This window comes from Vallitalea longa, from assembly GCF_027923465.1.
Classification (GTDB): Bacteria; Bacillota; Clostridia; order Lachnospirales; family Vallitaleaceae; genus Vallitalea; species Vallitalea longa.
In genome coordinates, this window is sequence record NZ_BRLB01000008.1 from 1 (window position 1) to 57,671 (window position 57,671).

At 30.2% G+C, this 57,671-nt stretch carries 46 protein-coding genes, 1 other RNA gene and 1 riboswitch (1 of these 48 running past the window's edge); of the genes, 10 read left to right on the forward strand and 37 right to left on the reverse strand.

The genetic code is table 11. From position 1 onward, the window contains the following. Positions 1–240: 240 nt before the first annotated feature. The 3 genes from ffs to tadA form a co-directional block, all read right to left on the reverse strand. Positions 241–502: signal recognition particle sRNA large type (gene ffs, locus QMG30_RS13255), an RNA gene on the reverse strand. 186 nt (positions 503–688) lie between these two features. Beyond that, entirely contained in the window at positions 689–2,272 is a 1,584-nt protein-coding gene (locus QMG30_RS13260) for a beta-N-acetylhexosaminidase (protein WP_281816104.1), read from the reverse strand. Positions 2,273–2,384: 112 nt separating this feature from the next. Continuing rightward, positions 2,385–2,861, reverse strand: a complete 477-nt coding sequence (tadA, locus tag QMG30_RS13265; protein WP_281816106.1) for a tRNA adenosine(34) deaminase TadA — start codon at positions 2,859–2,861, stop codon at positions 2,385–2,387. Between the two features lie 138 nt (positions 2,862–2,999). On the opposite strand from tadA, the gene QMG30_RS13270 reads away from it, so the two are divergent. From QMG30_RS13270 to QMG30_RS13305, 8 genes are all read left to right on the forward strand, one after another. Further along, positions 3,000–3,416: a DivIVA domain-containing protein gene (locus tag QMG30_RS13270; RefSeq protein ID WP_281816109.1), complete on the forward strand. Its 417-nt coding sequence runs from the start codon at positions 3,000–3,002 to the stop codon at positions 3,414–3,416. 21 nt (positions 3,417–3,437) lie between these two features. Beyond that, a complete protein-coding gene (locus QMG30_RS13275) occupies positions 3,438–4,130 on the forward strand; it encodes an anaerobic ribonucleoside-triphosphate reductase activating protein (RefSeq protein ID WP_281816111.1) in 693 nt (230 codons plus the stop codon). Beyond that, positions 4,131–4,982 carry an AraC family transcriptional regulator gene (locus QMG30_RS13280; protein ID WP_281816113.1) on the forward strand — a complete coding sequence of 284 codons (852 nt, stop codon included), beginning with the start codon at positions 4,131–4,133 and terminating at the stop codon, positions 4,980–4,982. 121 nt (positions 4,983–5,103) lie between these two features. Beyond that, entirely contained in the window at positions 5,104–5,379 is a 276-nt protein-coding gene (locus QMG30_RS13285) for a hypothetical protein (protein ID WP_281816115.1), read from the forward strand. Between the two features lie 289 nt (positions 5,380–5,668). Beyond that, entirely contained in the window at positions 5,669–7,429 is a 1,761-nt protein-coding gene (locus QMG30_RS13290) for a 5'-nucleotidase C-terminal domain-containing protein (RefSeq protein ID WP_281816118.1), read from the forward strand. Between the two features lie 128 nt (positions 7,430–7,557). After that, a complete protein-coding gene (locus QMG30_RS13295; protein WP_281816120.1) occupies positions 7,558–8,730 on the forward strand; it encodes a YibE/F family protein in 1,173 nt (390 codons plus the stop codon). Between the two features lie 50 nt (positions 8,731–8,780). Further along, a riboswitch (THF riboswitch) is annotated at positions 8,781–8,882 on the forward strand. Between the two features lie 174 nt (positions 8,883–9,056). Further along, the gene (locus tag QMG30_RS13300) at positions 9,057–9,839 is read left to right on the forward strand and encodes an ECF transporter S component (RefSeq protein WP_281816121.1); all 783 of its coding nucleotides are present in this window, start codon (positions 9,057–9,059) and stop codon (positions 9,837–9,839) included. A 26-nt stretch (positions 9,840–9,865) separates the two neighbouring features. Further along, the gene (locus QMG30_RS13305; protein ID WP_281816122.1) at positions 9,866–10,426 is read left to right on the forward strand and encodes a GNAT family N-acetyltransferase; all 561 of its coding nucleotides are present in this window, start codon (positions 9,866–9,868) and stop codon (positions 10,424–10,426) included. A 262-nt stretch (positions 10,427–10,688) separates the two neighbouring features. Here QMG30_RS13305 and QMG30_RS13310 read toward each other — a convergent pair whose 3' ends face one another. From QMG30_RS13310 to QMG30_RS13340, 7 genes are all read right to left on the reverse strand, one after another. Beyond that, positions 10,689–11,420 carry a TIGR03915 family putative DNA repair protein gene (locus tag QMG30_RS13310; protein ID WP_281816124.1) on the reverse strand — a complete coding sequence of 244 codons (732 nt, stop codon included), beginning with the start codon at positions 11,418–11,420 and terminating at the stop codon, positions 10,689–10,691. Between the two features lie 24 nt (positions 11,421–11,444). Further along, entirely contained in the window at positions 11,445–12,683 is a 1,239-nt protein-coding gene (locus QMG30_RS13315; RefSeq protein ID WP_281816126.1) for a putative DNA modification/repair radical SAM protein, read from the reverse strand. A gap of 107 nt (positions 12,684–12,790) precedes the next feature. Next, positions 12,791–15,040, reverse strand: coding sequence for an alpha-amylase family glycosyl hydrolase (locus QMG30_RS13320; protein ID WP_281816127.1), 2,250 nt, complete (start codon positions 15,038–15,040; stop codon positions 12,791–12,793). A gap of 635 nt (positions 15,041–15,675) precedes the next feature. Continuing rightward, entirely contained in the window at positions 15,676–17,412 is a 1,737-nt protein-coding gene (locus QMG30_RS13325) for a glycoside hydrolase family 13 protein (RefSeq protein ID WP_281816128.1), read from the reverse strand. A gap of 33 nt (positions 17,413–17,445) precedes the next feature. Next, a complete protein-coding gene (locus QMG30_RS13330) occupies positions 17,446–18,288 on the reverse strand; it encodes a sugar ABC transporter permease (RefSeq protein WP_281816130.1) in 843 nt (280 codons plus the stop codon). After that, the gene (locus tag QMG30_RS13335) at positions 18,281–19,183 is read right to left on the reverse strand and encodes a carbohydrate ABC transporter permease (RefSeq protein ID WP_281816131.1); all 903 of its coding nucleotides are present in this window, start codon (positions 19,181–19,183) and stop codon (positions 18,281–18,283) included. The genes QMG30_RS13330 and QMG30_RS13335 overlap by 8 nt, the downstream gene beginning before the upstream one ends. Before the next feature lie 72 nt (positions 19,184–19,255). After that, on the reverse strand, positions 19,256–20,518 hold the full coding sequence (locus QMG30_RS13340; RefSeq protein WP_281816132.1) for an extracellular solute-binding protein: 1,263 nt from the start codon (positions 20,516–20,518) through the stop codon (positions 19,256–19,258). A 428-nt stretch (positions 20,519–20,946) separates the two neighbouring features. Between QMG30_RS13340 and QMG30_RS13345 the strand changes: the two genes are divergently transcribed. Beyond that, the gene (locus QMG30_RS13345) at positions 20,947–21,966 is read left to right on the forward strand and encodes a LacI family DNA-binding transcriptional regulator (protein ID WP_330680750.1); all 1,020 of its coding nucleotides are present in this window, start codon (positions 20,947–20,949) and stop codon (positions 21,964–21,966) included. 173 nt (positions 21,967–22,139) lie between these two features. Here QMG30_RS13345 and QMG30_RS13350 read toward each other — a convergent pair whose 3' ends face one another. The 6 genes from QMG30_RS13350 to QMG30_RS13375 form a co-directional block, all read right to left on the reverse strand. Beyond that, positions 22,140–23,987, reverse strand: coding sequence for an MGH1-like glycoside hydrolase domain-containing protein (locus QMG30_RS13350; RefSeq protein ID WP_281816136.1), 1,848 nt, complete (start codon positions 23,985–23,987; stop codon positions 22,140–22,142). Positions 23,988–23,992: 5 nt separating this feature from the next. Then, positions 23,993–24,292 carry an L-rhamnose mutarotase gene (locus QMG30_RS13355; protein ID WP_281816137.1) on the reverse strand — a complete coding sequence of 100 codons (300 nt, stop codon included), beginning with the start codon at positions 24,290–24,292 and terminating at the stop codon, positions 23,993–23,995. A gap of 173 nt (positions 24,293–24,465) precedes the next feature. After that, positions 24,466–25,779: an ABC transporter substrate-binding protein gene (locus tag QMG30_RS13360; protein ID WP_281816138.1), complete on the reverse strand. Its 1,314-nt coding sequence runs from the start codon at positions 25,777–25,779 to the stop codon at positions 24,466–24,468. 147 nt (positions 25,780–25,926) lie between these two features. Next, positions 25,927–26,757 (reverse strand): carbohydrate ABC transporter permease, encoded by an 831-nt coding sequence (locus tag QMG30_RS13365; RefSeq protein WP_281816139.1) that lies wholly within the window; start codon positions 26,755–26,757, stop codon positions 25,927–25,929. Then, on the reverse strand, positions 26,757–27,647 hold the full coding sequence (locus tag QMG30_RS13370; protein ID WP_281816140.1) for a carbohydrate ABC transporter permease: 891 nt from the start codon (positions 27,645–27,647) through the stop codon (positions 26,757–26,759). Before QMG30_RS13370 ends, QMG30_RS13365 begins: the two co-directional genes overlap by 1 nt. A gap of 1 nt (position 27,648) precedes the next feature. Beyond that, positions 27,649–28,737 carry a uroporphyrinogen decarboxylase/cobalamine-independent methonine synthase family protein gene (locus QMG30_RS13375; protein ID WP_281816141.1) on the reverse strand — a complete coding sequence of 363 codons (1,089 nt, stop codon included), beginning with the start codon at positions 28,735–28,737 and terminating at the stop codon, positions 27,649–27,651. 268 nt (positions 28,738–29,005) lie between these two features. Here QMG30_RS13375 and QMG30_RS13380 point away from each other — a divergent pair, with 268 nt between their 5' ends. Continuing rightward, complete coding sequence (locus QMG30_RS13380) at positions 29,006–29,881, forward strand: AraC family transcriptional regulator (RefSeq protein WP_281816142.1); 876 nt, start codon at positions 29,006–29,008, stop codon at positions 29,879–29,881. Between the two features lie 78 nt (positions 29,882–29,959). Here QMG30_RS13380 and QMG30_RS13385 read toward each other — a convergent pair whose 3' ends face one another. The 21 genes from QMG30_RS13385 to QMG30_RS13485 form a co-directional block, all read right to left on the reverse strand. Then, positions 29,960–30,433, reverse strand: coding sequence for a hypothetical protein (locus QMG30_RS13385; protein ID WP_281816144.1), 474 nt, complete (start codon positions 30,431–30,433; stop codon positions 29,960–29,962). A gap of 13 nt (positions 30,434–30,446) precedes the next feature. Beyond that, positions 30,447–31,295, reverse strand: coding sequence for an AraC family transcriptional regulator (locus QMG30_RS13390; protein ID WP_281816147.1), 849 nt, complete (start codon positions 31,293–31,295; stop codon positions 30,447–30,449). Between the two features lie 223 nt (positions 31,296–31,518). Continuing rightward, positions 31,519–32,094, reverse strand: coding sequence for a hypothetical protein (locus QMG30_RS13395; RefSeq protein ID WP_281816149.1), 576 nt, complete (start codon positions 32,092–32,094; stop codon positions 31,519–31,521). Positions 32,095–32,127: 33 nt separating this feature from the next. Continuing rightward, entirely contained in the window at positions 32,128–33,021 is an 894-nt protein-coding gene (locus tag QMG30_RS13400; protein WP_281816151.1) for a hypothetical protein, read from the reverse strand. A 126-nt stretch (positions 33,022–33,147) separates the two neighbouring features. After that, positions 33,148–35,142 (reverse strand): WD40/YVTN/BNR-like repeat-containing protein, encoded by a 1,995-nt coding sequence (locus QMG30_RS13405; RefSeq protein WP_281816153.1) that lies wholly within the window; start codon positions 35,140–35,142, stop codon positions 33,148–33,150. Positions 35,143–35,212: 70 nt separating this feature from the next. Continuing rightward, a complete protein-coding gene (locus tag QMG30_RS13410) occupies positions 35,213–35,470 on the reverse strand; it encodes a hypothetical protein (RefSeq protein WP_281816155.1) in 258 nt (85 codons plus the stop codon). 140 nt (positions 35,471–35,610) lie between these two features. Next, entirely contained in the window at positions 35,611–36,771 is a 1,161-nt protein-coding gene (locus QMG30_RS13415) for an RCC1 domain-containing protein (protein WP_281816157.1), read from the reverse strand. A 19-nt stretch (positions 36,772–36,790) separates the two neighbouring features. Beyond that, positions 36,791–38,554: an N-acetylglucosaminidase gene (locus QMG30_RS13420; protein WP_281816159.1), complete on the reverse strand. Its 1,764-nt coding sequence runs from the start codon at positions 38,552–38,554 to the stop codon at positions 36,791–36,793. A gap of 266 nt (positions 38,555–38,820) precedes the next feature. Further along, entirely contained in the window at positions 38,821–39,954 is a 1,134-nt protein-coding gene (locus tag QMG30_RS13425) for a DUF5050 domain-containing protein (RefSeq protein ID WP_281816161.1), read from the reverse strand. A 48-nt stretch (positions 39,955–40,002) separates the two neighbouring features. Continuing rightward, positions 40,003–41,700 carry a stalk domain-containing protein gene (locus tag QMG30_RS13430; protein ID WP_281816164.1) on the reverse strand — a complete coding sequence of 566 codons (1,698 nt, stop codon included), beginning with the start codon at positions 41,698–41,700 and terminating at the stop codon, positions 40,003–40,005. Positions 41,701–41,975: 275 nt separating this feature from the next. Continuing rightward, positions 41,976–43,109, reverse strand: coding sequence for a DUF5050 domain-containing protein (locus QMG30_RS13435; protein WP_281816166.1), 1,134 nt, complete (start codon positions 43,107–43,109; stop codon positions 41,976–41,978). A 34-nt stretch (positions 43,110–43,143) separates the two neighbouring features. After that, positions 43,144–44,841, reverse strand: a complete 1,698-nt coding sequence (locus tag QMG30_RS13440; protein ID WP_281816168.1) for a stalk domain-containing protein — start codon at positions 44,839–44,841, stop codon at positions 43,144–43,146. Positions 44,842–45,111: 270 nt separating this feature from the next. Further along, positions 45,112–46,365, reverse strand: a complete 1,254-nt coding sequence (locus QMG30_RS13445) for a hypothetical protein (protein WP_281816170.1) — start codon at positions 46,363–46,365, stop codon at positions 45,112–45,114. 59 nt (positions 46,366–46,424) lie between these two features. Next, positions 46,425–48,047 (reverse strand): peptidoglycan DD-metalloendopeptidase family protein, encoded by a 1,623-nt coding sequence (locus QMG30_RS13450; RefSeq protein ID WP_281816172.1) that lies wholly within the window; start codon positions 48,045–48,047, stop codon positions 46,425–46,427. Positions 48,048–48,322: 275 nt separating this feature from the next. Then, positions 48,323–49,450 (reverse strand): hypothetical protein, encoded by a 1,128-nt coding sequence (locus QMG30_RS13455; RefSeq protein WP_281816175.1) that lies wholly within the window; start codon positions 49,448–49,450, stop codon positions 48,323–48,325. A 17-nt stretch (positions 49,451–49,467) separates the two neighbouring features. Continuing rightward, positions 49,468–50,733, reverse strand: coding sequence for a stalk domain-containing protein (locus tag QMG30_RS13460; protein ID WP_281816178.1), 1,266 nt, complete (start codon positions 50,731–50,733; stop codon positions 49,468–49,470). Positions 50,734–50,963: 230 nt separating this feature from the next. After that, positions 50,964–52,265 carry a family 16 glycosylhydrolase gene (locus QMG30_RS13465; protein ID WP_281816181.1) on the reverse strand — a complete coding sequence of 434 codons (1,302 nt, stop codon included), beginning with the start codon at positions 52,263–52,265 and terminating at the stop codon, positions 50,964–50,966. 115 nt (positions 52,266–52,380) lie between these two features. Then, positions 52,381–54,831, reverse strand: a complete 2,451-nt coding sequence (locus QMG30_RS13470; RefSeq protein WP_281816184.1) for a glycoside hydrolase family 65 protein — start codon at positions 54,829–54,831, stop codon at positions 52,381–52,383. A 5-nt stretch (positions 54,832–54,836) separates the two neighbouring features. Continuing rightward, positions 54,837–55,646 carry a carbohydrate ABC transporter permease gene (locus tag QMG30_RS13475; protein WP_281816186.1) on the reverse strand — a complete coding sequence of 270 codons (810 nt, stop codon included), beginning with the start codon at positions 55,644–55,646 and terminating at the stop codon, positions 54,837–54,839. Positions 55,647–55,661: 15 nt separating this feature from the next. Beyond that, a complete protein-coding gene (locus tag QMG30_RS13480; RefSeq protein WP_281816187.1) occupies positions 55,662–56,597 on the reverse strand; it encodes a carbohydrate ABC transporter permease in 936 nt (311 codons plus the stop codon). 69 nt (positions 56,598–56,666) lie between these two features. Continuing rightward, positions 56,667–57,671 carry the 3' portion of an ABC transporter substrate-binding protein gene (locus QMG30_RS13485; protein WP_281816188.1) on the reverse strand. 288 nt of this gene lie beyond the right edge of the window, so the window shows 1,005 of its 1,293 coding nt (coding positions 289–1,293); its start codon lies beyond the right edge, outside the window; it ends in the stop codon at positions 56,667–56,669.

The window sequence follows — 57,671 nt, forward strand, 5'->3', positions numbered from 1 at the left end:
GGAGGAGCAACAATAGAAATGATTGAGAAATATATTCGCTCTCAAGCAGGAGTTAAAGATTAAAAACCGTTCCGATTCATCTCCCTCCTAGTTAGAGGAGGGGGTTTTCTCGAAACATCTAGATAAAAACAGCTCACATATAATACAATTCAATGTTATGATTTTATGAAAGATCATCTCTTTCATAGATATCAAATAAAATGTATATTATAAGTCAGCTTAACTAATTACATTATTAAACCGTGCGCCGCACTTCGACAAATATCCATAAGCGTTACCTTTATAGTTAGCTCAAATCAGGCAACCTTACGGCACACAGGAGTTTCTACTTAGTGCTGCTTCCTTCCAGACCTGACACGGTTCGTAGATTCCTGTTGCGTAAGACCCAATCATCATCGCCACTTGTAAAGGGCAGCCTTACAAAATATATGCCTCCGATTGGCATCACCCCTGCTGTAGCGGATTGCAGGTACAGGGCACCGCTATCTCCCCGGCTGCACGGAAACTTTATATTATTCATATTAAAAATAACCACTTACTTCTAATATGATAATTCACTATTATATTATAAGTATAGCCTCGAAAGTCATTACTATACTTAGCATTGTAACGAATAGTATAAATGTTTTTTGTCAATATGTCAACTGGAATATTATATAATTCATCAAATTTTAATTACTGATGCCAATTATTTCTTTTTACTCTTAATTAATTCAATAATGATAGAAAATATATTATTGACTTGTTTGAAATGCTTGCACACTTCTATTTTAGCCTTTAGGCCTTTTACATTTGCTTGAGTTACAGTTGCATATCTGACTCCTGATTTTGATAACAAATCATTTAAAGATTTTAATCTATCAATAAAATCATTATAATCTCTATCGCTTTCATTAGTCCATCCTATCTCTGCTAGCGCAGAAAGTCTAGGAAATGTCAGATAATCTATTTTCTCTATATTTGTAACATATTCTGTCCATAAAGGTGCTTCAACACCTAAAATATTTTTTACTTTATCTTTCTTTACCCCTTCAAAAACCGGATTGAATTCATAGGTCTTCTGCAGTGTAGTCATACCATATGGATAATCTAAATATACATGAAAAAAATCAGATATTATCATAGTTCTATCATCATTTATTGCCTTGATGGTATTCTGGTGTTTATCTGGATCCATCCAGTGTTGTACTACTACAGAATCGTCTAGATTACCTGCCTTCAGAGACTCATTCCAAGTAACTGCCCTTTTACCTTTTTCTTTTAGGAATTCAGCTATTCTATTAGTAAAATACCCTTGAAGTTCTTCTTCATTATTAAGATTTTCTTCTTTTATTTTGTTCTGACAGTCAGGACATTCAATCCATCTTTCTTTTGGAACTTCATCTCCACCAATATGTATCAATTCTCCAGGGAATAGATCTATAATTTCTTCTAGAACATCAAAAATGAATTCATATGTACTTTCCTTACCTGCACATGCGATATCATTAATAACACCAAATCTAGTACCCACTTCCAGTTGCTTTCCATTACATCCTAGATTAGGATAAGATGCTAGAAGAGATAAGAAATGGCCTGGCATATCGAACTCAGGTACAATGGTGATATATCTTTCTTTTGCATACTCTACAACTTCTTTTATATCATCAACAGTATAATAACCACCATGAGGTTTATTGTCTGATTTATTAGATATTATAGTCTCTTTTCTGACAGAACCTATTTTTGTTAACTTCTCATATTTCTTGATCTCAATTCTGAAACCCTGATCGTCCGTTAAATGCCAATGGAAAATATTCAATTTATGTAATGCCGAAAGATCAATCATTCTTTTAACTACTTCTTTATCAAAGAAATGTCTACAAACGTCTAGCATATAACCCCTATATTCATATCTTGGTACATCTTCTATTTCTACACAAGGTAAATTACAGTTGTTATCGTTCATAATCTGTCTTAGAGTCTGTACTCCATAAAATAATCCATGAATCGTACACGCATCCAGTAGAATCTGCTTTTGTAGAATATTAATCTTATACCCTTCTTTTCCCAAATCAACTAGATTATCATCTAAATTTAGTGTAATTGAATTAACTCCTGTTTCATTTGAATTAGCTAGTTCTAATCCTGTTGCTTGTTTTATATATTGTTCTAGAAACTTTAATATAGGTCTTGCATTTTCATCAAAGCTAATCTTAGTAGATTGATTAATATTAAATACCCCTTCTTTTAAAATAATATGGTTGGGTTTTGGTATAACGTTTATACTCATCATTAATCCTTCTTTCTATATTATTATAAATCTAGGTTAATCTATTTGAAGTATATGACTAGTCTATATTAAAATGTCTTTGATAAGTAAATAACTATATTATAAAAGTAAATTACTTATTCTTTTCTCTTAGTTTTCTAAAAAAATCTTTTAATAATCTACTACTTTCATCTTCCAACACTTCATATGTTATATCAACTTGATGATTGAATCTTTCTTCCTGCAACAGATTGACTATCGATCCTGCACATCCCGCTTTTCTATTATATGCAGCTATAACCACTCTAGGAATTCTAGCTTGGACAATGGCTCCAGCACACATTGGACATGGCTCCAGTGTTATATACATTGTACAATCATCAAGCCTCCAATCACCAACAGCTTTTGAAGCTTTATCGATTGCCAATATTTCTGCATGAGACAATGTATTTTTATCAGTATTTCTTCTATTAAATGCTTCTGCAATTATTTCATCATCTTTAACAATTACTGCCCCAATGGGAACTTCATCAATATCAAATGCCTTTTTTGCTTGCCCTAGAGCCTCATTCATATATTTAATGTCTTTATCATCTTGCACATCTTTCACCTACATATCTTTTATTGAAACATTCTCTTGCATTTTCTATTAGTTAATGCTACCATTATTATAAATTAACAGAGTAATTAAAACAATGATATAATAAAATATTTAACATAATATTAAGTTAATCTAAGGGAGGTAATTATGGGGACTTCATTCAATACGGTAAAAAAAGGTTATGATCCTAAAGAAGTACAAGAATACATACAATTATTAGATAAAGAATTAAAGACTTACAAAGATAAAGAACAATTTATCTCAAGTGCTTTAGTAGAAGCACAAGTTTCGGCTAAGAATGTAGTTGAAGACGCCAAAAAACAGGCCCAAAAGATTGAAGCAGATGCAGTAAACAAACTTCAAGATATCAAAGAAAAAATTGAAAAATCAAAAAAGAAGATATATCAATTTCAAGAGGATTATGCTAATTTTACTAAAAGATTCGAATCCTCATTTAATGAAACCGAACTTAATAAATTACTTACAAGTTTAGATTCAATATATACATCTTTAGAAACAAACCAATCTAAAGAGGATGAAAAAACTAAAAAATCTGCTGTTTAGTTTAGGACTAGGAGTTTACATATGAATATTAAAGGGTTTACAAAAACAACTTTATTAGATTATCCAGGTCATATTGCATCCACTATCTTTACAGGTGGATGTAATTTTAATTGTCCCTATTGTCATAATGGAGATTTAGTTCTGAATCACACCAACTTGGATAACTTAACTGAAAATTATATACTAGCCAATATAAAAAAACGTTGTGGCATGATAAACAGTATATGCATAAGTGGTGGAGAACCAACATTACAACCAGATTTAATTGAATTTCTTCAAAAAATCAAGGAATATCCTATAAAAATCAAACTTGACACCAACGGAAGTAACCCTCATGTAATAGAAACTGCTTATAAAAATAATTTAATTGATTACATAGCCATGGATATAAAAAATAGCAAGGAAAAATACAGTATCACATGTGATAAAGCCATTAATTTAAATAATATTGAAAAATCTATCGATTATATTAAATCTTGCGGTATTGATTATGAGTTTAGAACTACTGTTATAAGAGAATTTCATAACATTGAAGATATAATGAATATTGGTAAATGGTTAAACGGAAGTAAAAGGTATTTCATTCAGCAATATATAGAAAGTGATAAACAAATTAAAGACGGATTTCATGGGCATAGCCTTGAAACATTAGAAAAATTCCAAAACAGTATAAAACAATATTTTGAATCAGTATCTATCCGAGGAGTTGATTAGATGATTAGTAATTCTGGTTACTCAGAATATAATCAAGAGCCCCAAGGTTATGAATCTAATGATGAATTTTTCATTGTAAATAGCTGTGGAAATGACAAATTTTATCACACTAATTTTTGGCAGAAAAGAATAAAAGGTAGAAAAGATTATTACTTGATATATGTAAAAAAAGGCATTTTATCTTGTAATATCAATAAAACACCTTACAGAATCAATACAGGTCAAGTAATCATGATAGATCCAAATGAATCTTATGAGGTATATTACTCAGACAAAGTATATCAAGAAGTATTTTGGATTAATTTTACAGGCTATGGGGTTAAAAGTATATTAAACCAACTAAATATAATCAGCAAAAAAAGTTATTTCGTTGGAAATTCCCCTAATATTGATAACTTATTCATTAATATAATAAAAGAACTTCAGATACGTAACCAATCTTATACGGTTATCTGTAGTGGATACCTTGTTGAGCTATTAGCTACTATCTGCAGATGTAAAAAATGTAATCATGGAAATACATTGGCAAGTGAATCAGAATTACATGAAATTATGATTTATTTAAATGAAAGTTATAATCATAATCACACAATTGAAGAGCTGGCAAAAAAATGTAATCTTTCTACATATTATTTTATTAGAAAATTCAAAAAAATATCTGGTTATTCCCCACAAAAATATTTATTGAAAATTAGAATGGATAATGCTAAAAAAATGCTTATTGAATCCAATTTAAGTATAGCTAATATAGGTTATATGGTAGGATTCAAAAATGCTTTATATTTCAGTAAGGCTTTTAAAGAATTCGTAGGGAAAAGTCCATCTCAATATAGAAAAGACTTAATATTGTAAAACTAATATATATTCTACTATTTTATTTAAAAAAAAGAAAAAACTCCCTATTTAAGATATAATATTCGTTTTTAATATGGTTAAACTAATATTATAATAATATCTTAAGGAGGGAGTTTTGATGCTAAATAGTATATATGAAACTAGAACACGTTTAAAAGAAGGTTATCATATTTCTTTAACTATACCACGAGAAGAATATACTGTCATTTATGGTAATAATATCTGTGATAAAAATGCTTCAGAAATAATTAACAATTATCTACAACATAGAGATGATGATGGTCAAGCGTTTGATATCAAGATATATGACCATGAAGCAAGTAATATGATTGAAATAGAAGCTAGATTGAATTATCTTAAAAACGAACATACCGATTATGAAACATATCACTAACATCTATTATGGAGTATTAATGCTACCAACTGTTTATTACACTATTTTATTAATTAATATTAACTCAGAACTATAATCTAATTAAAATGATCAAAAAATTATTTTTGCTTTGCAGAATAAGAAACAGAAAAATATCTATTTTTAATTTTGCAAAGCTCTTTAAATAATAATATGGGACACATGTCCATTGACTGCCATCGGGAATCAATATATAATTAAATTAGTTAATTATAGTAATACTATATTTAACTAAGGATTTAACTATTAAACGAATATTGGGAGGATTGTTATGAAGAGCAGAGTAAGAAAGTTATTGAGTATGCTATTGATTTTGACAGTAATATTTAACTTGAACACTTTATTCATGTTTGCAAGTGATGATACTGAAGTTTCTACACCTGCAGCAACTGACACAATATTACCCGCAACCCAACAAATAGAGAATGTCATTGATATATTAACTGTTAATGACTTCCATGGTAACGTAACAGAAAGTGGAAAAAACATAGGTATGGCAAAAATGGTTCGTTATATTAATGACCAAAAAGCTAAAAACCCTAATACTATTGTTGTATCAGGTGGTGACAACTATCAAGGTACAGCCCTTTCTAATCTTACATATGGTGCTCCAGTAAACGAAATGTTCAAAGGTATGGGAGTAATAGCATCAGCAGTAGGTAATCATGAATTCGACTGGGGTGCTAACCGAATCGAACAATGGGGAAAAGACGGAAACTTTACTTTCTTGGCAGCTAATATTTATAACAAAGAAACTAATGAACCTGTGGAATGGGCAAAACCTTATTTGATTCATGAAGTAGCTGGCAAAAAAATTGCTTTTATAGGTCTTTCTACAGTAGAAACAGCTTATAAAACTAAAGTTGATAATGTAGCTGCAATCGAATTCAAACCAGCGGATGAAGCTGCTAAAATATGGGTAGATTATTTAAAATCTGGAAAAGCTGAAGAAGGTACTCCAGATATTATAATAGCTTTAACACATGTTCCAACTTGGCAGGATGATTATGGTGAAAATCCTGAGTTACCTATAACAGGTGAAGAGATTGGTACTCTTTGCAAAGTAGAAGGAATTGATGCTGTTATAACAGGTCACTCACATAAGACTGTATCTGGATATATAAATGATAAACCTGTTATTCAAGCTTATAAATATGGTAGAGCTGTTGGTAAACTTTCTATAGGATTAAATGAAGATGGTAGTGTTAAATCAATCACTCCTTCAGTAAATTCTGTTTATAAGATTTCTTCAGATCTAGTTGAAGATCCAGAAACCAAAGAAATACACGATAAGTATGTGGCTGATTTTGCTCCTATAGCTAATGAAGTTGTAGGACAACTAAATGGACGTTTGTCACATGATAGTGGTTATAAAAATGTTACTCCTCTAGGTTTATGGACAGCTGATATCATGAGAAAAGCTGCTAATACTGAAATAGGTTTAACTAATGGTGGAGGACTTAGAAGAAGCCTTGAAGAAGGTAATATCACTATGGGTGATTTATATGAAGTGATTCCTTTTGATAATACATTAACAACAATGGAAGTGACAGGTCAACATCTAAAAGAATTAGTTAATCATGGTATTGAAGCTGCTGATATGGGTGATGGGCAATTCGCAGGATTAAAAGTCATATATAATCCAAAAGCAGACTACGAAAATAGAATCGTGAGTTTTACATTAGAAGATGGTACTCCTGTTGATATGAATAAAAAATATACCTTAACAACTAATGATTTCGTAGCTACTGGAGGAGATCAATATAACTTTGATGGAGCAGAAAATATAGTAGATACATTTGTTCCTATAAGAGATGAACTAGCTAAAGCCATTAAAGCTGAAGGTACTGTTACAGCTCCTGAAGTAAATGTAATATCACAACTAAGCACATATAAAATAAAAGTTGGAGATGTTCTTTGGAAAATAGCTGAATTATATAATACCACTTATCAAGAACTAGCTAAACTAAATAATTTAAAAAATCCTCATCTAATTTATTCTGGTAAAACATTATTAGTACCTGCTAACTAAACTAATTAATTCAAAAGGGGTTGTCTATAAGACATCCCCTTTTTACACTAAAAATAAGTCAATAATAAAGAACAAAAACTCAATTGAACAACTTTCAATATTAAATTAGTAAACGAGGAGAAAATAACATGAAATGTAAAAGTCTAATATTTACTATACTCATTTCATTATTTTTAACATCTTGTTCATCTGAATCAACTGATGATATAACAAAAGATGAAAAATACGGAGGTCTTGCCACATACTACGAAGATGATATGGAAAAACCTGATTATGATGTAGTAAAAGCTAAAGTGATTGATATAACTAGTGATGATACTAAAGATGAGCGTCCAGATATTCCTATAGAACAAGATATCAGATATCAATATCTTTATATAAAAATATTGCAGGGTAACCATAAAGGGGAAGAATATACTGTAAGAAATACTGTTGAAATGGTTAATCCTTACAGATTGATATTCAGAAGAAATGATAAGATGTATATATATGTGTATGAAACAGATAAAGGTACTGTTGGAGATATTCATATCTATGAACGTTGTAGAGACAGTGCAATAATTCTTATTGTTATTTCTTTTTTAATACTATTAATAGTAATTGGAGGTTTCAAAGGTCTCAAATCCATAATTACATTGGCTATCACCATATTGTTAATATCTTTTGTCATGTTACCACTAATTCTAAGAGGTTATAATCCCTTATTGGTTACCGTTGGGGTCATATCCGTAACAACAACTTTGACTTTAGTAATAATAAGTGGCTGGAATAAAAAAACACGAACTGCTATCTTAGGAACAGTAGGAGGAGTATTAGTAGCGGCACTTGCTGCTGGAATAGTTTCAAATATAGCTATGCTTACTGGATTAGGTGAAGAACAAGCAAGAATGCTTGCCTATATTCCTCAGAACAGACATCTTGATTTTAAAGGAATCCTACTATCAGGTATTATAATAGGTGCATTGGGAGCTGTAATGGACGTTTCTCTATCCATAGCTTCTTCAATGTGGGAGATAGAAGAAAATAATCCTAAAATAAAAACTAAGAAATTAATTAAATCAGGTATGAATATTGGAAAAGACATCATGGGCTCTATGTCAAACACTCTTATCTTAGCGTATGTGGGAGGTTCGATTCATTTATTATTACTATTTATTGCATATAATATAACTATACCCGAAATACTAAATATGGACATGATAGCATCAGAAATTGTAAGAGCCATAGCAGGAAGTATAGGTTTAATCTCAGCAATACCGCTAACTACCTGGATAGGGGGTACACTGGGTAGAAAAAATTAATTATGTATGGACAACTGATACTTTATTCTATATAATAATATTTGTACTGTAGCAGAGCAGATATTGCGCGTTAAGTGTTAGAGGATGGGAAGTTTCCTCTAAACGAAAAGCCTAATTTTTTAGGTTTGCGGTGTAATATTGTTTCCGCTGTTACATAGAGAATAATCGTATGAGTAATACCTTTTTTCTTTTTATGTAACAGGTAATATATAAAAAGAAGGGAGGTTTTTTGTTTATGCAATTCATTACAAAAACCATTTATGTGATGCTTTTATAACTAATTTTCGGAGTATTGAATTAATTATAATTTTATAGGAGGCACATAGATGAATAAATCACAAACTAATTATATAAAAGTAATTGTGCAGACAGGTCTATTAATCGCTATTGCACAAATAGTAAAAATGTTTAGCAACTATATATATATTGCTGGTGTACCAGCACTAAGAATCAGTTTTTCTGGTCCATTCACTAAAATGCCTGGAATCTTATTTGGTCCCGTTATCGGTGGAATTAGTGCTGTTTTATCTGATATTATCGGCTATTTAATCAAACCTACAGGTGCATATATCCCTTGGTTAGGATTAACTGCTCTATTAGGTGGAATACTAACTCCTATTATTTGGAAAGCATTAAAAAATATAAATATTAAGCATATACAAACAGTATGTATAATTCTTTTTTCTGCGATAGGTTTACTTGGTATATTTAATCATATACAGTTAACTTATTATGAGAATAGTTCATGGTCTAAATTTATATTAGGCATAGGAAAAGGTCCTGGTTTTGCCACTGTTTTGTTAATAGCTACTTCTATAGCAGGCTTTTTATTACTACTTATCGACCGTATAATACAAAAGCGATTCAATAATCTAAAGATATACAACAATTTCCTGAAATTAATTATTTCTGTAGGAGTACCAGGTTTAATAGTGACAACTATAAATACTCAAATACTCAGACTATCTTTCGTCGCATTATCAAAACAAGCTTTTATTGCTTTCTTACTCCCCAGAATTGTAGAAGAATTATTTATGACAGTTTATATAGCTTATATGTTATCACTTTTATTATATTTGTATAACAATCTATTTAGATCAGACAATTAGTAATTAAAGATATAGAGGTACAGTTAATGAAGAAAATATATTCAACAGATAGATTAGTTCTTAGAACTATAGATACGTCTTTTACCAAAAAGGTATTAGATTATTATATACGTAATAAAGAGTTTCTTGAACCTTGGGAACCTAGACGTGAACCTGTTTTTTATAAACCTATATCCCAAAAAAAGACTATACGTAGAGAAATGGATTTAATGAACAATTTATCTATGCTAAGACTTTGGATTTTCAAAAAAGAAGATACACATTTTCAAAGGATAATCGGAACAGTATCTTTTTCAAATATTGTTAGGGGATGTTTCAAGTCATGTTTTCTAGGATATAAACTAGATAAAGATGAAATTAATAAAGGTTATATTTGTGAAGCTATTGAAAGAGGGATACATGTGATGTTTGAAGATTATAAACTACATCGTATTGAAGCTAATATAATACCAAGAAACATACCTTCAATCAAAGTAGTGACCAAACTTGGATTTGAAAATGAAGGTCTATCAAAAAAGTATCTTATGATTAATGGAACGTGGGAAGATCATTACCATATGGTGTTATTAAATAAAAATATGGAATAGACTGTAAAATTAATAGATAATTTTTGCCTTTCTAGCAGAAGTTTCTAGTATTATGAAAAATGTTCACATATTATTTACAAATGTATCACGTATTATACACAATTATATATTATCATTATTAATGTAAGAAATAGTCTTACATAAAAAAACTCCCCCCCTCATTCTTTATATAATAAAAAGCATTGATTAAATCCTCGAATCAATGCTTTTTTAGTGCTATTATTAATATTTATCTAGTCAATTAGTATTTATTAATTACTTATTATTTATTGAACTCTACAATATTTTTTCTATACCTAGTAGGAACAAATTGTCTCTGCAATACTAGATTTTTTCTTTCTTTTATTCCTATATGCTCGAAGTAACCTTTCCACATTTCTTGAAAGTCTCGTTCTTTTTCTGATACATCAATTTCGTTTTCGTACGTAAAATCGGTTATCATCCATTCTTTTTTATTATAAACAACAGCCTTATTACGTTTCTTATCATGTATGATAAACTTTTCGTTTCTCATTCTATCAGCAAAATGGTCAGCCAGTAGCTCAATCAAATCATGATCTGGAGTAAGTGGCGCATATAATACGTCTCCAACTTCTTGAAATCTTAATAACCCTAGTAATCTGTGCCTTTCTTTTGACACTTTACTAGACAGCTTATGAACATTAATCACATCTTTATTGGTATGGTCATTATCTACTTTATAACCCATCTTAAATCCTAATTCTAGGTATTTCAGTATATAACAGTCTTTTTTATAATCATTTGATAAAAAAGTATAGTAGACATTCTTCATAGCTTCGTCAGATATTTTATTCCATATGGCATCATATACTTTTTTTGCTTTTACATCATCAGTAGCAATATGAACTTCTTGTTCTAATAACTCCATCTCAAATCTATTTTCAGGATATATTCCATTAGCTTTTTCTAAATAGTAATGTTCATATACACAAGTTAATAGTCCATTGAATGTTCCATCATGTAGATACACCATAATTATCTATCCTTCTTCATTGATCTATATTTTTAACGATAGCTGTTCATAAGGAGGTACAGGGTTCAATATATTTTTTATATTTTCAGGATCAAGATTTTTTTCTCCATAATATTTACCGCCACATGTTATAAAAAACCTGGCTCTTTTTACTACTACACCCATCTTTTTTAAGTCATCGAATGTAATGTTTCTTATTTTCCTTTGTTTCAATATTCTTCTGGCTGATATCATTCCTATACCCGGTATTCGTAATAGTTCATTTACAGATACCTTATTGATCTCTTTGGGAAATTCCTTTATATTTCTAAGTGCCCACATCATCTTAGGATCGAAGTCCTTATCAAAATTAGGATTACTTTGGTCTAATAATTCATTTGCCTTAAATTTATAAAATCTCAAGAGCCAATCTGCCTGATATAATCTATGTTCTCTAAGCATAGGAGCTGTAGTAGAACTTATTGCTGGTAGATTACCTCCTTGATTAACTGGTACGTAAGCTGAAAAGTAAACTCTTTTAAGGCTAAACTTTTTATATAATTGATCGGTTATGTTAATCATATCCATATCGCTCTCTTTAGTGGCACCAACAATCATCTGTGTTGACTGACCTGCTGGAACAAAACTTTTGGCATGTCTATAACGTGCTAATTCATATTTGGATCTACCTATTTCTTGTTTTATCTGATCCATAGGCAGAAATAATTTCTTCATGGTTTTCTGTGGTGCTAATAATTTAAGTCCTGCTTCTGTTGGTAATTCTATATTGACGCTCATTCGATCTGCAAGTTCTCCTGCTTGATGAATGAGAATCTTATCTGCTCCAGGTATAGCTTTTACATGAATATAACCAGAAAAACCATATTGATTCCTTAGTATAAGAAGAGTTTTTACTATCTTCTCCATAGTATGATTAGGATTTTTTTCTACAGCCGAACTAAGGAAAAGTCCTTCTATATAGTTTCTTCTATAAAATTCAATAGTAAGCTCTGCTACTTCTTCTGGTGTGAAACTAGCTCTTCTTACATCGTTGCTCAACCTGTTGACACAGTATTCACAATCATAAGCACAATCGTTACTAAGAAGTATTTTCAACAAAGATACACATCTTCCATCTGAAGCCCATGTGTGACATATTCCACTAGCTTGTGAACTTCCTATTTTTCCTGTATTTTTTTTATTAACTCCACTAGATGCACAAGAAACATCATACTTGGCTGCATCTGCTAAGATTTGTAATTTTTCTATTATATTCTTATTCATATTATCACCAGTTATATTATACCAAAATTACAGCAGTAATGCAAACGTACGTTCTGTTTTTCTGCATAATTATTTATTTTATTTTGATACTAAAATCAACTTATTCCCTATTCCCAATTGTAAACAGGGGTTTCAGATGTACCGTTAATATCCGAAGTAGAAGTAAATACTCTGTTAGACCCTGATTCCCACGTTACATTACCATTAGCATCTTTTCTTATGAATTTGAACTCTAAAGTAGTATCTGCTGGTAAACTAATTGGCAAGAACCATTCTGGATAGTTAGGATTCATCATAGCTTCTGTACATTTGTCAGGATCCCAGTTTCCTAGCTCTGGAATACTACCTACAACATATATCATATCACCATAAGATGTGTTGGTATTCACACGGAATATAGTCTGTACTTGGTCACCAGATAATACTGTATATACAAAGGCATTACTTGTGCTTCCATCCTTAGTAACTGTTATATTTACTTTTCCAGCATCTACATAAGGTACTATAGCTTCTATATGATCTGTTGTATTTGTAACTACAGTCGCACTTACATCATCAAATTTCAAATCAACATTTCCATCTAAGTTATTTCCATAAATATAAACTTTATTACCTGCACGCCCCATAGTTGATATGACATTTCCAATCTTAGGTCCGTCATTGTCAGGATTATAAGACCATACACCTGCATATCCTCCTGGCAATGTAGATATATACACCTTACCACCATTGGAAACCACTAGTCCACTGGCTTTTGTCATACCAGCAAGTTCATCATCATAATTACCATCTGCAAAACCAGTATTTACACTTTCATTAATTGTTACTGAACGGTCTGGTTGGCGATTTATAGCTACTAAAACCTCTTTATCAAAGAACTTACGTGACATAACCAATACATCGTTATTAGAATATAGTATTTGTGTTGTTCCATAAGCTAATGCATCATTCTCTTGTCTTAGGTCTGACATGTTCTTGATGATGTTATAAGCATCAGTAGATGTATCAAAACTTGAATCTACTTCCATGAACATTCTTCCAGCAATATCACTGTTATTATCTGGTATAAAGTATTGTTCTGTACCATAGTAGATATTGGGAGTTCCTCTTGATGTAAGAAGCGCTACCAACGCTGCATTATAGACTTCTCTACGTGGTTGATAATAACCGAATCTAGTTGCATCATGATTATCAAGGAAAGTAACTGCCTGATTTTCGTAAGTATAATCATTAGTTGTATAACATAACATATCACCAAAGTCAGCCATACTGGTACTAAAATTCCCAAAAGTAGTTGTTATACACCTGAAAAATTCAAAGTCAAGGTTATTTACCCCTGTTCTATCTGGAAACGATCGATACTCATCATATTTCGGGTCAGGTCTACCAATGCAGAATTCTCCAAAGTGTGTTAAAGGTCCATTACTCATACTGTCGATACTATCTTTTAGACCTTTTACAAATGCTGGATTCATATGTAGAGTTGCATCATGTCTAAATCCATCAATTCCTTTATCCACCCAGAATTGAGCTGCTTTTTCCAAGTGCTCTACTACATCACCATTTTCTTGAGAGTAATCAGCTAATGAAGCTAACTCCTTATGTCTGAATCCGAATGTTGATGCATCTCCATATCTGTCTCCTAGACCATGAAAAAAACCTTGTGTATCATTATGTGGGTCAGCCAGTAGATTTTCTATCTGACCGTCATCATTATAATCCAGTGGTTCCCCATCAGCATCAAAAACATAATTATCACTAGAATCCTTATCAGGTTCATATAGTTTTCCGTCCTCAGGGCTAAAATTATCAGTTGGGTTCTTCCAACGACTGCTATGATTTGTCACAAAATCAATAACAAGCTTGATTCCATTAGCGTGTAGAGCATCTTTAAATTCTTCAAACTTCTTCATTGATCCAAAGTGCTTATTAGTGGCAAAATAATTTCTTACATGATAACCGTGGAAACTAGTCCATATGTCATGATTTCCCCATGATTTATAGTCAATAATAGGTTCATCACGATTTTGATAAGGTGCACTAATCCAAACTGCAGTTACACCCATACCTTTTAGATAAGGTATTTTATCAATTATCCCTTGAAAATCTCCACCTTGATAGAGCTTCAAGTCGTCTCCATCACCTTTATTATTGTTATCACTATCATCAAATAGCAGTTCTGATGATGGTATATTATTTGATCTATCCCCATCAACAAAACGGTCTGTAATGATCTGATATACCACATCCTTAGGTGTAACTGGTCCAAGTGTCGATGTACTAGCACTAATTGAAATATTCAACTGACAAACTACACATACCATAACCATAAAAACAACTAACATTTTCTTCCTCATAAAATCCCCCTAAAAATTAATAATATTTACTCAAGTTTCCCACTATTAATTCAATATAGGCAACAAAAGATTATAGGTTAATATGCAAAACAAAAAAACTTGAATTATCATTCTGCAAAACCCTTTTAATTACTTACCCATATAGAATATTAAAATGAGAAAGTTGAGTTATTTACTTATCATTTAAAACTTTAGTCAATGTTATTCTTGGAGGTCAATTAACTTGTAGAGTATACAATGTTAAAATCAGAAATATTTCAAGACATGTTTTTTACCAATCAAGGAAAGCGTTTTACTTAAATTTAATTGGTAATTATACACTAATTATATGCTGCAACTATATAATTGTCAACATAATTACTATATTTAACTTGACTTTTTTAGGAAAACGCTATACTATTTAACCATAAAAATAGAAAGGACTATAGACTAACTGTTGTCAACTCTAATTCCAATAAGGATATATCTATGCTTCCATAGGTGGTGGTGAAACTGACCATAGCAAAAACGGCCAGCTGTAACTGTCCGTCTCATACACCACATTATTAGATGTAGTTCCCAGTATCCTATTAATACTGGCTAAGCTTAGCCTCTTTTTTTATTTCTATAATATCTTAATTAATAAATTAAAATTATTAACAATTCTTACTAATAATAACGAATCCCCAAGGCTCTACCATTCTACAATCTTCATTACTAGAAAAATCAATATTATAATTGGTATCGCCAATAACATTATCTATAGCTATACCCTCGTCACTACGATTAAGTATTACATAAGTTTCTTCATCATCATAACATCTCTTAAAAGCGTATACTCCACTATTTCTTTCTGCCATAATTGTTTTATAATCACCATATTTCAGTGTATTCTTGTTACGTCTTAACTTAATAATATCCTGATAGAATCTATATATATCTTCTCCCTCTTCTTCATTCCAGTTCATTATTCTCCTGTACTCATGTTCTTTTATGCCAACTAAACCTTTCTCGTCACCATAAAATACCATAGGTACACCTAAGAAAGTCATCTGGAATATTACAGACAATTTAAATCGTTTCATATCTTCCTGACATATAGATAAAAATCTAGGTACATCATGGCTATCTAGCAGATTCAACTGCCCATGAACTATATTTTTATTATAACGCATTAGCATACCTGTCACTCTACTATCAAATCCATAACTGTCCAATGTATCAACTGCAAAGAAATCACGGCAATTTTTACGCATATCATAATTCATGGAAGAGTCGAATTGGTCTCCTAACAACCAATGCTGAGCAGATTCCCATACTTCACCTATGATAAAACATTCTGGGTTAATTGACTTGGCAGTCTTACGGAATTCACGCCAGAAAGTGTCATCTACTTCACTGGCTACATCTAGTCGCCATCCATCGATTCCATAACTTTTTGTCCAATACTTACATACATCTAAGAAATACTCAATTACCTCTTTATTAGATGTATTCATCTTTGGCATTTTACGCTCATAAGCAAAACAATCATATGTAGGTATGTCTTCTTGGTTATCTGGATACTCAACAGGGAATTCCAATCCATAGAACCAATCTTTATACTTAGAATCTTCTCCTTTTTCCAATACATCTTCAAATGCAAAGAAATGCCATCCACAGTGATTGAATACTCCATCAATGATTACTCTTATATCATTGTCATGACAAGCATCAACTAACTCCTTAAAATCTTCGTTGGTACCAAAACATGGATCAATATCATAGTACCCGATTAAATCGTATTTATGCCATTCTCCAGCGGCAAAGATTGGATTCATATAAATACAATTAACACCCATATCTAGGAAATAAGGTATATTCTCCTTTATTCCTTTCAAAGTTCCTCCACGCATGCTATAGGTAGTATAATGTGAAAATTTGGCTTGCTTTTCTTTATTACTAATATACCCTCTAGCAGTAGCAAAACTATCAGGAAATATATTATAAACTACTGCATCTTGTACCCATGATGGAATAGTTGCAATATCTTCTCTTCTATTAAAAGGTAATTGATAAAACTCTGAACGCTCTATTGGCAGGGTGTTCATGAACATATCGTAATAATAATACTTACTTTCTACTCCATCACTTAATTCAAAATAGTAACAAATACGTGTATATGGTGAGTGTAGAACAACTTCATGATAATCGTATAATTCATCTTGAGCAACTATCTTCATAGGTTCACTATTAAAAATTACTGGATTCACACGGCAAGCCCTATCCCCATAATGTAGTACGCAACTTTTTATATCATCCCTTGCTGTTCGTATTCTAAATACGACATTCTCTTCATCTATGCCATGAGCATAATTAGAAAGGGGTATATGTAATACTGCTTCATAATTCATCTGTATCCTCCTCTATAAATATTACTGAATAAATCATCCTTTTACACCACCAGCTGTAAGTCCAGAAACCATATTTTTCTGTATTACAAGAAAAATAATCAATATAGGAATAGCTGTTAATAGTGATGCGGCCGAGAAAATAGGCCAATTACGTGTATATTGAGTTGCTTGGAGAGCATATAACCCAGCAGCTAATGTATATTTTTCTGCACCTGTCATAAAAGTAACTGCGAATATGTATTCATTCCATACAAAGATAATAATCATAACCGCTGTAACTATTATTGATGGCTTTGCTAATGGCATAATCAACTTAGTTACCAGCTGAAAATCATTAGCTCCATCTATTTTACCTGCTTCTTCAATCTCTATAGGTATAGTATCAAAATAACCCTTCATATTCCAAAGACCAAATATAGCCATGGTTCCTACATATATCAATATTAATCCAAGATAAGAGTTCACTAATTTCATAGGCATTAATATACGGTATATCGCAAACATGGATAAGATTGAAGGAAAGGCATTAAGTATAATTAATATATACAAAATCGTTTTCCTTCCAATAAATCTGAATCTAGAGAAAGCATAGGCGGCTGGTATAGCTACAGCCAATGATATAGTCACTGTGGCAATAACCAATATTAATGTGTTTTTTAGCCATAAGAGATATGGCTTGTTAAATAATACTGCTTTATAATTATCAAATGTAACCTCCTTAGGAATAAAGGAAAAAGATCCACTCAATATATTATTAGTACCATTCAACGATACAGATAAAGTATAAAGAATAGGTACAATGCACAATAGGCATGCAACAATAAAGAATAGATTGAGCAAACTCATCTTTATTCTATGTTTCGTTCTTCTATGCATCTACATCTCCTCCTTTTAATCTGCCTCGAATGGTCAATGAGAATATAATCAATATCATAAATATAATAATGGATATTGCTGAACTGTACCCATAATTATTGGTAACAAAAGCTTTTTCATATGTATAAGTAATGATTGTATGAATATCTGCTCCTGTCTTGGAACCTTGTTGCTGCGTAAGCAGATAGATAATATCAAACTGCTTGAATGTAGTAAATATAGTAATAACAACTGCCGGTGCGATAATAGGTCTTAACAGGGGTATAGTTATTTTTCTTGCCTTACTGAAATATCCTGCACCCTCAATTGTTGCACTCTCGTAATATGCTTTATCAATACTTTGTAATGCTCCATCTATAATCATAATCATAAAAGGTAATGCCAACCACAGATTAACCATAACCGAAGAAGCAAAAGCTATATTATTACTGTTTAACCAGTGTACATTAGCAAACCCTAGCTTATTAAGCCAATGATTCAATAACCCGAATTCTGTATTAAACATTCCCATTTTCCATAAAAGAATAGATATGTACCCAGGCATTGCCCAAGGGAACATAAGTATGGTCTTATACAACCCTTTTAATCTAAGACCTTCTACATTCAATAAACTTGCAATAACAAAAGCAATAATCATCTGTAATACCATGTTGACAATAGTCCATACAATCGTTCTACCAAAAGCAGTAAGGAATCCTGTATCTAATACAAATAGTGCTTTCATATAATTCTGAAATCCAATTACTTGAAAATCAAACCAATGGTATACATTCATATTGGTAAGAGAGATATATCCAGTATAGAGGATAGGAAAAACAATCATAAGACCTATTAATGCCAAACCAGGAAAAGAATATATATATGGTATAAACTTCTTGTAACCTCTTTTTTTCATTTTCTGCACACCTGCCTTAATGTCACTTATACTCATATTGCTATACAGAAGGGGATACCCCTTCTGTATTATTTATTTCATAGATTTAATCTGTTCTAGTGCTTTTTTCTGAGCTTCATCCGAAGCCGTCACAGGATCTGCATCCCCTTTATTCACACTTGATAATAGATTCTCTGTTATAGACCACATGACATCCATTTCTGGTACGTTAGGCATTGGTACTGCTGTTGCAGAAGCTTTTTTAAGTGTCATGACAATCTCATTACTCTTAACTGCATCATCCTCATAACAATTATTGTTAACTGGTGCTGAACCCATAGCTTTTGCTAAATTGATACCTATATCAGGTTTAGATAACTGTTGTAGAATTTTCGTTACTGCTTCCTTTTTACTTTCTGCTCCTTTTAATACATATATACCTTGGATACCAGCAAATGGGCTGATAGCTTTTACTGTTTCATTGACAACAGGCATAGGAGCTATACCAATATCAATACCATTCTCTATTAGGTCTGGAATTAACGATGGTCCACCGATAGTAGAATGAGCTTTCCCTTCTTTGAACAATGTAGTCATGGTGTTATAATCACCATCTATTGGCATATATTTCACAAATTGCTTATGATATTTGATAGCATCTTTTGTTTCCTTAAGGTCAAGACCTGGCTCAGCTTTATCGTTGATAATGAATCCATTATAAGCATGAATCCATCCTACAGTAAAATAAGCTGTACTATGTTGCTCAACAAATCCATAATTACCATCTTTCGTATTAGCTTCCATATAAGCCAATAAATCATCAGTTGTCCTTGGCGCCTCCTTCATAAGATCTTTGTTATACATGAATAACAAAGATTCAAAGTAAATAGGTAATTGATAGATTTGGTCTTTATACGTAGCTGCGCTGACAGTCATAGGTATAAAATCATCAAATGTTGATTCAGGAATGAAATCGGTAATAGGTGATAAAATTCCCATTTCAGCATATATTCCTATCTTGTCATGTGCAAAGAAATACATATCAGGTGCACTATTAGGATCATTTCCAACAAGTTTTAGAGCTTCTGTTAACTTATCTTTTCTTTCAACGGAGACAACTATCTCTGGAGCTAACTTATCAAGTTCTTTTTGAAGTTCTTCAGCTATAGTCTCTTGTGTTTCGTACCATATTTTAATATGTGTTGGTTCTTTAGCTTTTTCTTTCTTATCCCCTGAAGGATTCTCACTTTCTAAATCTACCGTAGTATTTTTGTCTTCTTCTTTTTTCTTGCCACAACCTACAATAGTACTCATACATAAAGTGGCAATCAGTAAGATAGCTAATAATTTTTTCATGTTAATACCTCCCGTTTTTTGTGATTGTCATTTCCCCATAGCTTATGGTGAAATACTATAATTTACTGACAAGCTACACACATCATACCCATGAAAAGAGCTGATATTTTCTTCTTCATTCTCAAATCCTCCTAAAAGTTAATGTTTTTACTTATTTATTTGAAACTCTAGTTAAAGCTATACTTGTAGGTCGATTAATTTCTAGAGTTTGAAATACGTTAAAACCGGGAATATTTGAAAGACATATTTTTTACCAATCAGGAAAATGTTTTCCTAATAAATTAAATATTGATTATAGATTTATTGGTAATTTTATACTAATTATACATTTTCATGTTATAATTGTCAACAAAACAGCTATATTTTACTTGACTTTTTTAGGAAAACGTTGTACTATATAAGTATAATGTTTTCCTAAAAAAGAAAGGATTGATCTTATGGCAACCATAAAAGATGTGGCGCGAGAAGCTGGAGTATCCATCTCGACAGTATCTAAAATTATAAATAAATCGTCTCCAATATCAGCCGCTACAACAGAGAAGGTTGAAGCTGTCATGAAAAAATTACACTATTATCCCAATACTAGAGCAAGGAATTTTGCCAGGCAGACAACAAAAAATATAATTTATATGATGAAAATTGAAAAGAATGTAGCTTTTACTAACCCTCATTCTTTTGAAATTATGTGCGGTATACAAGAAGCTCTTGCTAAAAAAGACTATAGTCTAACCCTTATAAATTCTAATTCTGAAGAGAATATATCTAAACTCATTGATAAAATAATCTATCAAAAAAGTGCTGATGGTATCATTATTCATGCTTCGGCATTTGACCCTACAATAGAGAGCGTTATAACAAAGTCTAATTTTCCTCATATGCTTATAGGCAAACCAGATTATAACAGTGCCTTATGCTGGGTTGATATCAACAATTATTTATCTGGAGAAATTACAGCAAAACATGTTATTGAATTGGGTTATGAGAAGATAGCTTTCATAGGCGGCGCTGAAGATGATAATATATCAGCTCATCGTTTGGAAGGTGCAAGAACTATTATAAATCGTAGTCACGGAACCCTGCTTCATAATGAATATACCGATTCTTCCAAAAAAATGAGTTTTGAGGTGATGCATAGGATATTAAGAGAGGAAAAGACACCTGATACTGTAATCTGTGCTAATAATAATATAGCTCTTGGCGTAGTAGACGCTATTAAATACAACAATTTCAAGATACCTGATGATATCTCTGTAATTACTTTTGATGATTATCCTTATTCTCGTATTACTGAGCCTATGTTATCTGTGGTTAATATTGATGTTTTTGATATGGGTTATCAAGCAGCTAAGACATTACTGCGAAAGATTAAGAATCCTAATCTTCAGGTTCAGTCTTATTCTACTTTGCCTACGTTGATTGAGAGAGGGTCCACTGTAAAATCTAAGTAATTTTTTAACAATCTATTTTATAGTAATGACTAAAACTCCATTGAAATATTTCTAACCATAATACATATATTAGTCAGTTTTCAATGGAGTTTCTAATTAACTTTATAAAATTTATTATATAACAAAAGACACTTCTATAGACACGAGAATACTAATTTCTTATAGTTAACATTTTAGTCCAATCTATCTAGCAATACAATATATGATAGAAGAGCGCCCCAACAATAGAATTTTTCACTGTTCTTCTTATTACATCCTTCTCCAGATATAGGACAATAATTTTCATGAATATGCTTGTTCACTAACCATTCCTTCATTATTAGATTCCCTGATTTGTCTGCCAATTGTGAAGCAATATCATCGAATTCACTTTCTTTCAATCCTAAATATACAAGTAAATTCATTGGTGGCCATATTCTCCCACGCCAATAATCTTGATCAGCAAAAGCAGGATTATCTTTTGCTATGGAAGGAAGAACCCATTCACCCCAAAATTCATCTTCATTCAATAGATGTTTATAAATCATTTCCTTTGCATTTTCTCTTGGAATAGCATCTGTAAGTAACGAATAGAAATTAGTTGGTGAAAGCTGTTTATCAAAACATCTTTTGTCTGTTCTATAGTTTAGATATATACCATGTTCCGCACTCCAAAGTTCTGAAAGCCCCTTAGAACATTTTCCTATCCTGCTATCTAATATATCAATGACATCATTTCTATTTATCACTGATGCCAGCTCTTTTAGTGCTTTCGCATCTGCTATAAACAGACTTGTGAGACCCACATCTCCTAAGAAAAGGGTATTTGTTTCTTTATTCATAGGTATATGATCATACATAGGTGAATTATCCAGTCCTGATTCAAGAGCCGCTCCAAAAAACTCTCCAGCACCAACTGATTCCCAGTAATTATCTATTCTAGACTCATATGGTTTGCTCCCCCATCCTAATATACCTTCTTTCACTTGTCTATTTTCATAATACCAAGTGTTCCATCCTAACAGATCATCAAAAATCAGTTCAACTATCCAATCCTCATTATATTTTTTATATATTTCCTTCAAAGCTATTGAACCTACAGGTGGCTGTGATCTATCAAGTGTCTTAAATCCATTGACGGCAACACAATTAGGAATGAATCCTTCTTCTGTTTTCTCTCTTGTTATCTCTACGATACTCATGTATGCAAGTTCTTTTTGCTCCATTGAATACATCATACCATTGAAATACATGTCCCAACAATGCTGTACTCCACCGCCCCATTCTACAGCCCAAGTCCGTCCAGTAACAGTTAGTACTCTATCTTTCTGAGGCTCATATATCATATTCCATGCAAGCACTTCTTGAATTGTCTGATAGTATTTTGCTAAATCCCCATACTTATCAAGTTTATCAAAGTACTCTTGTCTATTGGATTGAATAATTCTATCTATCTCTTCTCTATTTTTATCCTCACCTGTATAAAAATACACGTAATCAAAAAGTACTGCTGCTATGTATGCAGATTTCGAAGGAATATTTTTATCGTCTGCTAATGTTCCAAGCATTTTCAAGGAAACTTTCTTCTGATCACAAACTATATCTATACAATTACCTGATTTATTGATACTGCCATCTTTTCCCCATAGCAAACATGCTTCTGCTACAACAGCAGCTTGTTTTTTCTGATTTGCTTTCGTATTTATCCTCAGATATATTTCATGATCTATACATGCACTTTCAACATCAATTTCGATGCCTTTCCATTTAACAGTGATGAAGGTATATCTTCCATCATAACTATGAGCACCAGGCAATAGATCTTCTACACTATTATCTACTCTCTGGACATATTCTCTATCACTTAACCTGCTGGTCAAAGCCTCGTCTAGATATCCGCCTTCTCTATACTCTTTCAAACCAATATTTACAGCGATTCCATAAGGCATGAGAACATGAGACAACATACTTCTCACATTCCATGTGTTCCAGCCTTTAATAAATTCTTTTTTCAACTTATCATACTTATTTATATTTTTCATAATAGCTACTCCCCAATCGGATAATGATATACCTCTACAGGCTCACATTTTTGTTCTTCTGCTATTGATAATGTTTTCATGTATTCTTGCCATCTTTTATCTGAATCAAGATTATTGGCATGTTCTAACCAAATTTCATCATACTCTAAGTATATATATACTTTATTTCTAAGCAAAAAACTAGAAATTTGTTTCATTCCATATCTTTTATAATCATCTAAAAGTTCTTTCCAAATATTTTCATGTGCATTAATATATTCACTAATACATTCCTTTTTAAGTGTACCAATTTTTAATTCTCTCATTACATTCAATCCTATTCTTATAATCTATATTTCATAACAAAGGGCCATTCCTAATAAAAGATTTCAAGGTTTATAGAAAGCATAACTTTCCTAATTCATAAAAAAGAGCTATCTAAATGTCTGCTATATCCTTAGATAACTCCTTTTATTTTTATTCTCTATCTAGAGCGAACTTATTTTCTAATAGACTTGGTAGATTCATCAAGTTTATTGATTAACTCATCTTCTGTTATTTGATCTGCACAGAATGCTTGTAGAGAAGGAGTATATTCCGCAATAAAACCTTCTGGTAAACGTGTCCAGTAATATTGTGTTGTCTTTCCTGCCTTGATATATTCATCAGCAGCTACTGAAATATTACCTAACTCTGCAACATCATATTCAACACCTTTGAATGGTGGCATGAATTTAAAATTTTCAACTAATGATTTTACAGCTTCTTCATTAGTCGCCATATAAGTTAAGAAATCTTTTATTTCTTTTATATATTTAGAATCTTTATTGACTACCCAATAACCTGATACTCCTGTAGGAAGTACATCTACATCATCTTTATTATTTGTCAGATAACCGAACATACCAAGATTCATGTCAGGATTCAATTGGTCCAGACTAGGCTGTATCCATACACCCTGTGATATTATTGCTGCCCTACCAGCTGCAAAATCAGCAATACTAGTATTATAATCTTCTGCTATTGAATTAGGAAGACCATAATCAACTGTTAATTTTAATAATTTTGCCATCTCTTTAGATGCCTTTTGGTCTGCAAATGTTTCAGAAATACCTACTCTATTAGCAAATTCTATACCGTCCATATCCACTTTACTTAACAATGCTCCATTAAGAAAATGTTGACCTAAAACCCAACCTTCTTTATAACCATTTACAAAAGGCATGATACCAGCATCCATTAATTTTTTGCATGTTTCTTCTAATTCAGAATATGTTGTAGGAGAAGATTGAATTCCTGCTTGTTCGAATAGATCTTTATTGTAGATGAATCCATATGGTTCTATAACCATAGGTTGACCATAGATCTTCCCATCTTTAGTTATATCAGTTAAAGTACCATCAATACAATTTTCAATCCATGGTTCTGAAGCTAGATCTATAATATATTCCTCAAATATTTCTAAATCACAATATTTAGTCGCACAGAACATATCTGGAACCTCTTCAGAAGCGAACTTAGTCTTAAGAGTTGTAACATAATCACCACTACCACCTACAGTCTCTACTTCTATTTTGACATTTCCATCGTACTGTTCGCAGAATCTGTCAGCTAAATCTTGCATTTGATTTATAGTATCAACTTTGAATTGAAAAATCTTGATAGTTTTCACTTCATCAGATGTAGATTTACTTTTATCATCTTGAGATGACCCATTTTCATTGGTAGAATTTTTCTCACCTGAACACGCACACATACTTATTACTGTACATAAACAAAGTACCATAACGATTAGTTTTTTGATCTTTTTCATGTTTTCATTCTCCTTTTTTGTTGATCTTTCTAGTTTATGAATCATTGCTCTTTTTTGATTTTTTATTTTATCCAACTCAGTTACATAAAACCCTAACATAATAAATCACTTACTGCTTATCTTGATAAATCTATATTGCTAATATTACTAGCCTTTTACCGAACCAGCTGCTATTCCTGATACAATATATTTTTGTAGAAATATAAAAACTACTAACACTGGTAACAATGAAAGCATTATAGCCGCCATTGCCATATCCCATTGGGAACTGAACTGATCGAACAAATAGCTAATAGCAAGAGGTACAGTCCTATTTTCTTGCCCTGAAAGCATTATAGAAGGTAAAACATAATCATTCCAAAACCAAAGCACATCTAGTACAATAAGTGTAACTGTTGTTGGTTTTAAAAGCGGAAATATAATCTTGGAATATACCCCAAAAGTAGAACAACCATCTATTGTTGCCGCCTCTTCTATACTTCTGGGAATACTTTTGAGGAATCCATGATATAAAAATGTAGCAAAAGCAACACCAAATCCGAAGTAGCAGATAATCAACCCTAACTTAGTATTGTTAAGGTGCATAACACTCATCTGTTTCAGTAATGGCAACATAACCGCAGGAAAAGGAATCGTCATTGAGGCTACAAAAATGAAATATAATGTTTTATGAAATCTATTTTGTACCCTCTGTATACGATATGCAGCCATTGAACTTATAAAAACTAACCCAATTATGCTACCCACAGAAACAACTAAAGAGTTAAACATCGCAGGTAATAGATTTAACTTATTCCATGCATTCATATAATTTTGATAATGTAAAGATTTTGGTAGATTAAAAACATTACTAAATATTTCTTGATAACCTTTGAATGAACCTGTAAAAACTATGTAAAACGGTATTAAGAAAATAATCGCAAGAACAGATAATATTAAAATGTTAATTGTTTTTGATATAAGTCTATGAGTTTTCATTATAATTCAACCTCTTTTTTTGATGTTAGTTTTGTCTGGATAATGGAAACTAATGCAATGATAACAAAAAATACAATAGCCATTGTTGTACCAAAACCATAGTTATTTTTAGTAAAAGCTTCAGTATAAATATTAAGCGAGACAGAAAGCGTTGAATTAAAAGGTCCGCCTCCAGTAAGGGATTTATTTACATCAAACACGTTAAAGGACCAATTTATAGCAAGAAAGACTGCAACAGTTATAGACGGCATTATTAAAGGTAATTTGACATATCGTATCTTATGCCACCATGTCGCTCCATCCATATCAGCTGCCTCTAAAATATCCTTAGGTATTCCATTAAACCCTGCTATATAAATTATCATCAAATATCCAGAATATTTCCAAATGGCAAATATCAACATAGCAGCGAAACCTGTGCCTGCAGTACCAAGCCAAGGAAGATTAAATATGTCTATACCTGTTGCCTTCCCTATAATAGGAAAACCTTTAGTAAAAATGAACTGCCAAACGAATCCTAGAATGAAACCACTCATGGCATATGGTACAAAGAATATAGAACGATAGGTTGTAGATGTTTTTGATGACTTAGAAAGTACTAAAGCCAGAGCAAATGCCAAAGCATTACAACAAATAACAGAAGCAATTACATATTTGACAGTAAACCATAATGAATTTTTGAATTGTACATTCTTGAATAGATCAGCATAATTCTTGAATCCAATAAAATTGATTTTTGATGATATACCATTCCATTCAGTGAATGAATAAGCAAAACTCATGATAAACGGAATTACAATGACAATAGCGAAAACAATAATTGCAGGACCTAGAAAAATCAATTCATCCAAAAGATATTTTTGTTTCTTAGTTAATCGATTTCCTTTCATACTAAACCCTCCTATATTTGAAATTTTCTACAAAACGAACTATGTCATCCGCCTCCTGTGAGTCCTTAGCATCCATAACATTCAAAATTACACCTCTTGGTGATATCTCATTTAACAATGGTTCAATTTGATTCTTATTCACCAGTAGAACCAAACCTTTTTTTGCCTCCTGTATTTTCTTTAATTCCGGAATGAATTCCGTAATAGGTGGCTGTCCACTTACTTGTACCCATTGAATCATATTTATATTTTTAATTTCCAACAAAGAATCTAAATGTCTTAATTGTTCAATACCATCTAAGTGATAGATTGCATTATCTAACCATGCAGATGTTTTTTCTAACTCTGGAACAATAAATTCCTTAAAGTATTCATTGGACATCATTACCGAACTATCACATTGCAATTGCATATGTCTTCCTTTCGACCATGTACCCATCCAAGAATGTACTGAACCACCATCATTATTTCTACGTAACACATCAAAAATTTGGTCTCCAGTATTTATTAATACATCAACTATTTTATCAACTGCATTCTTGACATCTTTAGGTTTATCAATAAGATCCATCATCAACTCTACATTTCCACGAAGTTGAGATAGTGCATCAAAACTACCTGTATTATCAGGAAGTCCTACAAAGAATTTTCCCATTCCCTCCTTAGTTAGATACTCTAGAATCTTTAGTTCTTTTACTAAGAATTCATTATCTGGTCTCATCTTGAAATCAAATGTATCATAATCATTTATTACCGGATGAATCCATATTGTATCACGTGTATATTCAACTCCTTTTTCGTTACAGAGATACTTACCATGACCACCTGTACCGAAATATGTGAAAATACTTGGTACCGCATCACCAGCGTAATGTGTTTTTCTAAATTTTTCTAAATTTCTTTCTAATATCCAATCTGGATCTAAATACCATTTTTTTAACTCTTGTGGATTATCTGGCATTTTCTCTACATAAGGATTACTTGCATCCTTTGGTGCTTCTACACAAACACAACACCTATCCAATAACTCATTTTCCCACATTAGTTCTAGTCTTTTTTTAGTTTTTTCCCATCCTTTTAAAAATTCCATCTCATCTACACCTTCTGTAATTTTTTGTCTGTACGTATATAGTACTACATTTAATTTGTTTTGGCTTTGATTTATTTCATCAAAACTTTTCTTTTTTTCACATTTTTATTGTTTTTATAGATATTTTGTTAAGTTTTTTTGTTAATAATAACGTAAATTAGTATATTTCTGATTGAAATTAAGTAAATAATATGTTATTTTGTTGTTATAAAACCAAATATAATAGTAAAAAAACACTAATGCTTTTTACACATACTGGAGGGATCACATGAAGTACATTCATGATAAAATTTTCATGGGAAAGAACTTGGATTTTAACATATTTGACGGTTTAGGTTACACAACAGAAGAAAACGGATTAATGCACAATCATGATTGTCTAGAGTTAAATTACGTTGTTCACGGTGGAGGAATATATCATATTGGAAATAAAACTTATGAAATTGAAACTGGCGATTTATTTATAATAAACAATTGTGAGTATCATGCAGCAATAGATCCATATAACGCTCTAGTATTGAAAGTAATTGTATTTAATCCTGAAATAGTTTGGTCATACAATAATGTTCTTGATCAACAGTACCTAAAAACTTTTTTTGAATGCAAGGATAGTTTTAAACATCATATCAAACATAATGAACCAATGGTAGATACAATTAAAAGTCTATTCTATCAAATTCAGGAGGAATGGGAGAATCAAAAAGTAGGCTATAGATTAGTTATCAAAGCACTACTTTTGGAAATTCTTGCCATCTTATACCGAGCTTATGAATCTATAGATTCTTCTTCACAGCAAGTGATCAAATTCCAAAACAATTTTAATAAGATTGCAAAGGTTATCAATTATATTGATAATAATTTTCAGAATAAACTATCTCTTGATGAATTGGCTAAACTAGCTCACATGAATCCTAACTATTTTTCTACCTACTTCAAAAAAGTCATGAATGTTTCTGTTGTTTCTTATATTAAGAAAAAACGTTTAGAAAATGCCTGTCTTCTATTACGTACTACTAAAACCTGTATCTCCGATATTGCTACATCAGTTGGTTTTTCTAACATTTCTTATTTTAATAAAGCTTTTAGACAAAATATTCATTTTTCACCTTCTGAATACAGAGAAGAGATAGTAAAAACCAAGTAAACAGATTGTTTTACTTGGTCAATGATTTCAACAAATATACTATAATTCCTTTTTATAAAATAATTCCTTTAATAATATTTAAAAACAAGCTATCTCTTTTTCCAAAAATAATTTGATATATGAATTGGTTTCTTTATTCAATGTAGGTTGAAATGCCATATAGCGACATTTTTGATAATGCTCATTATCTAAATGAAAGTCATAACCCATAATGCATTTGGGATTACACGCATCAGGATCAATTAATCGTTTACACACTGAAGCCTTTTTTATATCTTTTTTTATATTATCCGGAAATGAATTTAGTAAATCTTCATATTCACATAAATGCTGTGGATATATACGCAACTTCACACCACTTTTTCTACATATGAAAGTTGCTAAAGTTCTCTTGTTCGTACCAAAAATATAAGAAACCGTATATCCTCTTTTAGCAAGCTTTATATTATGCTTACAACCTTTTTTTAGAAGAAAAGTATTTATTTCTATTACAAAATCTTTGTTTTGATCATCAATCGTTTCTAGAAAATCAGAAAATTTCAGATCTGACATTTTGTCTCCTCCTTCACTTCTTAACAACTGGTATCCACACTTCATATTTTGCATTTTCAGGATCAGCATCCAAATATACTTCAATATCTGGAGCATTAGCGTATTCATAACCTGATGTAGGTAGCCATTCTGTTACAATACGTTGTTCTAATTGTTGAATAGATCTATTAGTACCATTACCTGTAAAAATTGCCCACATAGACGCTGGTATATAATATTCTTCCAAAGCTTCATCAATTGGATTAGAACTTGAAACGGCTATAAAATATTTCCATTCTTCATTATCATTGCAAGCACTTACCCCCAATAATCCCATAGGCTGTTCGTTCATCATACCTACTAATTTAGGTATAGTACCATCCATAGCTGCTGTTTGCCACATCTGTGGTACTGTAATAAAATTTTTTTCAATTTCTCTTTGTAGAGGCTGAGATATACCAATAATACGAAAAGCTTCTTTTTCTTCAATTCTATAATTCAACTCTTCAACTCCTTTAATGGTTATTTTAAAACTGATAGGTGGATAAGATTTTATGGAGATACCACCCTTCTTAACTAATGATGGAGCGATTTCATGTACACTTTTAAATGCCCTATTAAATGCAGTAGGGGAAGAATAGCCATATTTCAATGCAATATCCACAATCTTATCATCGCTACCTTGTAAATCAACAGCAGCTAAAGACATACGCCTACGCCTTATATATTCAGACAGTGAGCTATTAGCCATATAAGAAAACATCCTTTGAAAATGATATGTAGAACAACATGCTATCTTGGCTACTTCATCGTAATCTATGTCTTCATTGATATGTTCCTCAATATAATTGATTGCATTGTTCAGACGTTCTATCCATTCCATATTAACTACCCCTTTAATCATTATTTTAATTCTTTTTTCATTTTATTTCCTCTCTTTTCATGCACTAAAAAGAGAGAGCATTATGTATTTATGAAAATAACAAATAAAATGATATATATAAATATAATTAATTATATTATTCTACCCATAAAAAATCAAAAAGCGGACAGTATCTCTACCATCCGTTTAATAATTCCAAGTACTAATTTAAGCATCATTTTTACTATAAATATAAATCTACTTTATTTTCATATTTTATTTCACCATTAAAATATTTCTTCATCAAGTTCATATTAGTAGCCCAAACAATCATTGAAATTATATTGGCACATCCACATATAATTATTAATGTAAATTGTGCTGACTCATTCATATTTATACTGTATGTTATAAGAAAAATGGAAATCAATTGGGTATAGAGATAAAATCTACGACCATTTTCTATACGTTGTTTTATTTCAGGATTGACTGCTAACTTAATTGTTGCTTCATAGATATAAAATACCAACACCAAGAATATCATTTGATCTATAATATTAATTGGTAATGACACTTCAATCTCTTGAATATCTTGATTAAAGTATAAAAAGAATAAAATTATATCTGTAATTATAATAATATCAGCAATCTTACTTCCTATGTTAAATTCCTTAATTTCTGTTGATTTATATAATCCCATCAAACTTCTTGTTATAAGAAAATATCCAACTATGTCAGGCATAATATCAAATGATTGTATATTTATATTGATAACTATAAATATAATCCCCATGACTATTTGTTTATAATGTTTTGCCATATATCTATACCCCCTTTTTAAATCTCTTATTATCTATCTATCATCTTTTAAATATTGACCAAGATCATTGATGAATTTCTCTGTAAAACAAGGTATATATCTCATATTTAATAAATTCTCGCTACCTTCTTCGCCATCTTTATTGGTAAATTCTAATGTATATCGCATTTCATATATATTAAATCGTCTCTCATCATCAGGACGAATATAACTTATTACTTCAATATGTTTTGTTGCCTTATGAGGTAATTTCAATTCCTTCATAGGATAATATGTTTTATTACCAATTTGAATAAGTTTTTCATCTTCTTCAATAGGAATTTCTGTGCTACTTATATTATAATTATCAATAAAATTCATATATACAAAATCTTTGGTACCATTATAAAATGCTGAAGTGATTTTATTTATTGTGATAGTCTTATCCAACTTATAATATTCCCATGATTCACCTGAACTTGAACTGCCACTTGATGTTGATTTTAGTGAATTATTTTTGGTTCTAGTTAATATTATTTCTCCCATGTCTACATTTTGTTTTAGACCATTATTATAATTTAATACTGCATTTTCCAGTATAATTTCATTTTCATCTAGATTTTGTAAATCACTATATAATATTTGCAAACGTAATTGATTGACTTTATAATATTTTGTACTGTATGTGTTTACATAATCCACATATGATTGTAAATCTTGTTTCGGGAAATACACTTCTATTAATTGACTTGTATCACTTCTATTAGTCACATAATAAAAATCCAAATAGATATCTTGATCTTTGCCTATCCCTTTTTCTATGTAATGTTCTAGAACTATAGGTTTGTCTAATTGCTGGGCTTTAAAATAGATTATATTACTTATCAAGCTGATTACTATTACAATACAACCTACAATCAGGACTTTTTTATATTTTTTTGATTTCATAATGTGTACCCCATCTTTATTTATTAGATTATAATTTTTATAAAGTTATCGTTTGTACTAGCTTAACATAACTATTCCTATTTGAGAACCTTACTAACAGAACTTATCATTTGATACAACTCCTAGTTAGAATTTAATACATTTATCTTTAGACAAAAGTACTTTCTCCTTCTTCTGAATGTATGCTGAAATCATAGGCTCTAAGAAATCATTTTTATATTGCGTCCATAATCCTGATATTTTATCATATACAACTATAAAATTATCATCTATCAAATATGTATACTCATCACCATTTAAATAAATACAACTTTCCAAGGTACTAATCCATTTGTGTAATTCCCAATTAAAACCGTCTTTAGACATTAAAACTCCTTTTTCTCCTATAATCAAAAATTGACTTCCAGTCCATATGGTATTGTTTATTGGATGTTCGCATAATATAGAATTTCCGATATCATCTAGAAGACTATCATGTTCTTCTATCACTTGTTGCCATCTTTTATAGTCATCAGAAATATATATATTGCCATCATAATGACCTAAATACATTTCTCCATTGAAAACCATTGCTTTTAGTTTGTTATCATCTATTGCTACTTCTTCAAAATTAATCAGATCATTTGAAATATAGTTATCGCTTGCTGTATCAGAGTAGAATATATAATCTTTACCATTAAACCAACTATCCCTAATGATATGTTCTGGTAATTCTTTAATTATCTCCCATGTCACACCATCTTCTGTCTTATACCATTTATCTTCTTTAGAAAAATAATACGCATTCACTAAACAGCTGGTATCATTTTTAGAATATACTCTTGAAGTAATATTATGATAAGCATCATCATTTATACGCGCCCAACTATTATTGGTATTTGATGAATATCCTAATCCTATAACATTATCATTAAAAACGGTTACCTCAAAAGATTCACCTTTTTTCTCTACCAAATTTATATCTTCAAGAGTACTTCCCTCGCAAATCAATCCATTTGATCCTACCATTATAATTTTATTACCTAGTTTACCAATGCTATTTATATAATAATATTTACTATCTATACTAGCATAATTCAAATCATTAAATATATTGCTTCCGTGTTTTTTCTCTTTTATTATTTGATAATCACCGTATTCATCATTCACTATTGAAGATACTATATAACTATCATTTATTTTTATAATATCTTTAAAAAAGTTACCTTCATACCCAAAATACAAATCATTTATTTCGATATCTTTATTCCATAATAGACCATCTGTTGATTTGTACATATAATACTCTTCTAACGGAGTTACACTGCAACCTATAAATTTATTATCTATAAGTTTTACTATATATAAGTTAGGTATTTTCTGTGTTTCTACTAAACTACTTTCATCAAATATTTTAACAGTATCTATACTATGTTGACTATCCTCATCCAAATCAGATTTTCCAAATGCATAAAGCATATTGTCCTTAAAAAAAATCTCATCTATTTCAAAATTAGATACATCTGAAAATCCTTTAAGATCTACAAGTTGTTCCCAATTCAACCCATCAATAGATCTATAAATTATGGATTCATCTGTCATTACATATATCATATTTTCATTATAACAAATCTTATTGATGCTATCATTCCAGTCAACAGTTTCCCAAGATGTGATATCATCTAGATTAGTATATAGAATTTTATTAATAGTTGTAATAAATATTTTGTTTTTAAAAAAAAATACATTTCTAAGTGTATCATTATTTTTAGTAGTTGTGGTATCCCATTTTTCACCATCATAACTATATTTTATTATACCTTGTTCTCCAACTGCTATTGCTAACTCATCATTAGTTGCTAATGAAAGTAAATCATAGTTAATAATCTGTTCTTTATATTTTATATTATTAGATTCAAAATATTTGTCATCAGTCTTATCAATAACTTCTTTCATTTGTAGAGTATCTACATCTTTTGTTTTCTCAGTTTCTTTTTTATTTTGTTCTTCGTCACTATTAGTAGTTTCATTATTTATTGATTCTTTTACTTCCAAAATATCTTTTTGAATTTCATCATGTGTTTTACTATTACATGCTGTTAACAAAAATATGAAAATGATAATTAATATTTTTTTATACATTTTATCCTCCTTGTATTTAAATATACATATATTATTTAACTACAACGTATATATTCTAGATTTATAAGAATTAAATACCTAAAGATTGAACTAAGTAAGGGTATAAGTCTAAAGATTCTAATTTAGAATTTCTTCTACTCCCATATAGTTTACGACCTTCTCTCAATTCAACATGTACATGGTTTCCAAAGTTTTGACTTGGGTGCTGATTCCCTTGATTTCCCTGTGAATTATAATCATTAAGTATACTATTACTTTTCTCAATTAAATTCTTGAATTTTCCTGTTGAATCTTTTAATGCCTTTAAATCTACTGTTAATGATCCCATGTATCTTATTCCTCCTTGAGTAAAAATCAAATTTATTTTCATTATACAAATCAAATAAAATTATTTCTACAAATCCTGACGAAGGACATGATTCATGGGATAAAATGCATTTTCCATATACCAAAACATTATTTTATGTATTAATTCAAGTTATCTTTTATTTCAATTTTAGTAGGTTCATATTTATCAATATTAGTATTATCCCCAAGTTGACCTTTATCATTTTTTCCCCATGTCCATACATCACCATTGCTATCAAGTGCTATGGAATGTCCATCTCCTCCCGAAACAGCAATGATATTTTCTAATCCTTCTATCTGACGAGGTGTAAAATAATCATTTTCAGCAAATCCATATCCTAACTCTCCATATTCATTATCTCCCCATGTCCAAACCTTTCCTTGATTATCAATAGCTAGATTATGAAAATCTCCTTTTGCTATTGATACAATATTATTTAGCCCTTCAACTTGTTGTACTTCATCTACATCTCCCCAATACCAAACTGTGCCATCCTCTTTTAACGCTAACATACTTGATGGTGAACCTGATATGGATTTGATTTCAGATATACCTATTACCTTTGAAGGTTCTGCTGCAAAATTATCTGTACATAAGTTAAGTTCTCTAAAATATCCCCAAGCATAAACATTTCCATCATTTTTTAAGGCTAAAGAATATAGTCCTCCAGTTACTACCTGTTTGAAATCATTTAATCCAGTAACCCCTTCTGGCATTTCTATATTCTCTCTACTTGTTCCTAATTGACCATACATATTATCACCCCAAGTCCATACTTCTCCATTATCCTTAAGAGCTATAACCGTATCCCCTTGTGAATCGATATCAATAATACTGTTTACTTTATCTAATTTAAATATTGTGTCTTTACTTTCAAAAGTTCCATCTCCCAATTGTCCACTGCCATTAGACCCTACTCCCCACACGTCACCATTAGCATCTATAGCCAATAAATGTGACCAACCTCCTGTTACTTTTACTACATTGGGTATTTTCTTTATTAGTGTAGGTGTTTTAATATCATCTTCTATACCTGGATTCTTTATACCGAGTTTATTATTACCCCAAAAAAATATTGAACCATCCTCTAATAAAGCAACCGAATAATCTTCCCCAGCTAATATTGAGATTACTTTATTTGATTGTTTCTCATCTATTACACCATTATCAGTAGCCGCAGTAGCATTACTTGCTTCTGGAACAATATCTTGTTTTTGTGTACATCCACTTAATATTATTGATATAGTCAATATACAAAGTAATATTTTATTAATTTTCATCATTGATTCCTCCATTCTTTTATCTATGTGTAGCTCTTGTTGGCTCAGATGATATTGCATCCTGCATATTATTATATACTGGAATCCTAAAAACGAATGGTGCATCTACATCTATCAGTCCCTTTGAAAAGTTATATGCTTTATTATACGCATCTTTTATATGAGTAGCGTATTGATGAGATATCTCACCTTCACTTTCATAATTCTCTACATTCCACTTCATTTTGTAAAGAGTATCTTGACCTTTAGCTACATATTTATTGAATATCCATTGTCCTCCACCTATTATAGCTTTATCTTGGCTATTCCATCCATAGGATTTAGCTTTTTTTGCGCCTCCAATTAATGCGTTTCCATCATTGGCTCCTATACCATACATGTTATACCATCCTTCGTATCCCTTAACTTTTCCACAGGCAAGAGTTGATTTTCCTCCCCCTGATTCTACCATGCATTTAGCTGCTAAAAATACGGCACTAGCATCTTTACCTCCTGCTTTTACAAATGCATCCCCTTTGGTAGATAAATTTCCTCCTAACACTTTGTTAACAGATTCTATATTCTGAGTATTTGGATCATATTTAGATGACAAAAATTGAAATACTTGTCTTTCATTAATAAAATTTCTTGGATCTATAAAATATGCAGTAGCTTTTCTGGATGCAGCAAAATATCCTTTATCATACTTCAATTTTGGATCTCTCCATTTATTATCGTAACCGTATTTGCTCTCTGGTGTACAAACAAGACCATGTTTTATCTCACTATCAATGAAACCATTAAAATCCACATCTATATTATCAGCATAAAATCTCCATTGAGGATGTATTTCATTCAAAGCGATTATTTGATCCTGATATGATTTGGGAAATTTTTTTAATTCTACTTCAAAGTCATACCCTTCCACATTCTTAATATTATCATCATCAATGATATTATCTATAATTTTCAATTTATCAGTATCTACCCAAGCTGTAGCATAGTCATCCCCAACTGGATATCTTATATGACTTCTATTACCTTGTTGTTCTAAAATTAATATATCATCTGTTTTCCATAGTTGCCCATGTTTTCCATTGTCTTTTATAACTTCTGTTGTTCTTGATACCCTTGCATGTGTATAGTCAATATTTACTGTTACACCACCTGTAGAATTAGGTGCCCATTTAACATTTGCACCTGCTTTTTCTGATACCTCTCTTACGCCAACTTGTATATGTCCATCTATAACTGTAAATGTCGTTCCATCACTTGCATGTCCTACTCCGTCTTTCATATTATTTAAATTATAGGTAGTTGTTTTTCCATTCAACGTCACTGTTGTTGTTCTTGTTTCTCCATCCCATGAAACTGTACCACCTAATCCATCAATAATATCTATCAAATATCCTGTAGTAATTCCATCAGCTACAGTAGTATTTCTTACCCTAACTTTTCCGACAGTCACTTCTGCAGGTTTTGCATAAGTATTATTTTCATCACTTTTTTTAGTAATATCTAAATTGGACATAATACTTTTCAATTGTATTTCAATCTCTGAATATGTGTTTATTGCATCATCAATTTTCATGTCATATGTAACTATATTTTTTGATATTAGTTTTAATTCTTTGCTGACTTCATTTAAATCATATCTAATATTATCTCTTTCAGCAATATCAAAGTCAATACAATTTTTCTGTGAATTAAAATCATTTAAGATAGTATTACTATTATCAATTAAACTTTTAAATTTTTCTGTTACATCTTCCAATGCATTTAAATCTACTGTTAATGAACCCATATATCTTTTTCCTCCTTGATAAAAAATAATAATTTTTATTTTTATTATATAAATTTAATAAAATTATTTCTACAAATCCTGACGAACGACATGATTTATGGGATGAAATGCATTTTTTTGTATTTATAAATTAAAAAAAGCGTGTTTGCAAAAAACACGCTAAAATATATATATTAAATTTCAATAAATTTTCTCTATTATTTAATAATATATAGATCAAATATATAGTATTGATACATTATCTGACAAACATTTTTATTAATATATTAAAAAAATATCTCTGTGTTTTCAGTTATTTCAAATGTTTTTAAATTCATTTTTTTATATGTAGCCGAATCTTGATCCGGATAATCTAAAATATACAAATAATCTCCTATCTCAATTATGTAATAAAAATGAATTCCTTTAATGCTTGTATCTATTATACCTGTTTTTTTATCTATCCGTGACATATCATTATCTGTATTATAATATATATAATTTCCTGCCTCTTTATAAAATAAATCCCACCTTCCGGTTATATATTGAGGACTACTCCCATCTAAATTAGCTTTACATAATCCATCTTCTTGAGTATAATATATAAAATTATCTGTTAAAATTGGTCTATTTGCATTATTAATAATTTTGGAATTTTCTGATCCATCAATATTTATACAATACAAACTATCCTCATCATCATCCCACAATTTATAATATATTTTATCTTCTTTTAATTTTATTACATTTACAAATTTATCTATTTTTATTTCTTGCACTATATCCCCATCTAATGTCGCTTTCAATATTTTACCTTCTTCATTAATATATATAATATTATTTTCAAAGATAACATACTCAAATTTTAACATATCATCAATGATAAGTTTTGATGTTCTATCTACTAAATTCATTTTAAAAAGATTTCCATTATCTATATAAAATAACAAATCATCTTTTAAAATAAAGGTTTTTACACATACCCTTACGTTAGCTATACTTTCTTTTTCCCCTGTTTTAAGTTCATACCTAATAATTGCTCCTTTACTTTTATCATCATATTGTAATTTCCCCTCATTATCTATATAATATCCAAAATTACAATAATATACGTAATCTTCATCAGTTACAAGTATATCTGGATTGTAATACTCCACTTCTTTAGATTTTATTTCTATAGGCTCTTCAATTTCACCTGTTTCTTCAATTTGTCTTGTTTCTTCAGCCTCTTCTAACTCCTGTTCTACTTCTTTATTAGCTTGAGATTTTTGATTAGTTTCTTTTTCTGTAACTTTCTGTTCATTTGCTTTATTTTGATTAATTAATGCAGCATCATTCTTTATTGTTTGTTTACAACCACATAAAATCAATATTATCGATAATATTAATATATATACTTTACCTATACCTAATTTTTTCATACTGTCTAATTTATCCTCCTTTACCACTTTGATTTATTTATAATTATATTAATGAACACCCTTTTTAATATAGTCTATTCCTTTTTCCCCTATGACCTTTTTATATCCATTTTCATTTAAATCCATAAAACTTCTATCAATGATAATTATCCCTTTAGCATCATCTGGTTTTTCTCCACAATTTACATAACCATCTTTATCGAATCCTATAATCTTAGCAATTTCATTATAACGTGCCCACTCTCCATTAATAGTACCCGGTCTAACTATTTGACAACCTGCTGAATTTGCCCAATTAGATGAACCATCAACTTCATCTCCTTCACAATCTGCACCTCTATGTCCCATATGAAAATGAATTCCAGTAGAAATACCATTATACCATTTATCTGCTTTATTATTATATCTAGTAACTTTTACATTATTCTTACCATCTGTTGATTTTATTTTTAGTGCTGGGTATTTAATTGATTTCGTAGAATGTGTTACATCTTCATACAAATAAATTCCATCAACTACTGTAGGCATATCTGTGCCACCATTCATAGATTTAGAACCTTTAGGATTATCTGGTAAAGTTGATGCCTCTGGAGTTATATAGGCTATCTTATCATCTTTAACTATAACTAATAATGCTCCATAACGATCCTTATACAATGAAGTATCATATTCACTTCCATAAATTTCATGTTCATTAATAGTAGTACCTTCAAAAAGATAAATCTGAGTATCATTTTTATGCTTTTTGATATAGTCATTATTATGATAGGTATTTTTAATTTTCATAATTGCTTTTTTTTGCTCATCAGTTAATGGTAAAATCTTACCATTAGCATAAGGTAACATAACTTTGTCTAAATCAGAAAACTCTATATCTTTATAAGTTGGTTTTTCAACCCTTACACCAATATTCAGCTTATCGTTATCTACCCATGCTGTTTCTTGATGATACTTGCCTGGATATCTTACATGACTTCTATTTCCTTTTTGTTCTAAGATAACTATATCATCGCCTTGCCATAATTCTCCATAATCACCGTTGTCCTTAGTGATTGGTGTCACCTTAGAAACACTTGCATAAGTATAATTAACATTTACTGTCACTCCACCCTTGGAATTAGGTGACCATTTTATATTTGCACCAGCTTTTTCAGCTACTTCTCTTACTCCAACATGTATATGTCCATCTTTTACTGTAAATGTTGTTCCATCACTTGCATGTCCTACTCCGTCTTTCATGTTTTTCAAATCATATACAATTGTTTTCCCATTCAATTTCACTGTTGTAGTTCTTGTTTTTCCATCCCATTCAGCTGTACCTCCTAATCCTTCAATAATATCCACAAGATATCCTGTTGTAACCCCATCAGTTACTTTTGAATCTCTAACTTTTACTTTCCCTACTGTTACATCGGCAGGTTTTGCATTATTATTAGTTGACTCTTTTCTATCAGAAGTATTTAATTCCAATATAAAACTTTTCAATTTCTCTTCAGTATCTGCATATGTATCTATTGCATCATTGATTTGTCTATCATATGTAATAAAAATTTCTGATATCGATTTCAATTTCTTGCTGACTTCATTTAAATCATATCTAATATTATCTCTTTCTGCAATATCAAAGTCAATACAATTTTTCTGTGAATTAAAATCATTTAAGATAGTATTACTATTATCAATTAAACTTTTAAACTTTTCTGTTACATCTTCCAATGCATTTAAATCTACTGTTAATGAACCCATATATCTTTTTCCTCCTTGATAAAAAATAATAATTTTTATTTTTATTATATAAATTTAATAAAATTATTTCTACAAATCCTGACGAACGACATGATTTATGGGATGAAATGCATTTTTTTCTATTTTATACTCTATAAATTAAAAAAAGCGTGTTTGCAAAAAACACGCTAAAATATATATATTAAATTTCAATAAAATTTTCTCTATTATTTAATAATATATAGATCAAATATATAGTATTGATACATTATCTGACAAACATTTTTATTAATATATTAAAAAAATATCTCTGTGTTTTCAGTTATTTCAAATGTTTTTAAATTCATTTTTTTATATGTAGCCGAATCTTGATCCGGATAATCTAAAATATACAAATAATCTCCTATCTCAATTATGTAATAAAAATGAATTCCTTTAATGCTTGTATCTATTATACCTGTTTTTTTATCTATCCGTGACATATCATTATCTGTATTATAATATATATAATTTCCTGCCTCTTTATAAAACAAATCCCACCTTCCGGTTATATATTGAGGACTACTCCCATCTAAATTAGCTTTACATAATCCATCTTCTTGAGTATAATATATAAAATTATCTGTTAAAATTGGTCTATTTGCATTATTAATAATTTTGGAATTTTCTGATCCATCAATATTTATACAATACAAACTATCCTCATCATCATCCCACAATTTATAATATATTTTATCTTCTTTTAATCTTATTAAATCTACAAATTTATCTATTTTTATTTCTTGCACTATATCCCCATCTAATGTCGCTTTCAATATTTTACCTTCTTCATTAATATATATAATATTATTCTCAAAGATACCATACTCAAAGTTCAACATATCATCAATAATAAGTTTTGATGTTCTATCTACTAAATTCATTTTAAAAAGATTTCCATCATCTACATAAAATAACAAATCATCTTTTAAAATAAACGTTTTTACAAATACCTTTGCATTAGCTATACTTTCTTTTTCCCCTGTTTTAAGTTCATACCTAATAATTGCTCCCTTACTTTTATCATCATATTGTAATTTCCCCTCATTATCTATATAATATCCAAAATTACAATAATATACGTAATCTTCATCAGTTACAAGTATATCTGGATTGTAATACTCCACTTCTTTAGATTCTATAGGCTCTTCAATTTCACCTATTTCTTCAATTTGTCTTGTTTCTTCAGGCTCTTCTACTTCTTTAACCTGTTCTACTTCTTTATTAGCTTTAGATTTTTTATTAGTTTCTTTTTCTGTAACTTTCTGTTCATTTGCTTGATTTTGATTAATTAATGCAGAATCATTCTTTATTGTTTGTTTACAGCTACATAAAATAAATATTATAGATAATATTAATACATATACTTTACCTATACCTAATTTTTTCATATTATCTCCTTTATCACTTTGATTTATTTATAATTTAATGAACACCTTTTTTAATATAATCTATTCCTTTTTCCCCTATAACCTCTTTATATCCATTTTCATTTAAATCCATAAAACTTCTATCAATAACAATTATCCCTTTAGCATCATCTGGTTTTTCTCCACGTTTTACATGACCATCTTTATCGAATCCTATAATCTTAGCAATTTCATTATATCGTGTCCACTCTCTATTAATAGTACCCGGTCTAACTATTTGACAACCTGCTGAATTTGCCCAATTAGATGAACCATCAATTTCTTTTTCTTTACAATCTGCACCTCTATGTCCCATATGAAAATGAATTCCCGTAGAAATACCATTATACCATTTATCTGCTTTATTATTATATCTAGCAACTTTTACATTATTCTTACCATCTGTTGATTTTATTTTTAATGCTGGGTATTTAATTGATTTCGTAGAATGTATTACATCTTCATACAAATAAATTCCATCAACTACTGTAGGCATATCTGTACCACCATTCATAGATTTAGGTCCTTTAGGATTATCTGGTAAGGTTGATGCTTCTGGAGTTATATAGGCTATCTTATCATCCTTAACTATAACTAATAATGCTCCATATCGATCCTCATACAATGAAGTATGCTTTGTATTACCATAAATAGCTTTTTTATTAATAGTAGTACCTTCAAAAAGATAAATCTGAGTATCATTTTTATGCTTTTTGATATAGTCATTATTATGATAGGTATTTTTAATTTTCATAATTGCTTGTTTTTGCTCATCAGTTAATGGTAAAACCTTACCATTAGCATAAGGTAACATAACTTTGTCTAAATCAGAAAACTCTATATCTTTATAAGTTGGTTTTTCAACCCTTACACCAATATTCAGCTTATCGTTATCTACCCATGCTGTTTCTTGATGATACTTGCCTGGATATCTTATATGACTTCTATTTCCTTCTTGCTCTAAGATAACTATATCATCGCCTACCCATAATTCTCCATAATCACCGTTGTCCTTAGTAATTGGTGTCACCTTAGAAACACTTGCATAAGTATAATTAATATCTACTGTCACTCCACCCTTGGAATTAGGTGACCATTTTATATTAGCACCAGATTTTTCAGATACTTCTCTTACTCCAACATGTATATGTCCATCTTTTACTGTAAATGTTGTTCCATCACTTGCATGTCCTACTCCGTCTTTCATGTTTTTCAAATCATATACAATTGTTTTCCCATTCAATTTCACTGTTGTAGTTCTTGTTTTTCCATCCCATTCAGCTGTACCTCCTAATCCTTCAATAATATCCACAAGATATCCTGTTGTAACCCCATCAGTTACTTTTGAATCTCTAACTTTTACTTTCCCTACTGTTACATCGGCAGGTTTTGCATTATTATTAGTTGACTCTTTTCTATCAGAAGTATTTAATTCCAATATAAAACTTTTCAATTTCTCTTCAGTATCTGCATATGTATCTATTGCATCATTGATTTGTCTATCATATGTAATAAAAATTTCTGATATCGATTTCAATTTCTTGCTGACTTCATTTAAATCATATCTAATATTATCTCTTTCTGCAATATCAAAATCAATACAATTTTTCTGTGAATTAAAATCATTTAAGATGATATTGCTTCTTTCAATTAAATCTTTAAACTTTTCTGTTACATCTCCTAATGCATTTAAATCTACTGTTAATGAACCCATATATCTGTTTCCTCCTTAATAAAAAATAATAAATTTTATTATCATTATATAAATTTAATAAAATTATTTCTACAAATCCTGACGAACGACATGATTTATGGGATGAAATGCATTTTTTTGCATTTTAGTCTCTATGAATCTATATTTTAGAATCAATATTATTAATTTATGATATATTATTTTATAGGAAATTTTAAGGAAACAGAAAGTATGACTTTCCTAAGGTAAAAAAGCGTGTTTACTAAAAAACACGCTAAAAAATATATAATTTTATAGAGGGGAAATATAGTCTTCTTGAATATCTAGAATAATGTTTATTTTACCTTTATTGAATTGGACAAATCTATATGCATCAAAATATTGATATTGTGGTTCTAGTGCAGTTTGTTTTCCAGTCAATACAATCTCCATAATGCCATCGTTATTTATATCTAGTAAATTAAATATACTTAATCCTTGAAGATGATAAAGATTAGTTGAATCTATGTAAAAATCCATAATATCTAATGCTTTTAAATCCATTATTACATTATCACCATATATATCTTTAAGTTTTATATAACATATTTTGTCATTTATTTTATATTCATACATAGGGTTTAAATAATAATCTTCTATAAAATAATTATAGATATCTCCTAGTCTATAATTACTACTTTTTTGTGTTAAATAATTTTTTATGTCAGTAGGATCAGTTAAGCTAAATATCTCTTTATCAATAGGCATAAACATTTCATATACTGGTGACACATTATTATCCGATATTATGTATATCAAATTATATAATACCAATCCATTGTCTGGTAAACTACTTACAGTATAATCATTATCGTTCTCTTTTTCTAAAGAAAAATTAGTTGCATGTAAGATTATTTCATCTACTCCATTATTATCTAAATCACATTTTAGTATATCTTTTAGTATTGGGGGAGTATTTGTAAAATTATTTTCTATAAGCTTATTTTCTATAATATCTAAATATTTTTCTACTTGCTCTAATTCTTCTATACTATATGGTTGTAGGTCCCAATCGCATTTTACACTTAAGCAAATATCGTATAAATCATGACCATTTTCATCTATAGGATATGCATTACCAAAAGTATAAATTGGATGCTCTCTAACTTCATTTGTAATTGACATAGAATTTCTTTTGCTATCAAATCCTATGAACTCTCCATTGAATTCATTTAATACGTCATTAGAAATATTATCACTATTATAAAACTTGTTAAAATTTCTACCATCATAGTATATTCCTATTCTATCATGCACTACTATATATTCCTTTGATAATGTATTCTTAGTTACTTTAGTTATTGAGTCTTCTTTGTTATTGTGGTCTTCGGAAGAATTAAGATTATTATTCTCTATAACCTCCTTTTTGTTTGTCTCTTGTTCTAATACAATATTAGTTTTTTCATTTTCATTTGTAGATTTAGTTTCTTTACTTACATAATTTTTGCTACACGAAACTAAAAATATGCTAACTATTAATACTATATAAATTGTCTTTAATTTCATAATGTTTACTCCTTACATAAATTTTATACGAATTCATAATTTGTCTTATTAAATATAGATTATTCACTTATGTCAACTATGGAATAAGGTGCCTTACTACTTAATTTATTCAAATCGTTAGCTGAACTTGAAACATTTGGTGATCTACCATTTTTTACTTCAATATGAACATGTGATCTATTAGGAGAGTTTAATCCCGCATATCCCTGTTTACCTAATTCTTGACCTAATTCTACATACTGACCTAATTTAACATTTATTTCTTTAGCGTGTAAATAGCTAACTGTAATATTTTCATTTTCATAATATACGGAAATAGTGTTATAAACATCTTCTCTACCTTGTTTTTTACCTGAATAAACATTTACTATTTTATTATTAGCATTTAAAACATTCTCATCCACTCTAATTACTTTACCCCTAGAATCTACAATAGATTTGAAACTTGCAGAAACATGGGTTTTATTTACGATATCTATACCTTCATGTATTCCCTTAAATTTCCCTCCATTTAGGTTTACCACATCATTTCCATGCTTGAATGAACTTCTGTTAACTCCATTATAAAATTCTCCATATATTGATGATACTTTTACATTATCATCTGTTTTCCCGAATAATCTGTTAACCATTAACTGTATTTCATGGGTATTATTATTAGGATAGTCACTTTCAGCAACTTCTTCAGGAAAATATCTATAATTTGCATTTTCATAAAATCCTTCATCTGGTAAAGGAACTTGTACAGCTTTTCTCTCACCAGCATTTGTTTTTACTTTCTTTTTGGCATAACGATTCATGCTACTATGTTCCTTTTCTTCTGTTTTTTCAACTCTTACACCAATATTTAGCTTATCGTTATCTACCCATGCTGTTTCTTGATGATACTTGCCTGGATATCTTATATGACTTCTATTTCCTTTTTGCTCTAAGATAACTATATCATCGCCTACCCATAATTCTCCATAATCACCGTTGTCCTTAGTAATTGGTGTCACTTTAGAAACACTTGCATAAGTATAATTAATATCTACTGTCACTCCACCCTTGGAATTAGGTGACCATTTTATATTAGCACCAGATTTTTCAGATACTTCTCTTACTCCAACATGTATATGTCCATCTTTTACTGTAAATGTTGTTCCATCACTTGCATGTCCTACTCCGTCTTTCATGTTTTTCAAATCATATACAATTGTTTTCCCATTCAATTTCACTGTTGTAGTTCTTGTTTTTCCATCCCATTCAGCTGTACCTCCTAATCCTTCAATAATATCCACAAGATATCCTGTTGTAACCCCATCAGTTACTTTTGAATCTCTAACTTTTACTTTCCCTACTGTTACATCGGCAGGTTTTGCATTATTATTAGTTGACTCTTTTCTATCAGAAGTATCTAATTCCAATATAAAACTTTTCAATTTCTCTTCAGTATCTGCATATGTATCTATTGCATCATTGATTTGTCTATCATATGTAATAAAAATTTCTGATATCAATTTCAATTTCTTGCTGACTTCATTTAAATCATATCTAATATTATCTCTTTCTGCAATATCAAAGTCAATACAATTTTTCTGTGAATTAAAATCATTTAAGGTGATATTGCTTTTTTCAATTAAATCTTTAAACTTTTCTGTTACATCTCCTAATGCATTTAAATCTACTGTTAATGAACCCATATATCATTTTCCTCCTTGATTAAAAATAATAAATTTTTTATTTTATTATATAGATTTGATAAAATTATTTCTACAAATCCTGACGAACGACATGATTTATGGGATGAAATGCATTTTTTCGATTAATTCTTAAAAAGAACAAAGAGGTCACACAGATTTCAAGGAAAATAGAAAATATAACTTTCCTATCTAATCAAAAAAATTCCAGCTAAATTATATTAACTGGAATTAACTATATATTCTAAATACACTAATTAAATTACAACTACATAATTTTATTCCATAGCACTTATTGTCTCTAATATTTGAGGAACATCTTCCAACATAGACATTGCTTTTTTAAAATCTGTGTTCATATTTTCATCTTCCTCATCCCTTAATGAACCAATTTCAAAATCTGTATGTGTTGCATAGTAATATTTTTGTTCTCTGTAAGTTCCTATTTCTTTAATGCTGTCTAAGAAATCATCTAACTCATCTTCTCTTATGATAGAAAACATATATAGTCCATTCCCGTCTTCTCCCTTGATTGTGCTATCTTTCCCTGTATATAGTATATCAATATAACCACCATTTTCTTCTTCTACTATATTATAATAACCTTCCCAGCTATTTGGAAACGTTAAACTAAAGCCCATAACATCATTGACATATTTTATACCTTCATCTTGTTGTCGTGGTTGTTCTTGTGAATCTTCCTCTATCTTATCATCTGCTGATTGTTGTTCTATAGATTTTATTGTCTTTAGAATTTCTGGAACATCTTCCAACATAGACATTGCTTTTTTGAAATCTGTGTTCATATTTTCATCTTCTTCATCCCTTAATGAACCAATTTCAAAATCTGTATGTGTTGCATAGTAATATTTTTGTTCTCTGTAAGTTCCTATTTCTTTAATGCTGTCTAAAAAATCATCTAACTTATCTTCTCTTATGATAGAAAACATATATAGTCCATTCCCGTCTTCTCCCTTGATTGTGCTATCTTTCCCTGTATATAGTATATCAATACAACCACTATTTTCATCTTTTACTATATTATAATAACCTTCCCAGCTATTTGGAAATATTATACTAAATCCCATTGAATTATTGATATATTGTATACCTTCATTTTCTTGCTTCTGTGATTTTTCTTCTAATGATTTATCTATCTTATTATCTATTATTTGCTTTGATTGTTCTTTCGGTTTTTCTTCTATATTATCATTTACCGATTGTTGTTCTTCTCTAGTTTTTTCTAGCTTATCATTTGTTGGTTGTTGTTCTTCCAAAGTTTTATCATTCGAGGTAGCATTTTTATTTTCAATACTCTCATTAACATTAGATGTATTATTGGTTTTATTATTACATCCAACCAAAATTATTATTATAATGATAAAAATTACTTTTTTAATATTCATTTTATCTCCTTCCTTGATTAACGAGTTTTGGCATTAGATCCGTTTGTGGCCTTTTCTTCACTAGGTAAAGTACCTGAATTTGTACCACCATTAACACCATACCCCTTAATATAAGTACTATCCTCACTATATGTTCTTAACCTTACAGCATTGTCTGAATTTCCTTCAATAGTATATACTTTTTTCTTATCTGAGTCATATAGAGTAACTATACCTACATGTTTATCAAAGAATATAATATCACCTTCATTTGGTTTATAGCCTGATTCTCTTGTCTGATATCTATTAGCTATTATATAATATTTCTTTTGGTAATAAACACTTGCTTCTTTAGGTACAGATGGATTACTTGTATTTGCTACAGTTTTTCCTTTATCCAAATTCTTACGTTTTACTTTGACAGCAATACCCGCTTGATTCGCAACATATGAAACAAACATAGCACACCATGGTTGTTTATTTAACCCATACCATTTACCGTATGGTGTATCATTATCCCCATTATTTTCTTTAAACCCTTTTTTCAACTCATTCTTAGCGCTATCAACGAATTGTGTCATCAAATTGTTAATTTCCCCTTGTTGTTGGTCTATAGTGGTACTTGATAAATTTGAATTAGTATAGGCAACATTTACTGTTACTCCACCTGTTGTATTAGGTGACCATTTTATATTTGCACCAGCTTTTTCAGAAACTTCTCTTACTCCAACATGTATATGTCCATCTTTTACTGTAAATGTTGTTCCATCACTTGCATGTCCTACTCCGTCTTTCATGTTTTTCAAATCATATACAATTGTTTTCCCATTCAATTTCACTGTTGTAGTTCTTGTTTTTCCATCCCATTCAGCTGTACCTCCTAATCCTTCAATAATATCCACAAGATATCCTGTTGTAACCCCATCAGTTACTTTTGAATCTCTAACTTTTACTTTCCCTACTGTTACATCGGCAGGTTTTGCATTATTATTAGTTGACTCTTTTCTATCAGAAGTATCTAATTCCAATATAAAACTTTTCAATTTCTCTTCAGTATCTGCATATGTATCTATTGCATCATTGATTTGTCTATCATATGTAATAAAATATTCTGATATCGATTTTAATTTCTTGCTGACTTCATTTAAATCATATCTAATATTATCTCTTTCTGCAATATCAAAGTCAATACAATTTTTCTGTGAATTAAAATCATTTAAGATGATATTGTTTTTTTCAATTAAATCTTTAAACTTTTCTGTTACATCTCCTAATGCATTTAAATCTACTGTTAATGAACCCATATATCATTTTCCTCCTTGATTAAAAATAATAAATTTTTTATTTTATTATATAGATTCGATAAAAATATTTCTACAAATCCTGACGAACGACACGATTAATGGGATGAAATGCATTTGGAATTTTTTTTCAGGACTTACAACAAAAAATCGCTATATTGAAAATCCATATAACGATTTTTTATTAAACAATTTATTATATAATCAGTTTGGTTTTATAATTACTATTTAATTCAGTCTATTACGATGTTTCTAATTACGTAACTTTGCCATTGCAAATTGGCATCATTAACTTTTATTCGTAAACCCTTATTATTCTCTTGTTCATCAAAAGTTAATTCTCTACTTTCTACAGTATCATCATTCTTTTCCCATACAATATCTCCTGAAGATGCTACTGTACTCCAATTAGTAGAACCGTCTTCAGATACTTGTATGTCCCAATTTGTTGGTGCTTGTCCTTGACAATACCAACTTTCTAGCGATACCTGATTGAATGTCTGAGGTGATTCCCATCTAAAAGTCACATAATGTGGATAATCCGGGTATCTACCACTCATAAATTCTGTTACAGGATTTGTATCTGTCAACCTGTCTACTGGAAATTTATCAAATTCACTTGTAGCAGTCGCAGTTGCTGAAACTGCTAAACTATTATTAGTATATCCACCTTCTCTTTTATATACTCTAAAATAATCTATTAAAAATTCTTTTGGATATACTCCATCATTAACTCCATCCCAACCACAATCTCTATATATTCCTAAAAATGTCATCATTCTATAACCTACTGATTGATTGGTGTTACCAACAAGTTTATTGTCTATATAAAATTTCATTCCACTTGGGTCCCATTCAAATCCATATACATGCCAAGTATTTGCAAGATCATAACCAATAGAAGATCTAAATGTTTCACTTTTTATAGTAGCATCATCATGAGGGTGAATATTAATAAATGAATTAGTGGTATAACTAAAAGGATTCTCAACTATGTCTACTTCTGCTTTTTGATATGATTCATCTTCACAACCAATCATCCACCAAGCTACATGACCACCACTGCCACCAGGTAGTTTTGCTCTTATTTCAAAATATCCATACTTTGTTGTATACCCATCAAAAATCGACTCATGATGATCTAATGGCATACTTTTATTAAATTGATGGATATTATCTTTTTCAAAACTTTGAATACTTGAACATTTTACATCGCCATCATATGTAGGATTCCACGCTGGATAATCTTCATCAATTCTTAATACAAGAGCATTTTCTCTAAAAGTATAATCTGTAGCACTTAACTCTTTAGTTGTCCAATGAGGAAGATAATATGGCAACCAATGGTCTGTATCGAGATTTTGTTCATTGAATTCATCATTATAATCTAGTATCCACCCATCTTTTATTATAGGATTTGCTGGATAATCACCTCTTGTTGAATTATCATCTTTAATCTTTTGAGTATTTGCGTATGAAATATTTGAAACTAAAAGAATCATCATCAAAAATGTAATTAAATAACTTCTTTTCATATTAATCAAAACCTTCTCTCTTTTATTATTTTTATTGAACATATGAAAATTTAACTTTTTACTATTTTTACTTAGTAACTATAAAAATCAACCAAACTAATTACATTAGCTTAATCTAACCAAATACTTTGTGTTTATCTTTATCCTTGCTGGAATCATCTTCTTTTTCTACATTTTCAAATTTTGCTGTTACAACGACATCTTTATCTTTAATCAATACTAATTCCTTATCTTTATGTTTGATGACACATTCATCTCCTTGGGTCAACTTATATATAATTTGTTCATGATTTATTGTTACATTTATAATTTTATTCTTATAAGTAACATTAAAACTGTAACTACCCCAAGCCTTTGGAATATAAGGATTAAAAGTTAACTTATCATCATATGTTTTCATCCCTGCGAATCCAAATACAATATTCATCCACGTTCCGGCCATATTCGCTGCATGAATACCAGTATGGACACTTTGATTGTAATCATCAAGATCAAGTCGTGATGTACTAGTAAAATACTCGTAGGCTTTATCATAATATCCTAAATCACATGATAATATCCCTAAAATACAAGTTGACAATGAAGAATGATTCAATGTTAATGGTTCATAATACTGATAATGTTTTTCTATTTCTTCTTTACTGAACTTATCTCTTAATAAATACATCGCCATCAACAAGTCTACCTGTTTACACATTTTATGTCTAAATACAAAAAGTGGATGGTAGTATTTGTATAACAAGGATCTTTTTTCTTCTGGCAATCTCTCAGGGTGCCATGGTTTTCTATATAAAAATGTATCATCCTGCCCATATATCTCTAATTTTTCATCATATGGAAAATACATATTATCTGCTGCTTTTTTAAATAACTCTAATTCTGTTTCTTTTAATTCCAACCTATTTGCCAGTTCTTTATATTCTTTCAATCTATTTTTTTTCATCCAACAAACTGTATCATATGCATACAATAAATTTTCTCTTGCCATAAGATTGGTATAACAATTATTATCGACCAAAGCTGTATACTCATCTGGTCCTGTCACACAATGAATACAGAACTTATTATCTCTTTCTTTGATAAAATCTCCTACATCTAACCAAACCCTTGCTGTTTCAATATAAACTTCAGCAGCTTTTTCTACAAGATATTCTACATCATCTGTTACCTCTACATACTTATGGAATGCATAGGATATATCAGCATTGATATGATATTGCGCAGTCCCGAGTGGGTAATACGCAGAAGCTTCTTTACCATTGATGGTTCTCCATGGATACAGTGCACCATTAGGGTGTCCAAGTTCTATGGCTCTATCTCTAGCAGCATCTAATGTACTATATCTAAAATCAAGAAGATGCTTAGCTAAATCTTTTGATATATATACTAAAACTTGTATAATATACATCTCTGTATCCCAGAAATTATGCCCTTCATAACCTTCACCTGTAATTCCTTTTGCCCCCATACCTGTCTTTCCATCACGACCACAGGCTTGCATCAAATGGAATAAATTGAACCTGATTCCTTGTTGTAATGCAGCATCCCCTTGAATCTTGACATCTGCACTATCAAAGAAATCATAAACATAAGATTTTTGGTCCATAGCAATATTATTAAATCCTTCAGTACTTGCTTGTATTAATATTTTATTGGTAATCCCTTTTATTTCATTCGGGTCATAATCCATAGAAGATACATAGGATATGTATTTCTCAAAAGTAACTGTTTGATTCTGTATCCCTTGAATCTGGTATCTGACACTTGACTTATATTCTTCTTCAACATTGGATATTTTATAATCGTTATTGGATATCAACTTATTTTCACTAGCACAACATAATACAAATTTTGTATTCTTTGTTTTGCTTATAATTGATAATAATGTATTGTCCGCCTTTATTTCTTCAGGTTGTAAGACTCTACTATAAGGACCATAATCGATTAATGGATTAGTATCTGCTGTGTGATTGATGACATCTCCATCAATCTCGGATATTATATTGATTTCTCCATCAAAATTAAGTGGTGTTATCTCACATTTAATAGCCATAAGATGTTTATTCGTTAGTGAGACCAATCTTTTGAATGTTATTCTTATTTTTTTTCCTTTTGGAGATACCCATGTTATGTTCCTTATGAGTATACCCTCCTTCAACTTCAGCACTCTTTTATATTCAAGAATAGATCCTTCATTCATATTGAATTCTTCATCATCCAATTTAATCTTGATAATTTTACCATTCTGAACATTCAACATCGTCTGACTAACATCTGGAAATCCATAATTGAATTCACCATATCTTATTTTTTCACTCTCGTAGAAACCATTTAGAAATGTTCCTTCTAATCCAGTCTCTTTATCAAACTTGTAATTTTCCTCAAATGTTCCCCGTGTCCCTATGTAACCATTTGACAAAGCGAATACTGTCTCATTTCTATAATTATTATTAACATCAAATCTATCTTCTATGATTTCCCATTCATTATATGGATATATTGCTTTTGATTTTTCTGATATGCCCAAGATATTATCCCCTTTCTCACTCATTCTAGAATTAATCATTACTTCTATCCTTTAATACCAGATGTTGCTATTCCCTCAATAAGATATTTTTGCAAGACTAGGAATAATAGCAAAATAGGTATTGTTATCATTACAACTCCAGCCATTGTAAGATTTAATCTATTAAAATAAGTATCTTTTAAAGTATTAAGTCCAACAACAAGTGTATACATCTTATCATTACTTACAAATGTAGCTGGTACCAAATATGCATTCCATGATTGTGTAAAATTGAAAATGGTTAAAGTTATAATTATTGGCTTTGCTATAGGAAGTACAACTCGAAAGAAACTAGTAGCATGATTCAAACCATCTATTCTTGCTGCTTCTACCAAATCATTTGGTATTGTAATAAAAAATTGTCTAGCCATAAATACATAAAGTGGATTCAATATAAAAGGTATCGTAAGACTTAACATTGAATTATGCCACCCTAGACCTGCAACCATTATGTAAAGAGGAACCAAAAGCAATTGAAAAGGAATCATAAGAGTTACTACTATAATATTAAAAATCACTCTTTTGCCCTTAAAATTAAGTTTAGCTATTGCGTAACCAGCAAGTAAACTTGTAGTAAGTTGACCAACTAATGTTATAATTGCCATATTAATAGTATTCTTATACCAATTAAGAATATCGTAATTAGTAAATAACTCTTTATAATTATCCAATGATAAAAACGATAATGGTACTATATGATTAACCTTGTCAAGAGGTAATAGGGAATTGTAAATAGCATAGGCTAGAGGAGCGATAAATATTATTGCAAAAATAATAAGTATTATATAAAAAATTAATTTTACAAAACGTTTCATGTGTTAACCTACTTTCTAATAAGCACCGTCTGCATCGGTAAATTTTCTTTGGATAAATGTCACTAAGAGTATAAGTAAAAATAAAATCACAGCTATTGCACTACCATATCCCATTTTATAATACCTAAAAGAGTTCTGATAAAAATAGGTTAAAAGAGTACTTGTCGCACCAGCAGGGGATCCTAGTCCACCACTTGCATTAGAAACTGCTGCAATCTGGTCAAATAATTGAAATGATTGAATAGTCGCATATGTTATGACCAAAAAAGTTGTTGGTCTCAACATTGGTACGGTTATAAACCGAAATTTTTGAAAACCGTTAGCACCATCAATCTCCGCTGATTCATATACAGTACTAGGTATTGTCTGAAAACCAGATAAATAATATACCATATAAAATCCTACCATCTGCCAAATAAACATTATTCCGATGAACGGCATAGCCATTTTAATATTGGCATACCATGTTGTGTTGGAAATTCCAATAATTCCAAAAAATTTTGCCATGACACCGTCTTTAACAAAAAGATACATAAATACTGTAGCAACTGTTATAGGGGCGATAACATATGGCAAATAATAGATTGTTCTGAATGCTCCTCTTCCTTTAAACGATTTATTTAATAATAGAGCCAAAAGTAAAGAGACAATTGTTATTGTTGGAACCACTATTGCTCCAAAAAGCAAAGTATTCTTCAGTGCAATATAGAATTTTGGATCTTGGAATAAGTGTATGTAGTTGCTAAAACCTATAAACCTATTTTTATCAGGTGTCACATATGAATACTTGAAAAAGCTAATATATATAGAGCGCATGAATGGGATTAAAAACCATAATATCCAACATATAATAGCTGGTAAAACAAATAAATATGCAGTAACAGTTTCATCACTTCTTTTAGCTAAAAATATTCTTCCAGCATTATTTTTCTTCATAATATTTTCTTTCATTAGTAGTCCACTCCAGTTAAATATTTAATGATAACAGGGGATTCTACCCCTGTTACCTTTATATGAAAGTTATTGAGATCCATATTTTTCAGATAAATTATTTAATATTTCTTCTGCTGATTTATCTGAATTACCATAAATAACACTCTCAAGTTCTGATTGAAAATCTGATTTAAATTGTTCATCTGCTGGATAGCCAAATCCTGTAGCATATGGAACTTGCTCCTCTATAATTTTAAGTTTTGGATTGAGTTCAAAGAATTTTGGTAAAGCTTCTGTGATACTAGGTGAACCACCAGTTATCTCAGCATTTGTTAATTGGAATTCTTTTCTTGACATATAGTATGCTGCTTTTGCTGCAAGTTCCGCATTTTTAGTATTCTTCAATACAGAATATGCATAAGTATGTAATGTTGAACCTTTGTTTCCATCACCACCTGGCATTGGAATGAATGTGTAATCAACATCAGGAGCAGATTCTTTCATAAAACCGACATACCAAGTTCCTCCTGTTGACATGGCACATTTTTGACCACCAAATACTTCTCCATCCCAAGACATACCTGCATCTTTTGCAGTTACTGCAAGACCTTCATCAAACATCTTGAATATGAAATTCAACGCATCAATGTTTTCTTTAGAATTTATTGATGCTCCATCTTTCCAACCACCACCAAAAGAATTCATATATTGGGTTGGGTGATATATATTACCTATATCAATACAAACACCTTTTACTTCATCTTTTGTAAGTGCTTTCGCAGCTTCATAAACTTCTTCCCATGTTTCTGGATAATCTCCAAGTCCTGCAGCTTTCCATAGATCTACATTCACTGCGAATGTCGCTGGAGCAGCTGTTGTTGGAATTCCATATAATTGACCTTGATAATTCCAAGCTTTTATAGCACTAGGTGCATATGCTTCAAAATCAAAATCATATTCATCGTATGGAAGAAAGAATCCATCTTGAATTAATCCTAAACTTGCTTCATTTGTAAGATTAACAATATCAGGAGCTGTTCCTGCTGCAACTTCACCAGGAAGTTTTTGCCAGAAATCATTAGCTGTAGGATA

Bases quoted from the DNA above. Each gene is read 5' to 3' on its own strand.
- QMG30_RS13260 (WP_281816104.1), bottom strand. From the start codon at position 2,272: ATGAGTATAAACGTTATACCAAAACCCAACCATATTATTTTAAAAGAA.
- QMG30_RS13270 (WP_281816109.1), top strand. From the start codon at position 3,000: ATGGGGACTTCATTCAATACGGTAAAAAAAGGTTATGATCCTAAAGAA.
- QMG30_RS13275 (WP_281816111.1), top strand. From the start codon at position 3,438: ATGAATATTAAAGGGTTTACAAAAACAACTTTATTAGATTATCCAGGT.
- QMG30_RS13280 (WP_281816113.1), top strand. From the start codon at position 4,131: ATGATTAGTAATTCTGGTTACTCAGAATATAATCAAGAGCCCCAAGGT.
- QMG30_RS13285 (WP_281816115.1), top strand. From the start codon at position 5,104: ATGCTAAATAGTATATATGAAACTAGAACACGTTTAAAAGAAGGTTAT.
- QMG30_RS13290 (WP_281816118.1), top strand. From the start codon at position 5,669: ATGAAGAGCAGAGTAAGAAAGTTATTGAGTATGCTATTGATTTTGACA.
- QMG30_RS13295 (WP_281816120.1), top strand. From the start codon at position 7,558: ATGAAATGTAAAAGTCTAATATTTACTATACTCATTTCATTATTTTTA.
- QMG30_RS13300 (WP_281816121.1), top strand. From the start codon at position 9,057: ATGAATAAATCACAAACTAATTATATAAAAGTAATTGTGCAGACAGGT.
- QMG30_RS13305 (WP_281816122.1), top strand. From the start codon at position 9,866: ATGAAGAAAATATATTCAACAGATAGATTAGTTCTTAGAACTATAGAT.
- QMG30_RS13310 (WP_281816124.1), bottom strand. From the start codon at position 11,420: ATGGTGTATCTACATGATGGAACATTCAATGGACTATTAACTTGTGTA.
- QMG30_RS13315 (WP_281816126.1), bottom strand. From the start codon at position 12,683: ATGAATAAGAATATAATAGAAAAATTACAAATCTTAGCAGATGCAGCC.
- QMG30_RS13320 (WP_281816127.1), bottom strand. From the start codon at position 15,040: ATGAGGAAGAAAATGTTAGTTGTTTTTATGGTTATGGTATGTGTAGTT.
- QMG30_RS13325 (WP_281816128.1), bottom strand. From the start codon at position 17,412: ATGAATTATGAAGCAGTATTACATATACCCCTTTCTAATTATGCTCAT.
- QMG30_RS13330 (WP_281816130.1), bottom strand. From the start codon at position 18,288: ATGCATAGAAGAACGAAACATAGAATAAAGATGAGTTTGCTCAATCTA.
- QMG30_RS13335 (WP_281816131.1), bottom strand. From the start codon at position 19,183: ATGAAAAAAAGAGGTTACAAGAAGTTTATACCATATATATATTCTTTT.
- QMG30_RS13340 (WP_281816132.1), bottom strand. From the start codon at position 20,518: ATGAAAAAATTATTAGCTATCTTACTGATTGCCACTTTATGTATGAGT.
- QMG30_RS13350 (WP_281816136.1), bottom strand. From the start codon at position 23,987: ATGAAAAATATAAATAAGTATGATAAGTTGAAAAAAGAATTTATTAAA.
- QMG30_RS13355 (WP_281816137.1), bottom strand. From the start codon at position 24,292: ATGAGAGAATTAAAAATTGGTACACTTAAAAAGGAATGTATTAGTGAA.
- QMG30_RS13360 (WP_281816138.1), bottom strand. From the start codon at position 25,779: ATGAAAAAGATCAAAAAACTAATCGTTATGGTACTTTGTTTATGTACA.
- QMG30_RS13365 (WP_281816139.1), bottom strand. From the start codon at position 26,757: ATGAAAACTCATAGACTTATATCAAAAACAATTAACATTTTAATATTA.
- QMG30_RS13370 (WP_281816140.1), bottom strand. From the start codon at position 27,647: ATGAAAGGAAATCGATTAACTAAGAAACAAAAATATCTTTTGGATGAA.
- QMG30_RS13375 (WP_281816141.1), bottom strand. From the start codon at position 28,737: ATGGAATTTTTAAAAGGATGGGAAAAAACTAAAAAAAGACTAGAACTA.
- QMG30_RS13380 (WP_281816142.1), top strand. From the start codon at position 29,006: ATGAAGTACATTCATGATAAAATTTTCATGGGAAAGAACTTGGATTTT.
- QMG30_RS13385 (WP_281816144.1), bottom strand. From the start codon at position 30,433: ATGTCAGATCTGAAATTTTCTGATTTTCTAGAAACGATTGATGATCAA.
- QMG30_RS13390 (WP_281816147.1), bottom strand. From the start codon at position 31,295: ATGGAATGGATAGAACGTCTGAACAATGCAATCAATTATATTGAGGAA.
- QMG30_RS13395 (WP_281816149.1), bottom strand. From the start codon at position 32,094: ATGGCAAAACATTATAAACAAATAGTCATGGGGATTATATTTATAGTT.
- QMG30_RS13400 (WP_281816151.1), bottom strand. From the start codon at position 33,021: ATGAAATCAAAAAAATATAAAAAAGTCCTGATTGTAGGTTGTATTGTA.
- QMG30_RS13405 (WP_281816153.1), bottom strand. From the start codon at position 35,142: ATGTATAAAAAAATATTAATTATCATTTTCATATTTTTGTTAACAGCA.
- QMG30_RS13410 (WP_281816155.1), bottom strand. From the start codon at position 35,470: ATGGGATCATTAACAGTAGATTTAAAGGCATTAAAAGATTCAACAGGA.
- QMG30_RS13415 (WP_281816157.1), bottom strand. From the start codon at position 36,771: ATGAAAATTAATAAAATATTACTTTGTATATTGACTATATCAATAATA.
- QMG30_RS13420 (WP_281816159.1), bottom strand. From the start codon at position 38,554: ATGGGTTCATTAACAGTAGATTTAAATGCATTGGAAGATGTAACAGAA.
- QMG30_RS13425 (WP_281816161.1), bottom strand. From the start codon at position 39,954: ATGAAAAAATTAGGTATAGGTAAAGTATATATATTAATATTATCGATA.
- QMG30_RS13430 (WP_281816164.1), bottom strand. From the start codon at position 41,700: ATGGGTTCATTAACAGTAGATTTAAATGCATTGGAAGATGTAACAGAA.
- QMG30_RS13435 (WP_281816166.1), bottom strand. From the start codon at position 43,109: ATGAAAAAATTAGGTATAGGTAAAGTATATGTATTAATATTATCTATA.
- QMG30_RS13440 (WP_281816168.1), bottom strand. From the start codon at position 44,841: ATGGGTTCATTAACAGTAGATTTAAATGCATTAGGAGATGTAACAGAA.
- QMG30_RS13445 (WP_281816170.1), bottom strand. From the start codon at position 46,365: ATGAAATTAAAGACAATTTATATAGTATTAATAGTTAGCATATTTTTA.
- QMG30_RS13450 (WP_281816172.1), bottom strand. From the start codon at position 48,047: ATGGGTTCATTAACAGTAGATTTAAATGCATTAGGAGATGTAACAGAA.
- QMG30_RS13455 (WP_281816175.1), bottom strand. From the start codon at position 49,450: ATGAATATTAAAAAAGTAATTTTTATCATTATAATAATAATTTTGGTT.
- QMG30_RS13460 (WP_281816178.1), bottom strand. From the start codon at position 50,733: ATGGGTTCATTAACAGTAGATTTAAATGCATTAGGAGATGTAACAGAA.
- QMG30_RS13465 (WP_281816181.1), bottom strand. From the start codon at position 52,265: ATGAAAAGAAGTTATTTAATTACATTTTTGATGATGATTCTTTTAGTT.
- QMG30_RS13470 (WP_281816184.1), bottom strand. From the start codon at position 54,831: ATGATTAATTCTAGAATGAGTGAGAAAGGGGATAATATCTTGGGCATA.
- QMG30_RS13475 (WP_281816186.1), bottom strand. From the start codon at position 55,646: ATGAAACGTTTTGTAAAATTAATTTTTTATATAATACTTATTATTTTT.
- QMG30_RS13480 (WP_281816187.1), bottom strand. From the start codon at position 56,597: ATGAAAGAAAATATTATGAAGAAAAATAATGCTGGAAGAATATTTTTA.